The sequence below is a fragment of the Lancefieldella rimae ATCC 49626 genome, from assembly GCF_000174015.1.
Taxonomy (GTDB): Bacteria; Actinomycetota; Coriobacteriia; order Coriobacteriales; family Atopobiaceae; genus Lancefieldella; species Lancefieldella rimae.
On record NZ_ACFE01000002.1, the window covers coordinates 1 to 57671 of the forward strand.

Here is a 57671-nt window from a genome sequence, read left to right on the forward strand (position 1 = left end):
CATTGGGTAGGTTTTGAGGGGTGGGTGGAGGGGTTTTGAGAGGGTGTGTTGGGTGGAGTTTGGGTGGGTTGGGTGTTTACGCTTCGTTGCGCACAATCTCACAAGCGGCGTCTAAAAACTTGTCACGTTGTGTTTCCGTCGGCGCCTCCGCATATACGCGCACAAGAGCATCCGTTCTTGACGGACGTATCAAAACCCATGAGTCATCCGCAAACTGCAAGCGCAATCCGTCTGCATGGCTCACTGAAACAGGAGTAGATCCTGCGACGTCAACGGGATTAAGCCCTGGAAGAATATTGCGAAACGCCTGCGTAGCCGCGGAGTCAAGACGAACACCCCGTCTCATATAGCACATGCGACCAAGCTCTGCCGTATCTTCCGCCACAAGCTCGGCAATACTCCGCCCACTTTTTGCCGCAAGCTCAACCATATATAGACCGGCAAGAAGCCCGTCACGCTCCAAAAGATGCTGAGGAAAGCAAAGCCCTCCGTATTCCTCAGCGGCAAGCAAAACGTTCCCAGCTTCAATCTCACTGTAGATTCGCGCAAACCCAACCGGAACAGACACCGTCTCAAGTCCCCAGCGCTCTGCCTGTCGAGAAATACTTGCGGAGCAGGTAATAGTAGAAACTACACGGCCCGTCTCGCCACGAAATGCTACAAGATGCTTGATCATAAGAGGAACAAACTCATGTGGAGTTAAAAGATGTCCTGATGAATCGACAATAGCGGCTCTGTCGCCGTCACCATCAAACAAAATACCAAGATCCGCGCCGACTTCTTGCACTACATTTGAACACTCATCCGCCCACGGATCGGCAGGCTGTGGGTGGATGCCCCCAAAATCATTCTGCGGCCCAGCATGAATCTCCTTGACGCTGCATCCGAGTCTGCGCAAAAGCTCCGCGAAATAGCCAGAAGCTGCTCCGTACATGGGATCAACAACCACGCGCAGATGGGCTTCACCTATAGCCTGGCTATCAATATCCGCAAAAAGCGCATCAAGATAGGGAGTCATCAAATCAATACTTTGATACGATCCTCTGTCCTTTGTAGGTACAAGCGGGATTTGCTGCTCAACAACTTCCAAAATGTTGCGATCAATGGGGCCGCCATTATAATCGCGCACAATAATGCCGTTATACTCACACGAGAGCTCCGTTGCGGTAACGATGACACCGCCCACGGCATCGTCTGAAGCCGCACAGGCAAAACCAACTGCCGGCGTCGGACAAAAACGATCGGATAGTTTTACCTCAAGCCCATGTGCTGCAAGAACTTGCGCTACAAGCTTTGCGTACTCAGAAGAATTGACTCGCGTATCATATCCCACGATAACCGTGGCACCTGGTTGTTCATCAGCCCATACACGACCAAGAGCGTCACTTAATCTAATAACGTTTTCTTGAGTAAAGCCCTTATCATAGCGAGCTTGCCAACCATCGCTGGAAAAACGGAGTATGTCAGTGTTTTTATCCAAGATTCTCAGCGGCTTTGCCGAGCGCCTCCTTAAAGGCCTCTACCTGAGTTGCGTCGGACAATGCCATACGGGCATTGGTGGCTGCCCATGCAACAGGGGTTCCGGTATCGCAGCCTTCAAGGGGATCGATTACCAGCGCATACATCTCTTCTTCAGCAAGCAAGCGCTCCATAGCATCGGTGAGCTGGATTTCGTTTCCTGCGCCCGGTCCTTGCGTGGCGAGAAGATCCATGATTTTTGGAGAAAGAAGATATCTGCCTACGATAAACAGGTGTGATGGTGCATCTTCAGGCTTTGGCTTCTCAACAAGGCCGGTAACACGCCACACAGCTCCCTCTTCTTCATCCCCGCCAACCTCGGCTGTATTGATGCAATCTCCAGCAATGATGCCGTAACGATAGGTCTGATCTGCGGGAACCGGAGCAACCGCAATAACGGATGCACCGCCGTGTGCTTGAGAGACCTCGGCCATACGAATACACATTTGTCGATCGGGGACAAAATAATCACCTAAGAGAACAAAAAACGGCTCATCACCGACTCCCTCGGAAGCACACAACACGGCATGTCCAAGGCCACGTGGATTATCTTGATAGACAAAAGACACCGGAAGCACCGAGGCTTCATGCACTTTTTTTGCAAGGCCATCCTTACCACACGCTACAAGGGTATCCTCAAGGTTTGTATCGACAGAAAAATAGTGCTCTATCTGTGGTTTTTCTCGCGAGTTTACAATGATAACGCCATCAACATCAGCTGGTTCAAGCGCTTCTTCAACAACATATTGAATGACGGGCTTATCAAGAACGGGGAGAAGTTCCTTAGGCATTGACTTAGTTGCAGGCAGGAAGCGTGTACCGAGTCCTGCTGCTGGAATGATTGCCTTCATTGTATCCCTTCCCAATGACTCACATATCAGACTACGCCAACACCATACCCCAAATTTCCCGCTTCAGTCACAGTGAGGCCTCAGCAAATCGCCAACGGTCTGATTTAGCCGCTCTACGCAATATCGCCTCTAAAATATACATCTCACCGTAAAAAATAGCAGGTAACCAAGGGCTACCAAACAGACCGCAAAACATTACCTTTCTTAGGTAGGCATTGCTCCTATGGATATTACTTCTCGTCGATGGTGATCCCACGATTCTCAAGAAATGCAATAAGCTTTGTCATTGTACCCAAAGAAAGCGTGTGCTCCATAAGGCACGCTTCCCTATCAGCTGTGTCCTTGTCAACGTGCAAATCATATTCAAGAAACGTTCTTAAAGCACGATGCGCCCGCCATACTTGACGTGCGGTTTCTTCTCCATCTGAAGTCAGCGTTACGCGCCCGTAACGACTCTGCTCAACCATACCCTGTTCTTTAAGGAGAGAAAGAGCCTTATTTACGCTTGCTTTGGACACATCCAGCGACTCAGCGATATCGACCGAACGGACACTTCTGTCATTTTCAGGCTGGTCTAGCGAAATGCGATAGATTGCCTCCAGGTAATCTTCCCCCGCTTTACTTAGGGTGTGATCAGGAAGTATTGTGTCATTAGCCATACCGTCCTCCAACAACATGCTCGATATATCAAAGGAAATTTGAAACCCGCTCTTTGACCATCATACCCAAATTAGGGAAAATTTGCTCAAGCCACTGCGGATACCACTCAAGAACCTTACACTTTCGACAACCCCACGTACGCAAAAGTCTTACGCACGCAAAACTCTACTGAAGGATATCTTCGCTGTTTACGGTAACAGGATTATCGGTATGCTCTGTGGAAGTCGAACGTTCAGAATGGGTCTTTTGAGTCTCTTCTTCAGACGAAGATCCTCCTTCCTTAGCCTCTTTGTCAGCTTCAGCATCAGTCTTATCGTTAAGCTTTGAGGGATCTTTTCCTTGATCGATCAGCTTCATCATCTCTGCCAACGCATCATCGTCAGCTATCACGTAAGATTGATCGCCTATCGTTTCAGGTGTTGATGGGACATACGCGGTATAAATGCCGGACTCCGCATTGAGACCAACCATCTGTGAGGCCAGCGAGATTGCATCTGATACAGAAAGATCGGTCACTACCATATCGGCAACAGAGTTGATAATAGATGCAATTTTCACCGGGTCTCCCGAAGAAAGAATCTGAGATAGGAGCGCTTTAATGAATGTCCGCTGGTGGCGCATGCGGGTATAGTCACTGTCTACAAATGCGTACCGACATCTTGTATAGAAAAGTGCCTGCTCACCATTTAGTGTTTGTCTTCCCGCATAGAGTTCAGTGACTCCACTGAAATTCTCGGTATCGCGCATATACTGGTCAACATCAACGGTCACGCCACCAACTGCGTTTGTAATGCCCGCTAGACCATCAAAATTAACCTCAGCATAATGAGAAATTTTGACTCCACAGAGTTCATTGACAATCTGCACCATACCTGCAGCACCATCATAAAAATGCACCGCATTGATCTTCATTTGTGAGCCCTTCCACGTAACATAGGTATCACGCGGAATAGAAAGAAGCGTCACTCGTTTTTGAACAGGATCAACGCGCGCAAGGATAATCGAATCCGCTCGATATTCCGTCTCTCCAGGACGACCGTCGGTTCCCAACAACAAAACATAGTATGGATCTGAATTAACAGACTGCTCTTTGAGGGAACTCCGGAGATCATCGTTAATAACCCGTGGGTTGTTGAGGCGGATCTGGATGCTTACCGTCCATAGTACTGCTGCAACAACCGTCATAACCACTATCGAGAGTAGTGTTGTCAGGAGAGCTCTCTTTGCAATGCTCCTTCGCGCGGTTTTTTTACGCCTCTGCTGATAATCACCTGCTGATACCCGGCTGAATCGGGATACGCCGCGTACTTCAGCGGCATTCTTTTTGGGAGTTTTATCAGCTCGTGAGCTCATAGAGCCTACTCTCCGAAGAGATCTTCTTCATCAGGAACCGTTGTACGTTTTGCATGCGCACCAAGTGAGACGAGTTTCTCGACAAAGCCTTCATAGCCTCGGTCAATGTGATGGATGGCGGAAACTGTTGTCTCACCTTCGGCCACAAGACCCGCCATCACAAGTGCCGCACCGCCGCGAAGATCCGGCGACTTTACCTGCGTTCCTTCAAATCCATCAACACCACGAACAATGGCATGATGGCCTTCGATAGTGATATCGGCTCCCATACGCTGCAGCTCGGAGGCAAGCATAAAGCGGCTCTCAAACACGTTTTCCGTAATGATGCAACTTCCCTCTGAAAGTGCAAGGAGTGCCATGGTCTGCGCCTGCATATCGGTAGGAAAGCCCGGGAATGGAAGCGTTTGTATATCAATGGCTTTCAGCGGTTTTTGACGAGAAGCACATGCCCACCGAGAACCGTATTCAATGTTAATGCCCATCTGCTCGTACTTTTTGAGCACCAAGCCTAGGTGTTTGGGATCAAATCCATTAACCCGTATGGGGTCTCCGATAAGAGCGCCAATGGCGAGAAATGTTCCCGCCTCAATGCGATCTCCCACAACTGCATGCTCACAGGGATGCAGCTCCGTAACCCCATGGATTTCGATCACGGGAGTTCCGGCCCCGATAATATGGGCACCCATCTCGTTTAAGAGGTTAGCAAGATCAACAATCTCAGGCTCACGCGCTGCATTATCGATAACCGTTGTACCTTTTGCAAAAACGGATGCCATCATCAAGTTTTCCGTGGCTCCCACTGAGGCGAAGGCGAGAGAAACCGTCTCGCCCACAATACCGTTTGGTGCAGAAGCATGAATGTTTCCGTGCGCGACTTTAAAGGTAACCCCTAAGGCTTCAAGGCCGAGAATGTGCATATCAATCTTGCGGGCACCAATATTGCAGCCACCCGGCATGGCTACGATAGCTTTGCCAAAGCGTGAAATCAGTGGCCCCAACACGGCAGTCGAAGCTCGCATTTGAGCCACAAGACTGTAGGGTGTCTCCCAGCTATTGATATCTGCGGTATCAATTTTTAACGTATGCTTATCAACAACTTCAATGCGAGCGCCGAGGGTCTTTAGAACCTTACCCATTACGTGCACGTCAGCAATATCCGGAACATTGGTAAGCGTCGTTACCCCAGGCGCCATAATCGTTGCCGCCATAAGTTTCAAGGCAGAATTCTTTGCGCCCTCAACCGTTACTTGTCCCGTAACAGTATGACCGCCCTCAATCTGTATGACGTCCATAAGCCTCCGAATGCGCCGACACAATCCTACTTAGCAGTGCGTCCTGAATCTTCAAGAACTTGCTTTAAAAGAAGATTACACCACTTAATCTTGTTCTCATAGTAGGTACGTCGATTGTCCTTCTCGTCAAAATCGTTCATTTTATCAATAGCCGCATCACGTGTTTCACGGACCACGTCCACATCGATATCATCCGAGCGCCGAGCATGGTCGGCAAGAATAATGACACCGGAAGGATCGATCTCAGCATATCCACCCGAGATGACAACCTTTTGTATGGACACCTCACCGTTGGGCTGATTGATGCTAAGGCGTACAACCCCATCGCCGAGTGCAACGATCTCAGGCTCATGGCCGGGCCAAACACCCAGCTCGCCATCAATGGTTGCAAGGATGAGGCTTGCAACATTTCCCTCATACAACAGGCGATCAGGTCGCACAAACTGACAAGTCAACTCAGCCATGATAACCCTTAGTTTTGAGAGCCGTCAGAAGCAGCCATCTCTGCCGCACGAGCACGTACATCATCAATGGTGCCCGCAAAACGGAAGGCCTGTTCCGGCAGGTCATCGCATTTGCCGTCAATAATCTCAGCAAAGGAGCGGACGGTCTGCTCGACTGTACAATACGTACCGGGATTGCCCGTAAACTTCTCCGCTACATGGAACGACTGAGAAAGGAACTGCTGAATCTTACGGGCACGCGCAACGGTCTTTTGCTGCTCTTCCGAAAGCTCATCCATACCCAAAATTGCGATGATGTCCTGAAGATCCGAGTACTCCTGCAGGGTCTCCTGGACTGCCATGGCAACGCGATAGTGCTCTTCGCCCACAATCGAAGGATCAAGCGCGGAGCTTGAACTTGCAAGAGGATCAACTGCCGGATAAATTCCCAGCTCAGTAATGGAACGGGAAAGAACGGTTGTTGCATCCAAGTGCGTAAAGGTTGTTGCCGGAGCAGGGTCAGTAAGGTCGTCTGCAGGAACGTAGACTGCCTGTACGGACGTAATGGATCCCTCTTTTGTAGAGGTGATGCGCTCCTGGAGTTCACCCATCTCGGTAGCAAGGGTTGGCTGATAGCCAACGGCCGAAGGCATACGGCCGAGAAGAGCCGAGACCTCGGAACCCGCCTGAGAGAAGCGGAAAATATTGTCGATAAAGAGAAGAACGTCCTGGCCCTGATCACGGAAGTACTCAGCGGTGGTCAAACCCGCCAGAGCAACACGCATACGAGCTCCAGGTGGTTCGTTCATCTGACCGTACACGAGGCAAGTCTTCTCAATAACTCCCGATTCGGTCATCTCAAGATAGAGGTCAGTACCCTCACGAGTACGCTCGCCAACACCGGTAAAGACTGAAGTTCCACCATGCTGCTGGGCAAGGTTGTTAATGAGCTCCTGAATAAGAACGGTTTTGCCGACACCTGCGCCACCAAAAAGTCCCGTCTTGCCACCACGAACGTATGGCTCCAAAAGGTCAATGGCTTTGATGCCCGTTTCAAAAACCTCGGTCTGTGTGGTAAGTTCCTCAAACGCCGGTGCCGGATGGTGGATGGGGTAATACTCCACATCATCAGGAATGGGTTTACCGTCTACCGGCTGACCCATAACATTCCAAACGCGGCCAAGTGTCGAAGAACCCACCGGCATCATCATGGACTCGCCGGTATCAACGACACGAAGGTTGCGCTGGAGGCCATCGGTTGACGACATGGCAACGGTACGCACGACACCGCCAGGAAGCTGCGACTCAACTTCAAGAACCGTGCTCACATGACCGACCGGCGTATCGTCTTCGACTTTGAGCGCGTTGTAGATGCTTGGAACGTCGCCCTCAAACTTCACGTCAACAACAGGTCCAACCACGCGGACAATAACACCGTCCTTTACGCGGCGCGTGTGCTTGTTAAGGAAGGCTTCCTCGAGAGCAGAACTCGCGGTCTGTTTTTCTGACATTTACTTATCCTCCAATGCTGCAGCACCACCGATAATCTCGTTAAGCTCAGTGGTGATTGCGCCCTGGCGTTCACGATTATAGGTCCGGCTCAGTGAACTCAAAACTCCTTCTGCATTATCCGTTGCAGACTGCATGGCCCGTCGGCGTGCACCATGCTCGGCTGCCGCAGAATCGAGAAGCGCGTGATAAATGACCGTCCGTATATAGGCGGGCATCAAATAAGAAAGCACTTCTCCCGCAGAAGGGGTAAACAGATAGCTGGGATGTGCAATGCGCTCGACTGACGAAAGAGCTTCATTGTCACGAGGCCTGTTTGGCATGGTCAGTTCTTCTTCAGAAACCGGAAGAAGCTGTTCCGATACCTGCATCTGATCGACACGATTCTTGGCATGCCAGTAACGAATAATAACTCGATCAATACGCCCTGCCGCATACCCGTCCATAATGTATGACGCAATACGATCGGCTTCATCAGGCGTTGGTTCAGAAGAAATGCCTACGAATGACATCACGGGGTTGATGTTACGAAACGCAAAGTACTCGGTTGGCTTGCGCCCGCAGGTAATAACCGAAGATGAAATACCTTTTGCCTTCAGCTTTTCCATATCACGCTCGGTTTGACGCTCAAGCAAGATATTAAAACCTCCGGCAAGCCCGCGATCGGATGCCACCACGAGGTACAAAACATGCTTAACCTCAGTATGCGTATTCAGCAGCGGCTGTGTGGAATCAAATCCTGCACTTGCAACATTTGCCAACATACGCGTAATGGCTTCTTTATACGGCATGGCTTCTTCAGCTCTATCAAGCGCTCTGCGGACACGCGCAGTCGAAATCATCGACATCGTACGCGTAATCTGCATGGTGCTCTTAATAGAGCTCATACGCCTTTGTATTTCGTGAAGGTTAGCCATTCCTCATTACTCCTGCTTGGAACCTTGCTGATCTGCCGTAAGGTCACTCGGGTTTTCTGCGTTGGCAAGCACGTCTTCCACAACCTTATTGGGATGTTCGTCAAGGAACTTCTCCTTGAAATGCTTGATGTGCAAACGCAGACGATCCGCTGCCTTATCGGAAATCTTTCCGTCCATGATGCTGTTACGGAGCTTTGGATGACGCTCAGCCATATAGACCGCAAGATCATCACGAAATGCGCCCACGTGATCGAGATCAATGTCATCAAGGAAGTCTTCTTTGGCTGCAAAGATGGCAATAACCTGATCGCGCACGTCAAGAGCTGAATAGCGTTGCTGTTTCAGGAGCTCCATCGTATGGGCACCATGATTAAGCTGGTACTGCGTCGTTGCGTCCAAATCGGAGCCAAACTGAGAGAACGCCTGTTTCTCACGATAGCTTGCAAGATCCAGACGAAGCGTACCGGCAACCTGCTTCATTGCTTTAATCTGTGCATCTCCGCCAACGCGAGAGACGGAAATACCAACATCGACTGCAGGACGTTGTCCCTGGAAGAAGAGATTGGATTGCAGATAAATCTGGCCGTCCGTAATGGAAATAACGTTGGTCGGAATGTATGCCGAAACGTCGCCTTCCTGTGTCTCAATGATGGGGAGTGCGGTAAGAGAACCGGCACCGTTGGCATCGGAGAGCTTACACGCACGCTCCAAAAGACGAGAGTGCAGATAGAAGATGTCGCCAGGATATGCCTCACGTCCTGGTGGACGGTGAAGTGTCAACGACATCTGACGGTACGCCACCGCCTGCTTGGAAAGATCGTCGTAGACGACAAGAACGTGTCCTCCGGGATGCTTCTCATCCGCGGGGTTGCCTTCCTTGTCGTTATACATAAAGTACTCTCCAATGGCAGCGCCGGCCATCGGAGCAATATACTGCATAGGGGCCGAATCTGCTGCGGTAGCTGCAACGATAACGGTCTTATTCAAAACTCCATGGCGTGCAAGGGATTCCTTGATTGCCGCAACCGTAGATGCCTTCTGGCCGATAGCTACGTAAATACAAACCATATCGGTCTTTGCCTGATTGACAATGGCGTCAATCGCGATGGCGGTTTTTCCCGTTTTGCGGTCACCAATGATCAGCTCTCGCTGACCGCGCCCGATAGGAACCATTGCATCAATCGCGAGAAGACCCGTTTGAACGGGCTGATTTACCGGCTGGCGCTCCATAATGCCAGGAGCCTTAAACTCAACGGGACGGCGATGTGTCGTGTGGATAGGACCCAGTCCGTCAATAGGCTGACCGAGGGAGTTAACAACGCGCCCGAGCATGTCGTGGTCAACGGGAATGTCCATGACATGGCCGGTTGTACGACATTCGTCTCCTTCTCTAATGTCAGAGACGTCACCAAACAAAACGGCGCCGACTTCGGTCTCATCCAAGTTTTGTGCGAGGCCATATACCGTGTGACCTGTCGAAGAGCTGGTAAATTGCAGCAACTCACCGGCCATGGCGGTTCGAAGACCAGCAACACGAGCAATGCCGTCTGCAACCTCAGTTACGACGGAAACCTCTTGCTGATCAACCATAGAATTGACCTCAGAGAGACGCTTACGCAGAAGCTCGATAATAGAGTCTGAGTTCAGTGTCCCTTCCTCAATTGTGGTCTTTTCTTCAGTCATTACATTTCGCTTTCAACGGTATTTAATGAGAGCTTGTTTTTGATATAGGTAAGCTGGGCTCGAACAGAGGCATCATAGCGATGCCCACGTGTCTCAACCACAATGCCACCAAGAATGGAAGGATCCACCCTCTCAACAAGATAAATTGAAGCGCCAAACTGCAAGCCGAGCGTGTCTTTTATCTTTGAACGAAGTTTATCGTCAAGAGGCACTGTCGTTGTTACAACCACCGTAATGGTGGTGTCTTCAGCATCGAGAAGCTCTTTGAACTGGTCGGCGACATCCTCAATCAAACCAAAGTCTTCATTTGCCTGCATTGCGCCAAGCGTCTCAAGTACTTCAGGGGAAAACTTACGCGCATGTTGCCACTGTATGAGATCGGCATTGAGACGACCTTCAGCGCGAGCAGCTTCTATAAGCGCCCGTGTATAGCCCTCAAGCCGCTTTTCCTGTTCACGCTTATTTGCGCTCATCAGGCTTACCTACTTCCGCAAGATACTTCTCCGCAAGACGGCGCTGCTGGGCTTCATCAAGTTCATTGCCAATAATCTTTCCGGCAATCTCAACCGAAAGATCCACAACAGAGCTGGAAAGATCCGTGAGACACCGGCGCCTCTCTGAATCAACGGCGCTGTGACCCTTAGCAATAATGTCTGACGCCTCTTTTTTTGCCTGCTCAATAATATGAGCACGTTCTTCTTCACCCTCACGCTTAGCGGCAGATACAATCTCATCTGCTTTGCGACGAGCCTCATCAATGCTAGCAGCGGCAGCCTTTTGATCTTCTGCCGCTTTAATATGCGAATTCTCTGCCGCGTCAAGATCTTCCTGGATTTTTTCCTGGCGGCTTTCCATCATTTTAAGGATGGAAGGCCATGCAAACTTACCAAGAACAAACCAAATAATCAAAAACGCGATAAGCGCAGGAATAAATTCAGCCGGCTTAGGGAGAAGAAGATCAGCCCCACTCGGCGACTCAGCAAGCGCGACAGAGGGAGCAAGTGTCATGAATGTTACAGCGGCCACTCCGGCAACTGCGGCAGTCTTCACTCCCTTTCGTATCGTGTTCATGCGTTCCTCCAACGTACGTAATCTCATTCGATAGGCTTACTGAGCAATCAGCGTTGCAACGAAGCCGATCAATGCCAGAGCCTCGACGAATGCAGATCCCAAGATAAAGACTGTAAAAAGACGACCCTGCATCTCAGGCTGACGAGCCATTCCCGAAGTTGCGCCGTAGGCAGCAAGCCCAATACCTACGCCGGCACCCAAAACACCAAGACCGTAACCGATAACGCCCACAATTCCTCCTTTTTACTCACCCGAAGGTGATTTAAACGCTGCATATTTCAGGCGGATATACCCGCTTAAAACCACTCTAATCAACCAACACGTTACTATTCATTTTCTACCAGCTGAATGTAGACCGATGAAAGCAATGTAAAGACATATGCCTGAATAACACCAACGAGAAGCTCAACGGCATAAATCACAATGAGTATCAGGAGCCAAAATACAGATGCTCCTGCCTGACCCAACACGGCCAGCGAAACTCCCTGCAAAAGAGGGGTAAAGAAGAGGGACGTAAGTATTGCAAAAACTCCCATAACAACGTGACCCGCAAGCATATTGCAGAACAGTCGGACTGCAAGGGTAATAAGGCGAAGAAACGTTGAGAAGAGCTCAATCAGCCACACCATGGCACCCATGGCAGGATTAACACCTTCCGGTGCAAGACTCTTAAGGTATCCAATCGGGCCCATACGCTTTACACCCACGGCAATAAAGTACACAAACGAGCAAAGAGCTAACGCTGCAGTTACTCCGATGGTGCCGGTACCGGGATGGCAACCCGGGATAATGCCGACAATGTTGTTTGCAAGGATAAAAAGAAAAAGAGCTGCAAGAAACGGGAAGTGTTTCTTCCAGGTATCACCTAGAAGTCCCTTGACCATATCGTCACGAATAAACTCTACAAGATATTCAATGGAGTTGACAAAAATACCTTGTGGAACCAAAGACTTCTTTTGCTTTTTTGCAAAGACAAAAATGACAATGAGTAGCAATGCAAGCGCTACGCACATCCAAAAGATGTAATTGGTAAAACCAAATGTCGTATTGCCAAAAATAGGATGTGTCATAAAGCTGTCAAGCAGCTCATCCATCTTTCCCGGCAACTGAGATAGCGGATTCACTTATCTCTTCCTTCCCAACACAATGGCTCTGAGACCCTTGTGATACTCGTACATACCACACATAATGTTTCTCCTGTGCGTTATATCGTATACCACATATGCCTTTTTATATAGCAATTATGCGACATCGGGCGATGTTAGCACTACTAGATAGCTGGCTTCCAATGAAATAAACTAATTTTTAAACTTCGTTCAAAAATTCACAATATCTTCACACTTATAATTGACGGTTACGTAAGTCTCTTTATTCAGCAAATCAAATGAAGAAATCTTGATGTTTTGGCAAAGCAATACCTTTGACTCGCGCTTGTCTTTCGCTCATAAGGTTATTACTCTGCCTTTATGTCTGCTCAAGATTCTGCTTGTAGTTTTCATTTATGAGCTCATATACTTTGCGCGCACGACGAGCTTGTAAAGAATCACTGCCCGCATGGACAACATAGAGGGTTAAAGCTTCTCTGGCGTCGTAGTAAGCACGACCAAAATCTCCTCGTCGCAAATATTCACAAAGAGCTCGATTAAAAAGATTGGTCGCACGGTGCTCTACATGCGCCGTCGTTCCAATAATCGCACAGACGCGATCGTGTAATTCAATGGCCTCGTCATAGCGGCCTTGATTTTGACGAAGCAAAGCAAAATCGCTAAGAACCCTTGCATATAAAGGATGCTTCATTCCAACCGTAGCATCATAAATTTGAGTCGCCATGATGAATGCGTACTCTGCTTGGCAAAAATTACCCATTAGACGATAAGTTTCCCCAAGATTGCAAAGTGTAGCTGCCAATTCAGGATCAATACACTTTATAGGTGCAGCCTTTACCGGAGGGCAAGTTATATGGTCAGTATCCATACAGCTATCCTCTTCTTGAAAAATCGGTATAGCATTCATCTGAATCTCGGCAGCACAAAGAAAATCATTGGCCGCCTCATCCAAAAGCCCAGCATCCCTCTCAATACTTCCTAGTCTATTAAGAGCACTGACAAATTCTAGGCTCTTCTCACCATACTCTCCAGCAATCTCACGAAGCTTTTGTCTAATGAGAGAAATCGCGATATTGGTATCTTTATTATCTGCATTCGATCCAAAAATCTTATCAATCTCAACTAATACATCATTTTTACCGTCCACAGTTTTCTCTCCAATCTCTCACGACAATGAAAGCCCTATAGAGACACTCCAAGATGGTTAGCTTCAGATGCACTTGAAAAACCAAGTTCACGCGCCACACCGTGATAGGTCTGGACATTTGGATTAAAACCGACGTCCCAACACTGAACAACAAACTCAAAGTATGCATGAAGAGTTTCAGCAGAATATGTCATAAGTTCAGCTCGAAGACGCACTTCATACGACGGATCCCTTTGTGTATCCTCTTCCACGATAAGAGGTCCCATCCGCTTTGTAAAAATCGGAAATTGCATCCTGGCACGCGTTTCCCAAATCAAAGCAATTTTTACAATAAAGTCAACATACTTTTTAAACTCCAAAGACTTTATCGGAAAACGGTACCGGTGACTCACTTCTTTCGAACAGCCATATACATATACAAAGCGCTCAATAAAGAGTGACGTGTGATATGTCTTCGCTCTTTCAAGATCCGCACAATATGACTCAAGGACTTCAAGGCTCCAAGTCATAAGTTGAGGCTCTCTCATCCGTGTAAAAAATGAATTCAGATTGCAGCCAATATAAGGAGGAGACCATTCTTTAACAGCATAAGAAAAATCCTCGTATTCGTAATTCCTGATAGTTTTAACAAGGTCAAGCGAAGCCATACGTACCGTCCCTCACACAACGGGCGTAGGGGAAACCCTTTCCCCTACGCACAGATAAAGCTTAGAGTGCGGAAGGAATTGTCTGCTGCTCCCGATAATGTGCTTGCGTCTCTTGATCAAGAGTTGGAACTTTGACTTCTTTTGGAAGAAGCAAAGCCATTAACGCAGAAAGAATAAATCCGCAGAGAGCAAAAATAACGGATGCAGTGTAGTTGCCAGTTACATCAGCCAAAAAACCACCCATAAAGGAGCCGGTCGCCGGTCCCACAAACATAACGATAAGCGTAGCAAATCCCCATACTTTGCCAAAGTACTTATTACCGAAGACCGATCCCGCATATCCAGCGCATCCGCCCGGCTCGACCGCCCAATAACAAGCAAACAGTACACAGCAAAGCGCACCAAGCCACAACTGGTCAGCCTTCATCATGAGGAGAAGAACACATCCTATAGCGCCGACAATAGGGCCGGCAATGAGCACGATTCGGCGCGCCTCCGGTTCGTTTCCCCTTGATTTTACAAGACGATCTGCAACCTTACCCAAAAGTGGCATCGTAAAGATTCCACAAACGCCGATAATAATGTACATATTGGAAGCAGTACCCAGATCCATGCTCAGATTTACCGTCCAGTATTTAACGATTTGAGACCAAATAAGAAATTCGCCGAGCATTGCAAAAAGAAATGCAAAAATATCACACCACATAGCACGGGTATGAAATGCTTCAGCAACCGTAAAGTCATGAGCTTTCACGGCTTTCTTTTGTGGAAGTTTACCAAACGGTTCAAGGCCAAGATCGTTGGGATTACGCTGCGCAACAAGTGCTGATACCGAAAGAAGAGCAAGAAAGACAAAGCCCATGATTAACATGACAGTACGCCATGCAGACGCATTTTGGGCTAAGAACGGCTTCATAAAAAGCGTAAGTAATACTTGAGCGATAGGAGCTCCGGCAAAAGCGATGCCCCACGCTGTAGAGTAGCGATCTCCTACAAACCATTTGCGACATGAGGTAGTTGAGGACACCCACAGCATGCCGGTACCAATACCCGCAAAGACACCATAGGTAAAGAAGTAGAGATAGATATTATCAATAAATGAAGTGGCTACCATACCAAGGCAGCAAAACACAGCACCAGCAAAATACACTGGTCGACAACCGCTCTTATCAACGATTTTGCCTGCAAAGAAAGCTGTTACCGCATATACCATCATCATCAGAGAATAGCCGAGAGATAGTTGAGATCCGGTCCATCCGAGATCTTTACCCATAGGAACTTGAAGGATGGAAAATGTTGAGCGAAAACCAAAAAGACAGAAACACGCAAGGAAGGCTGCCAACACCACCTTACGCGAGGTTGATTTAGCATCTTTCATAAGATGTCCCCAATCATTACACATTACAACATATAAAGGCACCCCGGAAACCCACGAGAGTTCCCGGGGCGCCGTCCTTGGAGGGAAAATCAGTGTGCGTTATGCTTCAATGGGTTCCTTTGCCATTTCAAACGCCTCGCAGTTTCGGGCACCGTTTTCGGCAAACGCCCAATACTCGGTTGTAAATCCGCTACATATCCCCATGTTTCTCTCGGTTTCTTTGTAATGTGCGCAAAATTTGCACTTGTGAGCAGGAACAAAGTCAGCAGCAGCAATTTCGTCGTCGCCCATTACCACAACATCACCGTGAGCGTGGTCAATACCCTTTACAACGTCAATGGGAATATAAAAATCGCAATCGCGATACTTGCACATAGGAGTCTCCTTTCAATTACCTGAAGTTAGATGGATTCATACTCAGTACGGGCAATTACCTCGTCCTGAATCGGCTTGCCGATCTCAACCCAATATTGCGTGAATCCTGCAACACGAATGAGAAGCGTGCGGTAATTCTCGGGATTGGCCTGTGCCTTTTTAAGTATGCGAGAGTCAATAATGTTGTACTGGATATGGAAGCCGCCCTTACGCATGTATGCACGAGTAAGGTCCATCAGTTTCCTTGAGCCCTCAATGCCTTTTGCAGCACTCGGATGAAGCTTGAGATTCATTTGACTGTTCTGTGACATGGAATGATCCCAGCCGGTCGCAGACTCAAAAAGTGCATATTGGCCATGGGTGTCCGTACCTGGATAGGCAGACATCGAAGCATCAGCAAAAGTGGTGCCTTGAAGACGTCCATCGGCAGTAGCAGCGGTAACTGCACCCTCGGGGCCGTGAGTAGATACAGACATCTGACAGACGTAATATGGCTCGCCGTAAAGATTCTCAATAGTTGCCGGTAAATCGTTGCAGAACCATTGCTCCCAGTCATAGAGCATCTGATCCACATATGGATCGTCATTGCCATACTTTGGAGCACGCAAACAATCCGCATGAATCTCATCGTAGCGACCGTCGTCATCCGCACGCTTTTCTTGATCTTTCAGAGATTCGGAGCCAACTTCCTTGGAAGTTTTGTAGCCGAAGTTGTTATCAAGTGCATCCTTGAGCTGTTCAAGCGTATACTTCTTGTCTTCGTACACGAGCTTTTTGATAGCCGCCATGGAGTTAATCTGATTACATGTTCCACAACACTCAATATTAAACGTTGAGTTATAACGATAGCCCTTATGCGCAATACCGAGGCCTTTTTCGAGACAATTCGGTTTAAGAAGGGAATTAACCATGGACGGGGTAAACTTGCGCCAGACATCATGCTGGATATTCATGCACTTATTCAGGACTTCACAAGCCTTCTGGTAGTATGCTTTGTACTGCTCATCCAGCTCTTCAAACGTCTCGAATGATTTATCGTGCGGCGGGAAGACCTGAAGTCCCGTGCGCTTATCAAAACCATTATTCAGCGCAAGCTCAAGAATCTTTGGATTGTTCAGGAAGTGAATACCAACTGAGGTTGGCTGTGCAGATCCGCCAGGAATCCAGTAAAGCTTGCCGTTTAGATGAAGAGGCATCCAAGTACCAGGAGAAGTTTCAAGACAGCCGCCAACTGACCAAGCGCGAGCCTCTTGGACTGTCATCCCCTCGTGGGCATACTGGTTTAACAAAAATTCCATGGCTATGCGGTTATTCATAATTGCAGGATAACCAGCACCTGTCTTGACGCATTCCATACATTTCATAACGAACTCTTCAGGGTTCGTCTCGTCATACAGCAGTGAGAGCGTTGGCTGAGTGGTTTGGCAATTAATTCCTGCGTCGAGCATGATCATCTCAAGCCGGTTTGCCGCAGACTTGCCGTCGCGATCAACACCACCGATACAAACATTATTAAACGTGTTGCCCGAAAGGACTCCGCCAACGACACCGGTGCAAGCAAAAGCATCGATACAGGTCATTTTAACGCGGTAAAGCTCCTGCCACTCTTCAACCTCTTCCTCGGTAAGAATGCCATTTTCAATATCCTGCTCAAAGTAAGGATAAAGGACCTGTCCGATACGACCTGGAGAAAGACCGGACATTGCGTCTTCATTGAGCTCTGCCAAATGCAAAAGATAAATGGTTTGGAAAGCATCCTTAAATGTCTTTGGTTTCTCATGTGCTAACCGATGCAAGCGATCGGAAATTTCCCTCAGTTCAGCAATCTCGGCCTCATCAGTAGTAATCGAAATGAGACGATCAGCCTCTTTTCCGTAATTGTCAAACCACTTGGAAAGGCCCTGAACCAATAGGCCCATAGCAGTGTAATAGTACAGCCTATCCATACCAGCAATACCGTCACCACCGGGTTCACCAGCTACCTCACCAGCACGTTTTTTACAAATATCAATGAGCTCATCAAATCCGTGTTCAAGTACGAAATAATAATTCATGACTTCGCGGCCCTGAGGAATGGTGAAGCCGGAGTCAAAGTTACTAACAACGGACTTCATGATGTTCTCTTTGATTTTGTACTCGGGAACCATTTGCTCGTACTTACGAGCAACATCTTCAACAGATTTACCGGCCCAAGAATACGCAAGGCGATGCATCGCAGGAACGTTTTCAAGGCGAACGCCATACTTACCACCGACAGAAACAACATTTCCGAAACTCTGTGTAACGTTACCGCCACCCGCTCCAAAGTGAGAGACCTCTGCGCTGGATTCGGCTCCCGTATCAAGGGCTGCCTTGTACAAATCAGAGTCCTTGTCCATAAAGAAACTCTCCGTCAGCCAAGGCAACGGAGCAGAACCACGATAAAATCCCGCTTTTGCTCCTACAAGCTGCTCATGCGGCCAAATCGGCGTATCAAGGTGTTCAAATACGCTCTTCAGAGCATAACCACGCCGCATGATAGGAACTTCGCCTTCGTGCTCGACTGCTGCACGGGAGTACCAATAGGACTCCTGAATATCCAGCGAAGAGAGCGTATCGAAGTAGATATCGCGGAGGTAGTTAGCTCGTGGGGTTGGCTCCCTTTTGATCTCTCGATCAGTGATTTCAGCCGGCGCCTCTCCATTCGCATGACTTTCAAGAGAAAGTCCACGTTCAGCGAGAACTTCACTCAGCTTCATCGGTTGAAGTGTTGTCATCTCCAAGCCTCCCTTAAAACATCAGTGGCAGACTCCCTTAGCCTGCCCGTTGGGATAATTTTTAGGGAGAATGCTTTGCATGACATGGGGCGAAATGTCTAATAAAAAGTTGTATCTTTTTCTGAGGGATATACGACTTTGAGACTACGAGTCCTAAAAGTCGTATATAGCCGTTTTGAAATAAGCAAATAGATAGGTCTTCTGCTGTACATATCCAAAAAACCTTTTCCCGATAATGCTTTTTAAATCTTTCAGAAAGTATCGTTGGGGAGGGTATATGAGAAGGAGTTTGTCTGCTCCCATAGCGCACGACAAAAAAGACCTTAAGGGACGCATTTTTGATATTCAGTCGTTCAGCGTTCATGATGGGCCTGGCTGCCGAACCCTCATCTTTATGTCAGGCTGTCCTTTGCGCTGCTCTTGGTGCTGCAACCCGGAAAGTTTTTATAATCGTCAAGGCAAGCTTTATATGAGTTCAAAGTGTATCAATACGGCAAGCAAACCCTGTACCCGATGTATGAAGGCGTGTCCCCACGGAGCGGTACATGATAATTCACAGGATCCCGATCACCCAATGAAATTTGATTGGGAGCTTTGCCATACTTGTACAACACTTGAGTGCATCAACGCATGCTTTGACGATGCATTAGTGAGAATCTCAAAGGAATATACCGTCGAAGAAATAATGTACATCCTTGAGCGGGACCGTCATTATTGGTCAGGAAACGGAGGTGTAACCTTCTCCGGCGGCGATCCCATGTTTCAACCGGAATTCCTTGAAGCGGTCCTCGCGCGCTGTGATGAACTGTATATCCATAAGGCAATCGAAACAGAGGCTCTTGCCGATACCTCTATATATCTACGCATCATGCGCTATATGGATTTTGCTTTTAACGACTTAAAATGCATGGATTCCGAACTCCACCGTACCTATACGGGAGTTGGAAATGAACGTATCCTCAATAATATCCGTGCCTTCGCAAGCTCTGGGAATCATACGCGACTCATCCTTCGCGCTCCTGTCATTCCTGGTTTCAATGACTCTGAAGAAAACTTCTCTAGAGTCGCTGACTTTATGAACGAAATCGGCCTTGATGAGTTCAATCTCTTACCATTCCACCGTCTCGGTGTATCAAAATGGGAAGAACTCAGCATGGAATACGCATTTAAAAATGAGCAGCCGACTTCTCCTCATACGTTAGCTAAGCTTCAGAAGGTTCTTCTCGATAGAAATATCAAATGCTACCTAGGAAGCAATACGCCATTTTAATGTTGTCATACACCTTGGTTAAAAACGCGATTCATAAAGGAATCTGCAGTAATAACGCGATTGAGCACATCCACCTCGTCAGAGTTTATTGTCTCAATCTCATACAAAGCTGAGATAGCTTCCATAGGCGTTTGGCCGGAAAGCAAATATGAACAAAGCAGCAACATAAGCGCTGTAATGCCATCAGTGGTATGAGTACTCTTGGCATCCAGATGAAAATTTCCGTGACCGTATTCAAAAAGCTTTTTGAACTCAATCCAAATGCTGGTTCCAGCCCACGTCTCATTAAGATGTTCAAGCACCTCTGCAATAGAACCGTATGTTGCAATTAGGTCAAGGGTGTAGTTGATCATTTCATGTACAATAGCTCGCTGCTCCTCCACAATTCCGCTTTCCTTGGAAAGGATTCCAGCCCATCGGAGGATATCAGACTTTCGTAAACTTCCTGTATCGGTAGTAATAAAGTCATCTATCTCTCTCGACGCACAATACTCTTTATCGGCAATTCTCAAAAAGTCCTCGGCAGGAACACTCCTTTTATACCGTCGGCGCCCATTGACCAGCAACGAAAGAACATAGTGAAGGCGATCAAACTTTACAGGTTCAAAGGTAAAAATATTGGCACCCGCTCTAAAAGCTGCCAAGCGCAGTTCTGCAGAATCTCTCAAGGCATGAATCACAATGGGATATGCAAGAAAATCATACTTGAGGCGAACCAAGCGGCAAGCTTCAAAACCATTCATATCCTGAAGCTCCAATGAAAAGACAAGTACATCAACCGTGTTCTTCTCTATGATTCTCAGCGCTTCCTCTCCGCGATAGCAAAGAACAACATCATAGCCATAATGTGAGAGCTCTTGTCTAAAGCTGTTTCTCGCATCAGGATCAACACATACGAATAAAATACGCGGGGTACGCACTTACATCACCTCTAGTTCTGAATGCCCGTCGGTATCCATTGCGGAAGAATACTCACAGATAAGCTGTACACGATTGCGAACGCCAAGTTTTGAAAAAATATTGCTTAAATGCGTTTTGATAGTTTTCTCGCTTACATACAGCTTACTTGCAATCTGGGCGTTTGACATACCACAACAAACCAACGAGGCGACTTCGTTCTCACGACGAGTTAGTTGACTTGAAATGGTTTGATCAGACGCAGGTTCAACCGCAGAAAGTCTAGGTGTACTATCAAGATGGATATCAAGCAAATGGCAGATAATCACAAGCATAGAAAGGGCATCAGTGAATGCCTTGTGGGTAAGAATGGGCAAGTCGAACTTAGCGTGAAGTTGCTTGGCATGAGGCGAATCCGCATACGTAAATCCGGGACAATGCCAGAATCCCATGAGATTCCCATTAAAATACACGGGAGCTACAAAACTTGAAATACCAAAATCGCAGCACTTCACTAATGGTTCAAAGCTATGAGTCTCATCATAGTGAGCCACGACATTTTCCATATTGATTCGGTTAACCCCACTGCAATCATGATTAACACTTGTCTTGACAAAATCACAAAAGAATAGCTTTTTTGAAGGAATAAGCAAGGGATTGCCTCTGCGATCAATAAGATGGATGGGGATGCATGTATCCCTTGCAAAACAATCCTGATAGTCTTGGAGAGCCCCTCTACCAACCATCTGGACCCATTCTGATGGTTGTATGTTATGCAACACATTAGAAATCACTACACCCGCCCCCAATCTTATTCCGTCTGTATTCAACTACATATATGTATCAAAAGTTTTGCACTATTTGTATATTTTCCTATAGATTTCTAATTGTTAATCACATAAAAAAGTACCCAATCGGTGATTTGTTCATTGATTTTTTACACCGACCTACAAATCACCGAAATACAAGCAAATATGCCGTGAGATATTTTATACCTCACGGCAGCCTTTTCCGTTTACCGATTGCTAAAATTTTAGTCCTTATCGTTGTTGCTCTACAAGCTTCTACTTTGTACCGTAAATTCTATCCCCCGCATCACCAAGACCCGGAAGAATATAGGCGCTTTCATTAAGTTGGCGATCCACCGTACAGGTATACAGACGTACCTCAGGGTCAAAATCGAGAACAGCCTTAACGCCCTCGGGGCACGACACGATGGTAAGGCACCGAATGTCCTTCACGCCCGCCTCACGCAAAAATTGAATGGCGGCAGTCAACGATCCGCCCGTTGCCAGCATAGGATCTACAACGAGGCAGGTACGATTCTCAACATCGGGCGGAAACTTGCAGTAATACTGATGAGGCTCATGTGTTTCCGGATCGCGATACATTCCCACGTGTCCCACGCGAGCTGAAGGCACCAACTCAAGCACACCATCAACCATACCCAAACCGGCACGCAAGATTGGAATGATGGCGACCTTTTTACCCGCAATGCGCTTTGCGGTCATTTTCTCTAGCGGCGTTTCTACTTCAACGTCTTCCAGAGGGAAATCGCGCATTGCCTCATAGGACTCAAGAATTGCCAGCTCATTGACAAGCTCTCGAAACTGCTTGGTGGTTGTCAGTTTATCGCGCAGTATGTGAAGTTTATGCTGCACCAGCGGATGATCCATTACATACAGGCGTGACTCATCGTAATCTGCCATTTGTGTTCCTCTCAACGTTTCGTATCTAGTCCGTAAAATTCAAAAATCCCATAAAGAACTCGTTTGCTACGGTAGTCCATATGGCTCACTTTATATGAGCCCTTATACTCCTTCAAAAGCCGGATTGTCTTCTCTCATGATTTTGACGACACGACCCGCATGGCGGCCGCCACCGAACTCCTGTGTCAAAAAGACTTTTACGATTTCTTTATTTACTTCCACATCAACAAATCGTCCCGACAATCCAATGACATTTGCATTATTGTGTTCGCGAGCAAGCTGGGCAAATTGAGGCGTCTGAACGGGTGTTGCGCGAATACCGGCAACCTTATCCGCCGTCATGGCAATGCCAAGACCGGTTCCACAAATCAATACGCCACGATCTGCTCCGCCTGCAGCTACATATCGAGCCACTTTGTCAGCATAATCGGGATAATCAACCCTGTCGTCATTTTCGGGACCAAAATCAATTACTTCGTGGCCAAGCGACTCAATATACTCGGCAATGGGAGCTTTCTGGATAAATCCCGCATGATCAGATGCAATAGCTACACGCATACAGCCTCCTTCGTATCTCCTATAAAGAGTACCGCAACACGAGCGCCTTGCCACCCATATTGTTTATTCTCTTGCTTCAAATCCCGCCGTGGCGAGAAGTGCCTCTGTCGGAATGGCCCCCTCGCGCAAAATGCACGGAGTCTTGGATGTACAGTCGACAATGGTCGATGCAACCGCAAGAGGAGCCGGACCTCCGTCAAGTATCAAATCCGAGCAGTCTATGAGCTCCTGCTCCACGTCTTTCTCACTTACCGCCGATGGATTTCCATGGATGTTGGCACTCGTCGTTGCCAGCGGAACACCAAGCCCGTTGATAATCTCACAAACCAACTTTGACGCCGGCATACGCAAAGCAATCGTATGATTTTGAGGCAGGACGTACTCGTCCGGAACAGTATCCGCGGCTTTTACCACGAGCGTTAGAGCCCCCGGCCAATATGCTTTTACCAGTCGATATGCCCATGCGGGAGCATCTTTGGCATATCGGTCAAAGTCGGATTTCTTGCCAACCAGCCATGGGAGCGTTTGAGTGCGATCTCGGTGCTTTATGGTAAAAATGCGCTCATGACCGGGATTGTTGGAAAAAGCCGCCGCTCCAATGCCATAGACGGAATCGGTGGGTACGATAAGTACCCCACCTGCACGCGCCACTTCAACTGCCTGTGCAATAACTGCGGACGCAGGATGATTTTGATTGACGCTCACACAGATACCCATAGCTATTCCGCCTCTTTACGATACGCCACGAGAATTCGCGGTCGATGTGTAAGGTCTTCTTTGATTGAAATATCTCGCCACACTCCCGCTTGGCGCGCAAGCTCAGCGGCTCTATCAAGATGACCCTCGTAGAGCTCAATGCAAAGCATGCCGCCCGGAGCAAGCATGTGTGGAGCCTCTTGTAAAAGACGTCGATACACGTCGAGCCCATCATTGCCGCCATCGAGCGCAAGTTTTGGCTCAAACTCTTTAACTTCCGCAGGCACCGATTTCTTCAGTATCTCTGTGGGAATATAGGGCGGGTTAGAAACCAATACACAAAATCTTTCCACGTCCTCTTTTGGCACGCCGGACACAAGGTCGCATTCGATAAGATGCACGCGATCGGAAAGACCAAGCGCATCGCAATTACGCTGAGCCAGCGAGATTGCTTCCGGTGAAACATCGGTTGCCACCACGTCTGTATCTGGGCGCTCTGAGGCAATGGACAGCGCAATGCATCCGGTTCCAACGCCCACTTCAAGTACCCGAAGGGGCTCCGGCGTTCCGTCCTTCTCGCCGGCGGCGCATTTTTGGTCAATGCCTTCCAAAGCGATATCCACAAGCACTTCAGTTTCAGGACGTGGTATTAACACGCCCGGTTCACATTTGAGAACAATGTGCCTAAAGGGCATCTCACCGGTAACGTATTGAAGGGGCCGTCCGGACGCGCGCTGTTCAACCGCTTGATGCATTCGGTTCAGCTCATCCTGCATAAGCGGCTTGTCGAAATTAGTGTACAGTTCCACGCGTGAGAGACCGGTTGTGGCCGAGAGCAGCCACTCTGCCGAGAGGCGTGGGTGCTCGTCACCTTTGCGCTCCAGATATCCTGACGTCCAGTCAAGAATACGTTTAATCGTCCAGCTCTGATCTTGCATACCGATACTTGGAAAATCAGACGGCTTGCGCGAGCTTCTCGGCACGTTCTGCAGCAGCCAGCGACTCAATGACGGAAGGTAAGGTATCGCCTAAAAGCACTCCATTATACGTGCCATTGAAGCCAATGCGGTGATCCGTAACTCGATCCTGTGGCTGGTTGTACGTGCGAATCTTCTCGGAACGTGCGCCGTGCCCGATTTGCGAGAGACGATCAGCTCCTTGCTCTGCCTGCTGACGCTCAAGCTCCTGCTCATACAAGCGGGCACGAAGCATCTGCATACAGACCTCGCGGTTTTGTATCTGTGAGCGCTGATCTTGTGACTGCACTACGGTGTTTGTAGGCAAGTGTGTAATACGGACAGCCGAGTATGTGGTGTTCACACCCTGACCTCCTGGTCCGGAAGCACAATAGGTATCAATGCGCAGGTCTTCCTGGTTAATTTGGATGTCTATGTCATCGGCTTCAGGAAGCACCGCAACCGTAGCGGTGGAGGTTTGAATACGGCCCTGTGATTCTGTCTTTGGTACGCGCTGTACACGGTGAACCCCGGACTCAAACTTCATAACCGAATAGACCTTCTCGCCCGTAACCTTGAACTCAATCGTTTTGAATCCTCCAGCTTCAGACGGAGAGCTCGAAAGCACCTGAACCTTCCAACCGCGTGATTCGGCAAAACGCTCATACATCTTAAAGAGGTCGCCCGCAAAAATTGCCGCCTCATCACCGCCTACACCGGCGCGTATTTCAACGATGGTATCTTTTTCATCATTGGGGTCCCCTGGAATGAGCTTGATTTTAATCTCATCTTCAAGCTCGGGAAGCTTAGCTTCATTCTCGGAAATATCGGCCTGAAGCATCTCTTTCTCTTCCGCATCACTTGAGCCACTTAACAGCTCCTTTGCGGCTTCAATATCATCAAGGGCATCAATGTAGCTTCGAGAAAGCTCCACGAGTTCAGCCTGGTCCGCATGCTCTTTTGCAATGCGCGCATACTCCTTTGGATCGGAGACAACCGCAGGATCTGCGAGCTTCTTCTCAAGATCCGCATAGGCCGAAAGGATCTTCTCTAACTTGTCGCGCATATCATACTCCCTACCATTCAAATTTCATCCCTGTGAGTTTACCACCTACAAGCTTGTTCTATTCGCCGCAGCGATTTTCACACGAATGTGGGAAACTTTCTATAGGACGTTTGGATGGTGAGATATGAGCAAGACGTTTGACAAAATTGAACAAGACTTCTCTGACGCAGGCGATGACTACGTCTTAGACACTGCTGAGTCTGAGGACTCTATCTTGGATGATGTCTCTGATGACGACTCTCCAACCGGCGAGCTTTTCTCACGTGGCGAGAAGAACTCTGACGCTTTTTCGTCTTTTTCTTCTCAAACCACCACGGTATCCGATGCTCATGGTGATGCCACGAGCTTGAAAGACGTTGCCTATAGCATCTCTTCCTACGCCCACCATCGCCGGCGCAGACTCGCAACATTTACCCATCGTCACCGTATCGCCGTAGGAATTCTTAGTATCTTGTTTCTTGCGGCACTGTCCGCTCTTGTTGTTGCGTTTGTCCGCACCAACGACATTCCAAGTATTGACGCGGTTACCAATGACGCACGTACCCACGTCTCAACACCCACCTGGACTCCCGGCGCATACGATGCTGATGAGAATCTCATGCTTACCGGCATTGAAGTTGGCACTCGAAATCGAACCATGACTGCCATTTCCAGCGAAGACGCTCAATTTGGCGCAACGGGATATGCAAGTGCACAAGTTACTACACGTTACTCGGGTGCAGCGGTTGTAGCCGTTAAGACTTCCACCTTGGGATACGCCAACCTCTCAAATTCATGGAAGCCCATCGGTCAGGAAAAAGACACTTCTGTTAGTTTTGAAGCCACCTCGGGTGTTGCAACACAGAAGGTCCTCGATGCTCATGAAGACCTTCTCAAAACACTTGATGAGGCGCATTTCTCCAAGGGCGCGTCAGCGTCATATTTTGATACTTACGGACATGGCTCTTTTGACATCGTTGATGCAAGCTTTGATCGTGAAAAACAAACCTGTTCTGTCGTTATGAGGTGCACGCGCTCCGACAAGCTTTCAAAGATTTCCGTTGACCTGCGCATTGATTTTGCATTTGACGGCGGAAACGGAACCTGGGCACTTGCAAACGTTGGAATTGCCAAAAATCCCACGCGAGACTACAGCGGTCTTATCGGCACCTGGACCGGAACATTTGAAAAGACCGAATCAAGCAACTCCGGCGGCCGGTGTTACGCCGGACGCTATACACCTTTCTCGCTTACCATCTCATCTGCAGAATTTACCTCTGACTCCACAGTAAACATCACCGGAACGGTATCGGGGCTCGTCCACGATCACGGACCCGTTAGTGGCGACTATCGAGCTGTTGAAGGAGACACGCCTTTTACCGGACTTACGTTTTCTGCCTCTACCGATATTGACAAGAAAAATGAACTTACCCCCGGTGGAACCATTGCGTTTTTGGGCGCATATCCAAACGGAACCAAAAACCCTTGGATCACCTTACGCTTTGACGACACGGACGGAACGGGAATCGCTACGGTTACTTCATATCACACCGAAAAAGATACAACGACAACTTTCACGGATACCTATCGACTCTCCAAATAGATTCTCTGTGCAGCCATTTTTAGTTTCTCTTATTGAAGTGACCTCGGACAAGACTCACAACGGTAGGGATAACGGAAACCAGCACAATGCCAACAATGAGCAGCTCAAAGTGCTCTTGAACCACGGGTATTCCACCAAAGAAATATCCAAGCAGGATAAACAACGTTGACCACGTAATGCCACCAAGAACATTAAATATGACGAAGTTGCGCCAATGCATACCGCCCATACCGGCAATAAACGGCACAAATGTGCGAATAAAAGGGAAAAACCGCCCGAGGAAAATGGCTAAGTGCCCCCACTTATCGAGAAAGGCTTCGCTTTTTTCCATACGCTCCGGCGTCATAACCTTCACGCGACCTGACACCACAATACGACGCCCAAAGAAATGTCCGATCATAAAGTTGCACTGGTCGCCCAAAATAGCGGCAATCCATGCAATACCAATTAAGATAAAAATAGAAAACCCACCATTGTGGGCAAAGAAGCCGGATGCAAACAAAAGTGAATCACCCGGCAAAAACGGGAAGAAGACAACACCCGTCTCAATAAAGATAATCAAAAATACAAATCCATATGCGGCAAACGGTCCTGCAGCAATGGCTGCGGCAATAGCGGAGCGCGGATCACGCAGCAGCGAGACAATCGCGTCAATAAATCCCATTTCACCCAATCTCGATATGGTCGCATCGTTGTATATGACGAGAAGACCTGGTAGTCCATTCACGCTTTCAAAAAGCGCGCTTAGTAGGTACGGATGCCCGTAAGGGACCCCTTATGGCTGCTGCCTCCCGGCCCTGACCAGGTTCGAGGTGTTACGTCACCCGTACCCACTAAACGCGCTGTAGATACTCTACCCTATTCGAAAGTCTTATGCACGGCACACTTTAGATTGAATTGAAGCCGGATTCACCGTGAACGCAAACCCCTCTCCAACCAAAGTATGCCTAAACTCAGGTTTTATCGTCTGTGAGCTCGATAATAAGCAATCAGCGACTGTGTGGAAGCATCCTGCGTTGCACAGGCGTCATCGTCGTGCAGTGCCGGTGTAATCTGTTTTGCCAACTGCTTTCCAAGCTCAACGCCCCATTGATCGAACGAATCGATACCCCAGACAACGCCCTCAACAAACGTAATATGCTCATACAACGCAATGAGTTCACCTAAAGCACACGGCGTAAGTTGATCGCCAAAAATAGAGGTGGTTGGACGATTTCCCGTGAATACGCGAGCCGGCACCATCCACTCGGGAGTTCCTTCAGCTCTCACTTCATCGGCGGTCTTGCCAAATGCAAGCGCCTTGGTCTGCGCTAGGAAATTGGCCAAGAAGAGCTCGTGGACATCCTGAGATCCGTCTTTTGTCGGATTGTGCGTATTGGCAAAGGCAATGAAATCACAGGGGATCAATCGAGTCCCTTGGTGAATCAGCTGGTAGAAAGCATGCTGGCCATTCGTCCCCGCTTCTCCCCAGAAAACTTCACCGGTCTCCGTTGTTACCGGAGAACCGTCCCAACGTGTTGACTTACCATTTGACTCCATGGTGAGCTGCTGAAGATAGGCAGGGAATCGATGCAGGTATTGATCGTATGGGAGTACGGCATGTGTGGCTGCTTTAAAGAAATTGGCATACCAAACATTGAGAAGACCCATGAGCGCCACCACATTTTGCTCAAGCGGAGTGTTCTTGAAGTAATTGTCTACAAAGTGGAAGCCATGTAAAAACTCTTCGAAACGCTCGGGGCCATACGTCAAGGCAATTGCCAAACCAACCGCAGAGTCAACGGAATAGCGGCCGCCTACCCAATTCCAAAAACCAAACGCATTGTCCGGATCAATTCCGAAGGCTTCCACTTTATCCAAAGCGGTAGATACGGCCACAAAGTGCTTACGAATTGCTTCGGCTTGCTGTTGGCCGGAACCATCAATGGCACCCGCCTTCTGCAACGCCTCAAGAAGCCATGTGCGAGCACTGCGAGCATTTGTCAGCGTTTCAAGCGTCGTAAAGGTCTTAGAAACCACAATAAAGAGTGTCGTCTCAGGATCAAGGCCGCGTGTTTTCTCAACCAAATCCGAAGGGTCAATGTTGGACACAAAGCGCGCGGTAATGTCAGCATCGGCGTATGGGCGAAGCGCTTCATAGACCATCACAGGGCCCAAATCAGAGCCGCCAATACCAATACTGACGATGGTTTTTATCGATTTTCCCGTAACGCCTTTCCACTCGCCCGAGCGTACCCGGTCACAAAAGGCATACATCCTCTCAAGCGTATGACGCACATCGGCTACGGTATCTTGGCCATCTACGACAAATGTACCGATCTGGTCAGCGGGACGTCGCAGCGCCGTATGCAAAACCGCACGATCCTCTGTTGTATTGACGTGCTTTCCGCTATACATATCGGCACGACGCTCTTCAAGACCTACCTCACGGGCAAGCTCACACAACAGCTGAAGGGTCTTCTCGTCAACAAGATTCTTTGAGAGATCTATCTGAAACTCGTCAAGCGTAAACGTTAGGCGAGAAGTGCGCGTAGGATCTTGTGCAAACCACGTGCGTAAATCAATTCCTTTTTGAGTAAGCTCTTGATAGCGTGCTTGAAGTGCCTCCCAAGCTTTAGTTTGAGTGGGATCAACGGGTTTATGTGTGGGGGCAGTTTGTACGGCCATGAGATCTCCTTTGGTTGCATACTGCTTTAAGGATAGACCGCATGGCCGTCTGAATCTAGTTAAATCATAGTATTAATATGGTTCTCCTTGTGGCGGAACCTGTTTAAGATACGCCCACCGCACCTGTTTTTCATGAGAATCTCCCAATGCACCTGCAAAGTTATCAAGGTTTAACACGCGCATTCCAAGAACATGTACTACCAGACCGGGAGTGAGAAACGCTGCTTTTTCCGTAGGCTGTGTAACAAGCTCGGTGCTAAACGCCGATCGAAACGACTCTAAAGCTAAGTCGTCACAGATAAACACCGTATCCGGATCTATTGTCATGACCGCTTGCCGTACAAGCGCAGTAGGCAGCGGAGCCAGATGGTCTGACGTTGTAGAAAGTGATATCCAGTCTTCCGGAGCATAGCCAAGTCTCTCAAGCGAGGCCCGCAGAGCCGTAAGCTCGTCTGGTGTGAAATCTGAACCCTTAACGAACAAAACCGGTGCAAAGGCATTCCCTTCCATACGGACCTCCTGATTGATAAGGTCTTGCAACTCTTTTGTTGCCTTGGCAACGATAATTTCTTTGCGCATAACCCTTTTGCTTGGCATATATGCCCCTTCCAGACGTTTCTACTATGCACGGTTTTTACAATTTGGGCAACTCTATGTATGGCATTGTCCATTTTGGGGATAAGGCCAGTAACGACAAAACGCGAGGCATAAAAGCCGCGCAAAACAGGAGGTATATTTATGGCACAGCAACTAACTACTGCAGAGTTTGACTCTGTTCTCGCTTCCGCAGATAAGCCTGTCCTTGTAGACTTCTGGGCTTCTTGGTGCGGACCTTGCCGAGCACTCGGCCCTGTTGTAGAGCAGGTCGGCGAAGAAATGTCCGATAAGCTCAGCGTTTATAAGGTCAATGTTGACGATGAGCCCGATCTTGCCACGAGGTTCCGCATTGTGTCCATTCCAACGCTCATTCTCTTTAAGGGTGGCGAGCCCGTTCATACTATGGTCGGAAACCTCCCCAAGTCTGATCTTGTCTCGGAACTTACCGCAAATCTTTAAGTTCTTCTTGCTCTCTGGGTTATGTTTCTGTATACCTGCAAGTACTGATAAAATAGAAACACCACAGCGGCACGTCTTTTCGGCGCGCCGCTTCTTGTAAGGGGCGTATGTGTCAGGACGTACAGATACTCATATATCACAGGATACCTTCTCCTCCGAGGGCGATAAGACCCGCGATCTCTCTGTTCTTGCAACGACAGATTCCGAGAAGACCGGGCAGTTGAAAGGCATTCGTCGCCACATTATCTTATCCAAGCTCCGTGCGAGTCTTTCGGTTGGAATTCTTGTCCTTGCCGCTACCGTTTTCGTACTCCTGCTCATTGACGTCACCGCCGGCGATGTCATAGGTCTTGATAGATTTGCATACCGCCTTATAGTGGTACATCTGCGCACACCTTGGCTTACCGGGATTATGGAGGGCTTTTCTGGTCTTGCAAGTCCGGTTACGGTTATCGTCATGTTGATCGTAGTTGCCGCGTTCGCACCCGGTCCCAACGTAGGCCGCCTTGCATCCATCAACCTTGCCAGTGCCTTGGCGGTTGACCTCATCTTTAAAGCAATCGTACAGCGACCCCGTCCGGATGGTTTTCGCTTGGTTGTGGAAACGGGCTACAGCTTTCCTTCCGGTCACTCAATGTTTTCAATGGCATTTTACGGTTTTCTTATCTGGCTGGTTTGGCACTATGAGAAAGACCGTCTTCAGCGCTGGCTCTTTTGCTTTTCGTTTGCCTTTATTATCGTCATGATTGGTATAAGCCGCATCTATCTGGGAGTACACTACGCCTCAGATGTTCTCGGTGGCTATTCGCTTGCCCTGGTCTGGTTGGTTCTTTTCACCAAGCTTATGGTACCCGCACTGATACGCCAACCAAAAGAGCCTCCCTTGGACTGAGGCTCCTGTTTGCACTCTTAAGACTTAGAAGAAAACAGACCCCTCATTACCTTGCGCGTAGAAAGGCTGTCCTTTTCGCCTAACTGAATGATTTTTGCATCTACGATTTTCTGAGCAACGTCATCAACGAAAATCCGTCCTATCGTAGGCCCCTGCGGTCCCCGAGGAAATGTTGGACTTCCCGGATTCATGACCAAAGTATCAGTCCATTCGTCCTTCTCGATAAAAGGGCGATGCGTGTGTCCGCAGATGGCAACGTCACATCTCATAAGGTCCAGGCGCTCACGATAATGGCAAACCTCCCATTTGAGTCCGTCTGCATAGAAAAATACCTTTTTGCGCACCATAGGACCGTAGTCATATGCAAAGTCATTGTTACCCAAACACATCCGTACGGGAGCGATTTCCTGAAGGGTTTTGTAGTCTTCAAGCGAGGTTATATCGCCTGCATGCACGATGCAATGAGTGCCCTGAAGTGCTTCCAATAACTCAGCCGATAAATATCCGTGCGTATCTGAAATAATGTCGTATCGTACTAGTGACATATACTGTTCTTCCTGTTAAATTGCCATCACGTGCTACTCAAGATTGAGCAATCGTACCCGTAAAGCTCTTTCTATATACCAAGAGCCCGTTTAAGAGCAACTACACGACGACGTGAAACCGAGATGTGTTTGTCCTCAAAACCTTGAATAGTAAGTTGTAGGATACCGGCAGATATAACTTCCACGTCTGCAACATACTCTAAATTTACAATATAGCTACGATGGATACGGAAAAAGCCGTGTCCCACTAAACGATCTTCAAGTTTCTGCAGAGAAATTGTCGAGAGGAACCGGTCGGTCTCGGTATAGATGCAGGAATAATCGTCTTTTGCTTCAATAAAGCGTATTTGATCAATGGGGACCAAAACCTTACTGCCGCTTTTTACAACGGGGATTCTTTCTACACTTGCCGGAAGATTCAAAGGTTTTATGTGCTCAACAATCTTATCAAGTGCCTGCGCAAGACGATCCGTTTCAACGGGCTTCATTAAATAGTCCGTAGCATCTACCCCAAAGGCATCCAGTGCATATTCGCTATACGCCGTCACAAAAACAACTTGCGGTGGATTCTTCAGCTTATGGAGGGCTTCGGCAAGTTGCATACCATTGGTCTTTGGCATGGAGATGTCCAAAAACATGACATCAACCCGGACTTCCATGAGCTTCTCGACTGCTTCACGTGCACTCGTTGCTTCAACTATGAGATCAACGCGGCCCGATTCTTCCAACAAATACTTCAACTCAGAACGAGCCGGAGCCTCATCATCAACGATCATTGCACGCATACCGTAAGCCCCCTATTACTATACGTATTGTGTGGCGCCATGTTCTATGAACAGCCCTTTTTGTTCGGCAGCGCCTGCAAGTTTTAAAGTTACACAAGTACCCTTACCCAATTTGGAAAGAATCTCAACACCGGAGCCCTGATCATAGAAACGCTCCACACGCTCAAGCACGTTTCTCAGAGCAATACCTGTTCCTTTTTGCGCTCGCGAAGGATACTCATCGTCTTGTGTAGTCAAAAGATTTTTGACCTGATCTTCTTCCATACCCAGGCCGTCGTCAGCTATGGCAATGAGAATGTCGCCCCCGTCGCTGGCAACGTGCACGTCAATATGCAATGGCCCCTCATCGCGCATGGCATGCCGTACCGCATTTTCAACAATGGGCTGCACCAAAAAGGAAGGGACGAGAATATCCTCACATCCCGCCTCTACGTGTTCGCTTTCAATAATGCGCTTCTCGCCAAATCGAGCCTTCTCGATGGTGAGATAGCTACGTACCTGCGTAAGTTCCTGCGAAAGCGGAATGAGCGCATCGGCGGAGCTCTCAAGAGTCCTGCGGTACAGTCCGGCAAACTCACGAAGGAGATTACGCGCTTTTTCGGGATCGGTGCGTGTTAAAGAAGCAATGGTATTTAGTGTATTGAACAAAAAGTGGGGATTGATTTGGGCCTGCAATGCTTTCACTTCCGCCCGAGCGGTGAGCTCTGCCTGTCGATCAAGTTCGTAGGAAGAAAGCTGCGTTGAGAGGAGCTGCCCTAAGCCTTCCGCAATCGCAAGTTGCGTCCGATCAATATCAATTCCGCGACGATAGTACAGCTTGATGGCGCCTACCGCCTTATCTTGCACCATCAGAGGAACGATAATACCGAAAGCGCTTCCGCGAGTAGCACTCTTGCGCTTCAACACTTGTTGGCGGCTATCAATCGATACAAATGTCTCCATACGACAACTCGCAAGCACCTCGGAGGTGGGACCGGATATACGTGATCCGGGAAGGTGCGTGGTTGGAATGTCCCCCTCAAATCCAAGTACATGCTCACGATCGGTTAGTCCTATTGCGGCTGCAGATGTCTGCGGCAACAATAAAGAGCAGATAATAGGGGCACTTTCTGCATTTAATCCACCACGGAGGTTTTTAAGTGTCTGCGACGCCACATCAAGTGTTCGCTCCGTTGCTTGAGAGTGATCGGTATCCGGCGAAGGCATCATGGTACCACTTAAAATGACGAGCATGGCAAAGCCCGCTCCTGCCGCCATCGCCGCAACGAGATTATCGAAAATAACTCCCAGCGTAAGAAGGACCAAAAACACAAAGCATATAAAAATGAACGCGATATGTTTTGTACGCGTCGTGTACGTTAAAAATCTCTTCATACCGAAATCTGCATACCCTCAGGCTCCTCAAGAGATGCCGGTAATGGAGTCTTCTTGAGTGCACGCACAAGTGGCAGTCCAAGTATATAGAGGACAACTGCCTCACCAAGGCCTGTCGTAAACAGTCCAAAGAGATACATCAGCATATACGAAGTCTCAAGATCGATATCCGTAAACGGAATGGTGTAAAACCCGATGCCTTTGAGGAGAATAGGAAGATATGCCGGGACAATTACTGCATTTGCAAGAACCGGCCCCAAAAGTGCCAAAAGTGGTCTTTTTCTCATCTTCCACGTAATAAACGCACCTACGCATGTGGCAAGCGACCCAAATACAACGTCAAGCAAGCCAAGGGCTCCGGTACCGGAAAGAGCCATATTTGCAACGTTGGCAATCACGCAGCCAAGAGTCAGACCCGGAACCGCGTCAAAGGTAAACAGAGCCAGTACCGTCAAAGCTTCTGAGATACGGAACTGGATGGGGCCCCATGCAAGACTTCCTAAAAACAAAATGGTAATGAGGGTAAAAGCTGCGTATACTGCAGCAATCATACCAATACGGGCAATGTGACGTGTTTTCTCAAACGTATTTTCCGTAGATTGTCGTGCGTACTTTGACAACATAACCCCTTACATAAAGCAAAACATATCATCGTTTAGTTGCGCTACAAACTATAGTAACCTCTTGATCCCAAGAGGGCAAACTTTACACTTTTATATCAACTGTTATAGTAATGACAACAACTTTGCAGGCCAACCTAGTAATGCAGGTGCATTCCCGGATACACCATCTCGCGAAGATGCTTCTCGTACGCCGCAACGGCTTCCTGCTCAAACGCCAGAGGCGTCTCCTTCTCGCCCATGGTATCCAAAAACCAACGCATAAGATATGGATTAAGAGGAAGCAGCGGTCCAATAATCCACGTAGCAATGCAGTTACCCCGGCGAAATCCCTCAAGCTTGCTTTCTTTGTTGATTCCAAATCCGGTAGAGTTCCGTATGAAGTACGAAGAAGAATTATCACCCTCGGTCAACGTAAACTGCATCTTAAAGCCGACCACTTCAAAGGGCTTCTCGCCATTGCCCGGTTCAAACGTACCAACCTGCACGTCATGAAAACGACGCGGCATATATCGCGTGGTGGTGTAGTCAAACAGACCAAGACCTGCGATACGTGATCCATCGGGATTGACAATCTCTTTGCCGAGAAGATCGGCGGCATTCCCCGCAAAAATCATGGGAACGCCCGCATCGGCAAGCTCTGCCAGCCGCTCTTTATATGGCATAAGACGTTTAAGCACAAACTCTTGTTGTGCCTCCGTCATACCGCCAAGCACAATACCTGAAGGAGTATGCTCGGCAAAGTAAGGCTTGCTATCGTGGGTGGTGGAAACAATATGCTCCGGAGACAGACATGCTTCCACGTACATATAATTGCCGTTGTCGCCGCCCTGGTTACCATATTCAGGATAGAGAATCTCAACTTTGGTTTCCAACTTACTCATGGAGAGCCTCCATATTCTTTAGGCGATCCAAAATCTTTTGTCGGCTTACATCGGCAATGCCACCGTTGTAGAGACCATGTGCATAAAACACATGCTGCACCTTATTCAGGTCAACAAGATCAGCGGTTTCTTCCGGAGTTGAGGCAACAAACGTCTTTTTGGGATCAATGCCTGCAAATCTGAGACGAACAAGCAAATCAAGTGAGGTATCTCCGTAAATAATCACCTGCTTCACGCTTGGATCTTGAAGTACCTCAAAGTCTGTTTGGTAATACCAACCGATATACTCCGTCTGGTCTTTGGCTTTTGCCATATATGCATCGGCAATCATAATGATGATGGCCTTATCTCCCGGCTGTCGACGCAAAATATCAAGCGTGACCGAGGTTGCCGTATCGTTCTCCCCTTTGGATGCCATGCTGATGAGACGATGACCTCTGTAGTCAATCTCGTTGTAGCGAGACTCTGTGATGTTGATACCATGTGCCAGCGAAGTGGCAATCTGTTCCGGCGTAAGGCCCATCTCGCGGGCAACCACAATACACGTCAGTAAGTTGTAAAGATTAACGATAGAATAGCTGTTCAGCGTATAGGTATACGTTGGAGCTCCTGGCGCACTGTTCTCTCGCACGGTAAAGAGGTGCTGCGACTGATCAACCGAAATAACCTCATAGTCAGGTTTTGGATTGGTAAACCCGCATGATTCACACGTAGCCCGACCAAGGTGGCGCAGGTGCGCATAATCCCACCGAAGCTTACCTCCGCACAAAGGACAGGCTGTTAAATCACTTACGATTCCCACGGGCTCCTGGGTGTCCTCCGCCAAATGTGCAACCGAGAAATACGTGCGATGCTCGCATTGAGGAGCCAGCCGACATGAAATCATATCGTCTGCATTGAGAATAAGGTGCGTTCCTGAAGGAATGCCGGTATTCATAACGTCGAAAACAAAATCGGGTGTGGCGCTCCTGGAAAACGTATCCCTAAAAAGATTGGTAACCGCAAGGATATCCGGCTGAAAGAAAGGAAAAATTCGCGGGCCGGACAGCTCGTCGAACTCCATAACGGCCAGCTTACTCTTTACCTTGCCTCCAAACGTGGCGTTTCGCGCAAATGAACTTGCAAAACCGCTTGAGATATTGCCTCCCACACGATTGGTAACCGTATGATATCCGTTATCTGCAAGCAGATCATTGAGCAGGTTATTTGTGGTTGTTTTCCCGTTGGTTCCCGAGATAAACACCACTTGATCCGGCTTAGCGATATCACCTAAAAAGGCAGGATCGATAGCCTCGGCAATGGCTCCGGGCAATGTACCGCCGGCATGTCCGGTAAGATCAAGAGCTTTAATGGCTGTTTTTGCTGCGAGAAAAGCAAGCGGAAAGAATCTGCTTTGAATTTTGCTCACGATTACTCTCTCTTCTGTCAAACTTTCAGTTCAGAGTTGTTATTTTACCATGCGCCGAGAAGAGCTTTGACTCCAAGGGCTTCTCGACACGGAAATTGCAGGGAAATCTTGGTCCCATCACGCTCACGTCCCCTCTTATGCCCATGTCCGCTTACGCTCATGCTCCATCTCCCGCCCCGTGTCTTAACGGAGGGTCTAAAAAACGCCTCCCGAAGATTCCGGGAGGCGTATGAGACGCTATACGTTGATGCTTTACAGGCTAATGCGTGTACCTGAAAGACCGGCCATGGCCTCGGATGCTTTTTCGAGAGACCCGATGATGCACACACGACCGGGACGAGATTCTGCAAACTTGATAGCCGCACGAATCTTTGGCTCCATTGAACCCTTGCCAAACTGTCCCTCAGCAAGATACTTCTTTGCCTCTTCGCACGTGATGGACTCAAGATCCTTCTGATCAGGCTTACCGAAGTTGATGGCAACATGATCAACGGCCGTCAGAAGTACCAGGGTATCTGCCTGGCAATCCTCAGCCAAAAGCTCGCCGCCCATATCCTTGTCAATGACCGCAGCAATGCCCTTATACGCACCCTTGTCAGAGTAGTCTCTTACAACGGGAATTCCGCCGCCGCCGCACGCGATAACGATGAACTCGTTGTCCAAAAGATTCAGAATGCTCTCGTACTCAACAATCTTCTTTGGCTCTGGGGATGCCACAACACGACGATACCCTCTACCCGAATCCTCAATAAAGCTCATCTCAGGATGCAGCTCTTTCTCTGCCTCCATCTGCTCTTTATTCATAAACTGGCCAATGGGCTTTGTGGGGTTTTTGAAAGCAGGATCCTCGGGATCAACCTCAATCTGAGTCACGACCGATGCAACGTGCCATCTCTTATATGCCTTGTGCATGGATGCACCGATTGCCTGCTGCAGGTGATACCCAATATACCCCTGGGACATTGCGCCGCATTCCGGCAAATCAATCTGTGGGATAGATGCATCTTCATCATGGGCAAGTGCAAACGCCTTCTGAATCATTCCTACCTGGGGACCATTACCGTGCGTGATAATGATCTCGTTTCCTTGCTCAATAACTCTCAGGATCGTGGGGGCAGCCTCCCTCACGCGCTTAATCTGCTCTTCTGGAGTATCTCCTAAGGCGTTTCCGCCAAGAGCAATGACGACACGACTTGTCTTGTAAGACGAATCTTGCATGTTACCCTCCGTTTGTCAGTAAATACACCTCTGTGGTTACTATACTTTAGTGTCCCCTATATGCCTAGCCCACATGGGGGTCTTTTTTCAAACTTTGAACTTTTTTCTTGCGCCGCACCTACTTTGAACGAGCAACCGGGCCTGAGATCTCTCTCCGACCCGGTCACGCGTATAAACTCGTAGCTTTCTGCAACTAAAGCTTTATGTCACAGATTGCTTTTGTGCTAGTTCTTCTTCTCTTCCTCGCTATCAGTCTCGGAAGCGTAGAGCGCCTTAAGACGAACCAGGTGGTCATAGCGAGCCATTGCTGCAGCCTCATTCTCCTTAAACAGCTTATCAGCGTTCTCGGGGAACTCACGGGTTAGACGGCTATAGCGAGCCTCATTCATGAGGAACTCTTGATAGCCGCCGGCAGGCGCCTTGGAATCAAGCGTGAACTTCTTGCCCACTGGCGCGGAAGGATTGAAGCGATAGAGGTTCCAATATCCTGTCTCTACGGCTTTCTTCATCTCTTCCTGTGCATGAGCCATTCCGCCTTTGATGGAGTGCATCTCGCATGGAGAGTATCCGATAATGAGCGATGGTCCAGGATATGCCTCGGCCTCAGCAATTGCTTTCAGTGTCTGAGCAAGGTTTGCACCCATAGATACCTGTGCCACATACACATATCCGTATGTCATGGCAATTTCGGCAAGATTCTTCTGCTTCACATCCTTGCCTGCGGCAGCAAACTGTGCAACCTGACCGAGACGAGAAGCCTTGGAAGCCTGTCCGCCCGTATTGGAATATACCTCAGTGTCAAAGACAAACACATTGATATCTTCGCCGGAAGCAAGCACGTGGTCAAGGCCGCCAAAGCCGATATCATATGCCCAACCGTCACCACCGAAGATCCAGAAGGACTTCTTGGTGAGGTAGCTCTTATTGGCGAGAAGCTCTGCGGCCTCAGGAGTATTGGATGAGCCAAGCTCGGCTACGAGAGCCTCGGCAGCCTGCTTACTCAGTGCCGCATCAGATACGGAACTGATCCATGCCTGAGCCGCATCCTTGAGTGCCTGGCTTGCTTCGGAAGACTCGGAGAGCCTTTGAGCAACGTCCAAGAGATGCTTCTGCTCTGCTTGGTGGCCAAGCATGAGGCCCATACCATGCTCGGCATTGTCCTCAAACAGCGAGTTGTTCCACGCGGGACCATGGCCGTAAGCATCGGTTGTAAAGGGCGAGCAAGACGCGGGGTTACCCCAGATGGACGAGCAGCCCGTTGCATTGGAGATATACATACGATCGCCAAAGAGCTGGGTCACCAAACGACCATAGCTGGTCTCAGCGCAGCCGGCGCAAGAGCCGGAGAACTCAAGAAGCGGCTTCTTGAACTGGGAGCCCTTAACGTTGTTTGCGACAAGTTCGGGCTTCTCGGCAACATGTGCGACAGAATAATCAAAGATCTCCTGCTTAGGCTGCTCTTCTTCGGCAGCAACCATGGTAAGCGCATCAGCCGGGCAGATATATACGCAGTTGGAGCAGCCGGTGCAGTCAAACTGAGAAACGGCAATCTCAAACTTCAGGCCCTTGGCCTTGGGGCCGACGGCATCCTTAAAGACCGCAGCTGCAGGAGCGGCAGCAACCTCTTCGTCGGTGAGGACAAAGGGACGGATGGCTGCGTGAGGACAGACATAGGCGCACTGGTTGCACTGGATACACTTGGTGTCATCCCAGCGAGGAACCATAACGGCAATGCCACGCTTCTCGTATGCCGCTGCGCCAAGTTCAAACTGGCCGTCAGCGTGATCCTTAAACACGGAAACAGGCAGGGAATCGCCTTCCATGCGGGAAACGGGGTTCATGATTTCCTGAACCTGTTTCAGAAGAGCCGCACGACCCTCAAGAGAGATGGGGTTAGGCGCATCCTGAGCATCTGCCCAGTCAGCAGGAATCTCAATCTTCTTGAATGCGGTAGCGCCGGCATCGATTGCCTTGTGGTTCATATCAACGACATTCTGGCCCTTCTTCAGGTATGAATGCGTTGCGGCGTCCTTCATGTACTTCAGTGCATCTTCCTCAGGCAGAACCTTTGCAAGGGCAAAGAATGCCGACTGAAGAATGGTGTTGGTGCGCTTGCCCATGCCAATCTCTTTGGCAAGGTCAATGGCGTTAATGAGATACACGCTGATGTTGTTCTTAACAACATAACGCTTTGCCTCTGCCGGGAAGTGATGTGAGAACTCTTCGGCATCCCACTGGCAGTTTACGAGGAACTTTCCTCCCGGCTTGACGTCGCGCACCATCTTGAGACCCTTGGTAATATACGCGGGGTTGTGGCACGCCACGAAATCTGCCTTGGTGACATAGTACGGAGAGCGAATTCTGTGATCACCGAAGCGCAGGTGGCTGATGGTAATGCCGCCGGTCTTCTTGGAGTCATACTGGAAATATGCCTGAACGTACTTGTCGGTATGATCACCGATAATCTTGATGGAGTTTTTGTTGGCGCCAACCGTACCGTCGCCGCCGATACCCCAGAACTTGCACTCGATGGTTCCTTCGGCTGCAGTATTGGGAGCATCCGGATCCTCGGGCAGAGACAGGTTGGTAACATCATCCACAATACCAACCGTAAACTCATGACGAGGCTGATCCTTCTTGAGCTCTTCGAAGATAGCAAATGCGGACGCAGGTGGCGTATCTTTAGAACCAAGACCATAGCGGCCACCGACAACGGTGAGATTGCCTTTTCCGGCTTCATACAGTGCAGAAACGACATCCTCATACAGAGGCTCACCAACAGAACCCGGCTCCTTGGTACGATCCATGACGGCAATCTTCTTGACCGTCTCAGGGAGAACGTCAACAAAATGCTTCACCGAGAATGGACGATACAGGCGAACCTTCACAAGACCGACCTTCTCGCCATGCGCGTTGAGGTAGTCGATAACCTCTTCCAAGGTATCGCAGAAAGAACCCATGCAGATGACGACGCGATCGGCATCCGGCGCACCATAGTAGTTAAAGAGGCCATAATCAGAGCCAAGCTTTGCGTTGATCTTATTCATATAGCTTTCAACGATTGCCGGAAGCTCGTCATACACGGAGTTGCATGCCTCACGGTGCTGGAAGAAGATGTCACCATTCTCGTGAGAACCGCGAGAATGCGGATGCTCAGGATTCAGAGAATGGTCGCGGAATGCCTGGACGGCATCCATATCGCACATCTCCGCGAGGTCATCATAATCCCAAACGGCAACCTTCTGAATCTCATGCGAGGTACGGAAGCCGTCAAAGAAGTTGAGGAAAGGAACCTTGCCCTCAATGGCGGACAGATGGGCAACCGGAGCAAGATCCATAACCTCTTGGACATTGCCTTCTGCAAGCATTGCAAAGCCCGTCTGGCGACACGCCATAACGTCTGAGTGGTCACCAAAGATGTTCAGTGCATGAGTTGCAACGGTACGCGCCGAAACATGGAAGACGCCCGGCAACTGCTCACCGGCAATCTTATACATGTTTGGGAGCATCAGAAGCAGGCCTTGTGATGCAGTATACGTTGTGGTAAGCGCTCCTGCACCAAGGGAACCATGAACGGCACCGGCTGCACCCGCCTCGGACTGCATCTCGACAACCTTAACGGTTGATCCAAAGATGTTCTTGACACCCTGAGCTGACCACTGATCGACATAGTCGGCCATTGGGCTGGATGGAGTAATGGGATAAATTCCCGCTACCTCGGTAAACGCATACGACACATACGCCGCCGCGTTGTTACCATCCATGGACTTAAACTTTCTCGCCATATCCTCTCCTTGTTTTATCTGCAGATTCCAATCTCTGCAGGCACTTTGTAATGCGACACGATCCTATGGCTGTTGACCCTGGGTAACCAAAGCATTTTGCTGAGCCCACACACTGTCGTATGTACGCATCAGCACCATCTTTGGCATGGCCTACAAGGGTCGCATACTTCTTCTCATTATTACCCAAATTGATATCAAAAGATGTCAGAAATCCGCCGATGGTAATCCCTATTTTTTAGTAGGAATTACTACCTGCAATATCAATTTTTTCCTTTTGCTGCGGCATACAGCTTCTGCAAATCCAATTTGAGTTTTTCCCCTACCGAACCCTTTGCTTCATCAGCTTGAACAATGCCGTGTTCGTCCGAAACAAGAAACACTTCATCAAAGGACTTCTCACCTGCAAGAACCTCTTTCACAAGGTCTTTATTGAATGAGACGGAACATTTGCGCGTAGCGAGAAGGTCAAGCACAAGCGACGTGGCACCTGAGAAGACTTCCTTGGCAAGAGCACCAATCTCAAGCCGTCCGTCTTTTACAATCCACAGGGTCTCCGGTGCGCAGTTTGTCTCCGCTTCCTCTTTCTGGGCAGTCTGTGCCCGACGGGACAGAGAGAGAAGTGAAGTTTTATGCAGTGCCTCATAAGGACCCACCGCCATGGCTGCTTTACCGGTCTTGTCAAGCACGAGCATCAACACCCCATCAGGATGTTCCAAAGAGCCCTCCTTAAGGGTCCCTTCGATATGCTGTTTAGCCCAAGCAATCAAATGAGGAGAGACTGCATGCCCTCCAACAACACGCTTTCCAAGCGCCCGAAGATGACGGTTTTCAAGAGGAAGAGTTCCTCCTGAAAGCCTCCAGCGACAAACCAGCGAAGGCGAATCCGCTTTAAATTCTTGCGCCGCCCGTAATTCTTCCGTATCCATACACATCCCCGAGACTCTCATTAATGTCTGAAATGGCGAATGCCGGTGAATACCATGGCAATATCATGTTCGTTACAAGCTTCAATCGACTCTTCGTCTCTTACCGAGCCTCCCGGCTGGATAATGGCAGTGACTCCATGGGCGGCCAGGGTATCCACGTTATCTCTAAAGGGGAAGAACGCGTCTGATGCTGCAACTAAGCCAACCGGCGCAATCCCCCTGCGCTCACAAGCTTGTTCTGCCCGTTCGCACGCGAGAAGAGCGGCGTCAACTCGATTGGGCTGTCCGGGCCCCATCCCGAGTCCCATGCGATCTTTTGCGACGAGAATAGCATTTGACTTCACGGTTTTACAAACTTTCCACGCAAACAGAAGGTCATCAAGCTCGTCAGACGTTGGTTGGCGTTTGGTAGGTACACTAAACGTCTTGGCATCCTCACAAGCAAGATCAAGATCCTGAACTAAAAGACCTCCGTCAACAGTGCGGACCTCAAGTCCGCCGCCATGGGTAATACCGCCGGTGGCAAGTACTCTCAGATTTTTTCTCTTACTCAATCTCTCTCGGGCTTCCGCGGTATAACTTGGGGCAATAAGCACCTCAACAAACTGCTTTTGAATGTCAGCAAAATGCTCCACAAACTCAAGCGAGATTTCTCGGTTTGCCGCGATAATGCCTCCAAATGCGGAAGTTGGATCGCACGAAAAGGCTCGATCGTACGCTTCGACAATGTTTTCGGCCACGGCAGAGCCACACGGATTTTGGTGTTTCAAAATAATCACTGCCGGTTCGCTAAATTCTCGCACAGCCGTCCATGCGGCATCCGTATCCAGCAGATTATTGTAGGAAAGAGGTTTCCCTTGTATTTGTTGAGCCCTTGCCAGTGAGTGCTCAGACGCATTGGGCAGCCGATAAAACGCCGCGGACTGCTGTGGGTTTTCGCCATAGCGAAGATCTTGCTCTTTCGTTGCCTCAATAGCAAATATCCGAGGGAACTTTTCCGTGCTTTCCACTGCAGCCTCAGAACCCTCTTCTTTTTCTGTCGTAATGACACCTGAGAGATAGGCGGCTATCGCACCATCATATGCTGCGGTTGTTTGAAAAACTTTGAGTGCCAACCGACGCCGAGTCTCACGCGTTGTGGCACCGTCATTTTCACGCATCTCTGTCAAAACAGCCGAATAATCCGCAGGATCACTCACAACCGTTACAAAATCATTGTTCTTTGCAGCCGACCGAAGCATTGACGGACCGCCGATATCAATGTGCTCGATAGCATCGACGAACGTAACGTGAGGGTTTTCAATCGTCTTTTCAAACTCGTACAAGTTGACACAAACTAAATCGATCATGCCGATATCATGAGCCTGAGCATCGGCGATATGATCACGGTTATCGCGACGGCATAAAAGCCCGCCATGTACCCGAGGATGAAGTGTTTTCACGCGACCGTCCATCATCTCAGGAAAGTCCGTATACGCCTCAATGGGAATGACCTTCACTCCGGCTTCTTTAAGTACGCGAGCAGTACCGCCGGTAGATATTATCTCAACACCAAATTCTGACTCAAGAGCTTGAGCAAACTCAACAATTCCCACCTTGTTTGTTACCGAGATTAACGCGCGCTTAATCACACCAAAAGACATAGCTCTTCTCCCTATTTTCCATATTGTGCATAGCGTTTACGAGCCTTCTTTCTAAAGCCTACCAGTCCCTTGCGGTTTTGTGCGGCTCATATAGGTTTTGAAATGAACTTATAATATGCAAGATACATCTGTCGCCCAGCAAGGAGGTTTTATGGCGTCCAACCATAAAAGTCAAGAGCAGCAAATTATCTATCGTCCATTTGTCCCCACAGATTTTGACCAAATTTGCAGCCTCATTGCCCGCGTCTGGTATGCAGATGGGTCACATGAAGAATCATTTCTATCGGGTCATATTGATGCCTCTTACTTTCTTTCCGTTTCCAAATTCCTCTATGTAGCCGAGAAGAACGGTGCTGTTGTGGGTCTGATTTTTGCAGGCGATGGTACAGCATATCCAGAAAATAAGCCCTGGCGCATCATTGAGGTGTCTGCTCAAGATGTTGCAGATACAGAAATCAAATCAGACTACTTTCAGCTGGGCGCTCAATATATTCAGACCGAAGCTGAGCTTATTGACGCATTCAGAAACTCTGACGATCCGCGCTCAACATGGGAAGTTACCCTCCTTTGTATTGATCCGCATGAACAAGGTAAAGGTATTGGAGGACGCCTTTTTTCGCTCGCCATTGATTACTTCAGAACACAGCATGCAAGTGGCTTCTTCCTTGCCACTGACGACAGCTGTGATGTTGATTTTTACGACTACAAGGGCTTGGAACAAATCTCATCCGCCGATGTTTTTCCTGATCAAGACAACTCCGTTTCTGCATATATCTATGCCATGGAGCTCTAACAGCCATGAGTTCTGTTATAGGAAGATTTGCGCCGTCTCCTTCTGGTCGCATGCATCTCGGCAATGTTTTTTCGGCACTTATCGCATGGTCGGCGGCAAAGTCAGAAGGAGGAAAAATCGTTCTTCGTATTGAAGATCTTGATCCTCGTGCTCAAAATCCACATACAGCCTCTCTTCTCATGGAAGATCTTCAGTGGCTTGGACTCACTTGGGATGCGGGCCCCTTTTTCCAAAGCGACCGCAAAGAGTTGTACCTTGATGCGCTTACAAAACTGAAGTCAAAAGACCTTCTCTACCCATGCTTTTGTTCACGAGCCGACCTCCATGCGGCAACTGCACCACACGCTTCTGATCAAATGCACCCGTATCCGGGAACTTGTCGCAACCTTTCAGAAGAAGAGCGAGAAAAACGTCTCCTTCATAAAGCAGCCGCGACACGTCTTAAAGTTCCACCTTCAGACAATCCCGCATCTTTTATTACCTTCACCGACTTGGTATATGGAGCCTATCGAGAAAATCTTGCCTGTACGTGCGGTGATTTTCTTGTTCAGCGCAGCGACAACGTAATTGCGTATCAACTGGCAGTTACCGTGGATGACGCAGACATGGGAGTCACGCAGGTGATCAGAGGATGCGACCTCCTTTCTTCGACTGCACGTCAAATCTATTTGCAACACCTCCTTGGCTACGAGACACCAACGTATGCCCATGTACCTCTCCTTGTTGACGGCAGTGGCAGACGACTTTCAAAAAGAGACAAAGATCTTGACCTAGGCTCTTTTAAGGCTCATGGAATCTCCGCGGAACAACTCATCGGATTTCTCGCCTCACTGGTAGGCCTTGCTGAGCCACAAGAAGAGCTTTCAACATCAGAAGTTGCACGACGTTTCTCATGGAACGCTCTCAGAAATCATCGAGAAAACGTGAACATCAGAAATATTTTCCCCCTTGACCCTTTTAGTGAGTTGTAACAATCGCAAGTTCGGGGTATCATTCTCAAGCACTTACTTTGGAGAGCTGACCGAGAGGCCGAAGGTGCTCGCCTGCTAAGCGAGTATGGGCCCAAAGCCCATCTGGGGTTCGAATCCCCAGCTCTCCGCCATTTTAATTGTTTTACTCACCTTGTCTACCTGCAATTATATAGATAAAACAAGGTGAGTTTTTATATTAACTTTACAATTTCTACGTAATGCCTGAACAGCGCTTTTTATTTTGTAGGGTCAGAAGCAGGGTCATAAAGGGGTCAGAGACATACCAAGAGGAGCAGGATATCTAAGGCACGTTATCACCGACTTTAAGCAGGCAAAGTAATTGTGTTCAAATTGTGTAGGAATTGTGAAGATAGGTATTTTACCTTGCATTAGTCCTACTATAGGGCTATAGTAATAGTCAACAAGAGGGAGCCAAAGGGGCAACCTCGAAAAGCCGAAAGGGGCTAGAGATGAAAAAGTACAACACAAACGAAAACGGCACGACTTGGATTATCGAAGAGGTACGTTTTGACGAGTTCGAGGATGGGGTTTACGAGAACCCAACTTTTAAGGAACTCGCAAGTTTCCCAACTTATGAAAAAGCTTACAAGAACTGGATGAATTACTGCAGCGGAGCAAATGACTACTATGGGGCATGCGATAATCAAAACTACTCAGCAGCGTACTTCTTCAGAATTAAAGAAAGAAATGAGCTTTAGAATCAATGCGCCCTCGGAAACGGGGGCGCATCCATTAAAGGAGAAGACATGGAGAGAAGCAAAGCCGAGTTCCGCGCGCTGTCAGAGCTTGTCGGAATCAACCAGCAAGACATCGCGCGCATTATGGGAGTTGAAGACCGCAGCGTTCGCCGTTGGATATCGCCATCTTATCCAACCTACCACGCACCGCAGGATGCCTGGGATATACTCGAGGATGCTTTGCGCCTACAACAGTCAGGCGTAGAGAGTGCAGTTGAGATTGTCGAGGAATGGCACGAGCGAGCCGGCAAAGAGCCACGAGAAGTGACGTTGATTTACTGGCAGAGCGAAGATGACTACCGCGAACACCATTCTCCGGCAGATGGTGGCTCATGGCGGCAGGCAAACGCCAATTCACGCGCGACATACGCAGCACTTACCGCTCTTGGCTACCAGGTGCGATTTGTACCGTCATCAGACAAGGGCAAGTACTCCATAGAGCCAGAGATAGACGCTTAGAACGGCTTACAACAAGCCGTTTACCTGCTCGTTTGTAATGGTAAATTTATTCACAAAGTCAAGAACTTTTTAAGGGTGTGTTTAGTAGACACACCCTTTTTTTGAATTATCTAATTATGTAGATAATATGATGATATCTTTATACTTGTATTTATAGTGATATCGTTATATAATAGTATCAACGAAAGGAGGTGAGATAGTGAAGTGGAGAATAAAAATTGAGCTAACGTTCCGAAAGATAGTAGCATATCTAGTAATCCGAAAACGTTAGCTCAACAGCAAAGGGAAACCCGTTCAAACGGGCGGGTTTCCTGTTCTCCAAATCATACCACCAATATAGATAGGAGTATAGTATGACAACGGAAGCTCAGCTAAAGGCTACTGAAAAGTACCGTAAAAAGAGCGTTAAGACATTTCTTTTACGCTTTTTTCCAGATGACTATGATCTGTATGAGTACTTACAAAACAAGCCAAAGAAAGCGGAGTATCTGCGAGATTTAATTCGCAGAGACATGAACAGTTAACCTAAGCCTTGGTAATTTCCGGAAAAATCGACATGAAAATACCCCCTCCCGCACGAAGCGAGAGGGGGTTTATTTCCGCCGTAGCACACCCCGCCGGAGCGGGGCGCAAGGGGTCGCGCCTAGGAACGTAGCCCCTTGTAGGAGCTAGGGACACGTAGTACACCTAGCTCGTAGTTACAGTATAGCACTTAAGCTTTAATGCCGGACAAGTAGCCGGATGCGTCGATCGTGACCGTCACATCATCTGTCATCATATGGCCGTCGCGGTCAAAGGCGCAGAGCTTACCCGCTCCGACCTCGTACACGCAGTCATACACCATCGCTCCGTCATCGTCGAAGTAGTACCAGATGTCGCGACCGTCTCCGGTGTCGTGGTACCAGCCGGTTACCATACGGCCTGTAGCGTCGAGGTAGTACATCTTGCCGTCTCGCTCGACCTTACCGGTAAGCATATGGCCATCAGATGCAAGGAGATACCAACTATCCTTGTACTTGATCCATTGGTCGGCTACCAGGGCGCCGGAGTCATCCATATACCACCAGAGCTTCTCGCCGCCTTGCCAGCTTGCGTGTACCCAGCCGGTCATCATCCAGCCCGAAGCGTTAAAGTAGTACCACTTATCGCCAACCCTGTACCAGCCCACGGCGTACTCGTCTGCACTCTCGCCGGTCTGATACCACCAAGAACCCTTGCCGTCTGTATGCCAGCCAGCCGTACTTGTAGAGCGTGAGCCGGTCATGACCTCATACCAGTAACACACACGCTCCATGAAGTGTGCGTTTTGGCTTTCTGCGAGCTCTCCGGGGCATGCCGTGGCCACAATCTGACGGTGTGGCCGGACGTTGCCACCCCACTCGGGATATCCCAGACCGTACTTGATAAGGAGTGCCGCCGTAAGGTGTGCGCCGCTCTCAAGTGTCGCTTCTGCGACCGTCCACGGGCTTGTAGAGTTGTTAGCGTGCTCGATGGAGATACTGCGCTGATTTTCGACGTAGCGCCCGACTGCGTAAGCTGTGTCGCTCTCGTAGACGTGCTGAGCAATTACGCCGTCGCCGTCTACGGAGTAATGAGCGCTTGTAGCGCCACCAGCCGACCACATGGCCGCGAGCCGCTCTGCACTTGCTCCAACTGTCGCCTCATGATGGATTGCGATATATGCTACCGAGTGGCCACCGCGTCCTGCGTCGAAAGCTGTAGTGGGTGCCCAAATGTCAGGAGTAATTTCTCCGGTAAAATCTGCCATTACTCCCCCTCCACGCTAGCTGCCTTGAGCGGAGACTTACCGGAGTCAACCTCCGGAAGTCCGGCTATAGAGGTAAGCAAGGACACCACAGCCGCCAGAGCCGCCGCAGATGCCACCGCTGCCCAGTCAACGGCGGTAATGCCGATGGCATTGGTGCCGATAAGGGCAACGGCCGTTTGTGCTGCCGTCTTAATGGCGCGAACCAATGCTGCTTTAATCCATACGTTCATTTCTTTTTCTCCTTTTCTCGGCCTTACTGACCGATCATCTTGGTAATTAAAAAGCCGACTACTGCGGCCACGAGTAGTGCGATTACCTGCTTTGTGACATCTTTCCAATGCTCGCCGGGAACGCTTGCAAGTGCGTCGACCTTGTCATTAAGCCTATCAATCGCCGCCTGTATTACCTCAAGCGTCGATTGCATGGCCTCGAGCTTGATATCGAGCGCGGTCGTGCCGATTTGCAAAGACTGTATCTCTACCCCATGCTTTGTCACCCGCCCCTCTAACGTCTCTACGCGACGCTCTAGAGCCTTAAATGCTTCCGGAGATACGCTCTCGTCTCCCATGGGCATCACCTCCTCGCATTAGAGCCATTTTTCCGGTGTGTAAGAGATTTCAAAACCAACAGAGGAAGACTCCTTGTTATAGCCGTATACCTGTCCTGTATAGCCGCCATCAGCTGAGGATACCCACAGAGTAGACGTACCATCTATCGGTAAGTAGATACCACCGCTTGTCGCTGGTGACTTTGGGAGCCATTCGGAGGGGATAAGACCGGTAAAACGCTCACCATTAAAACCTTTACTCAAGGCACCGATAATGTGGACTTCCCCCATATATACGCGCCACTTTGCCCAAGTGCTCGCAGTGCCTTCATCAGCTGCTGAGCCATGCAAATATGACCAGTCGGTTTTTACGGCAATAATATCAAGCGCGGAAAGCGCAGCAGCGGATAGAGCAGGTTTAAGATTTGCAAGCTTTACCGCAAGGTCAGAATTGAGCACATATCTACTAAGGACATCAGCAAGTACCCCACGTGAGGCTGCAATATTTGCATCGTTTTTTGGTAAACCGATATAGACTTTGCCGTCAAGACTACTGTCCGCATGAAGTACTACGTCGCCACCTAAGCTTTCAACTACAGCGTCGCCATCTAAGCTTTCAACTACAGCGTCGCCTTTTACGTGCAACATAAAATTATTTTCAGTTTGCGTGCCTACAGTAGGCTGATTTTGCGTTTCAGGATTAGATCCATGCGTATACGTAGTCGGGACTTCACCCCACTGTACTGCTGTTGTTGTGTCAGAGCCCAAAACAACCACCTTTTTCCCATCTTGCACTTTCTCGTGAATAATTTTTGCTGTATCTTGCGCCTTGGTTGCTGCACCCTCAGCAACGGTAGCGGCATCTTCTGCCGCTTTTTGTGCCGTTTGTGCCTTGGTAGCTGCACCCTCAGCCAACTCATTAGCTTTTTCCGCCAACTCCTTGGAAGTTTTGGCTTCCGCAGCGGCTGTTTCTGCACGCTCTAGCGTAGCTTTTACCGTATGGGTATCTGCACTGGCATCAGTCCATGACTGCTGCCCTGTAGGTGCGGTGAGTGCTCCTTCTGCGGCATCGATGGCATACGCAAGGCGATCAGATATAAGCTCCTCACGGCTCTTCTGCCCTACAAGCTTAATTCTTTTCATTTCTGCTCCTAAAACTACGAATATATGGGGTCTTTGATTGGGTCAAAAAGAATCTCTACGGCATCTGAACTATCACCTCGCATCTCCGCGACGCGCAGGCGATATATACGACTCGGCAAGCTCGGAAAGTCCTCAATGGTGACGTCTACTACATCGCCTGGATAAAGCTCGCCAATCTGTGGAGCGTATTTGTCGCGTAGGTGATAGACACCGCTGATCTGCACAAGTGGAGACTTGACCGTATCGAGTACAGCGTCGGTATGGCTTGCTACAAGCGCCGGTGTCTCCCAGTCAGAGTTGCTCTTTGCCATCTCGATAAGCGGTAAGGGGTCTTGCGTACTGCATAGTCTCAAGTCCTCTGACTTGTGACACAGCATAGCCTCCTCATGGCCTGCACCGGTACCATATACGCGCATCGTAGCCCCTTGATGCGCAACCTTAATGTCTGATAGGTTGCCTCCACCGCGAAAGCTGTGGAATCCAAAAGGTATACCGCGCTGCCCTATATATGGCTCAGAATCGGTACCAGCCTCAAAGCGTACGCGTACGTGGCTTTTATCGGCCATGTACGGCACCCAGCGCATATCGATGCCGTTGGTAACCTCGCTGATCGCTTTGAGTAGCTTTTGTCCATCGTTATTTTGGACGTTGAAATTGTGATACGTGCGGATGTGCTTGCCAGCCTCGTTGAGGTACTGCCAATCTATCGGCAACTGTCCGGCTGGCTTGAGGTCGGTAAGCTCACGGCCAATCTGACAGCAGATTGAGCGCAAAGAGCCGGTAAAAGTCTTATCTCCGCGCGTGACACTCGTCACAGTGCCCTCTTGGTCGCCCTCGTGGCTATAGTCGGCATCTTTAGCCCAAATCGTACCTTTACCAAAATTGCTATCGTCAGTCAAAATGCGACTTTTAAGCAGCGAGAAGATCGATAGAGCCGAGAAGCTCGTCCCGTCGTAGGTATCGGTGCGGGAACCGATGATGCCATACATAAGCGGTACATTGTCCCATAAAAGGACGATAGCGCGCTTGTATGATTGCAGAGCCGCGGAGCGCGCTTGTGGCGTCGCTGCCGGCACAGACGTCCACGGGAGCTGTAGCGATGTCAGCTCGTCTACGCCTGCCATCTTATCGCCGGTGACTAAGCTACTATCGGTAAGTGAGAGCGCCCAGCTAAAGTGTGGGATGTCTATCGGCTCACCCAGCAGCCCCGTCATGGTATCGGCTAAATGTAAGCTCCACATTACTTCGCCATCCCAAGGTCAGCTACGACGAGGCGCTGGCCGTTGTCGTAGTACTCGTCTCGATGCGCGAAGTAGATATCAGATGCCGGCTCTTGAGCCGAGGCATATATGGATACCTTGATTGTGTGGTTACCTGCATCGACGGTCGTCGTGTCGGTAAAGGTGTACGACATAGGCGAGAAATCATAAAGACCAAGCTTAAAAGTCTTGATGATCTTGTCGTCAATCTCATACAAAAGGTACGCGCTACCAAAATGATTGGTTGCATTGATCGCCTGTAGAGACGCATTGAGCTGCACGGACAACGCGCGCTTCGTTGGCACAAAAAACTTTTCGCCGATAAAGGTGTACTTGCCTTGCCCTCTTGACAAATTACCTTGTCCGGAGTCGGTATGATCAACCAGCACCCCAAGAGAAGCTCCTGCCTGATTTGCACTATCAACTTCTCCCGTTTTATATGCTTGATGCGTCGTAGTTGCACCCGCCGGCATCAGCATATAGGCGATAGCAACGGTGCCGGTTGGCAGCTGAGGTTTTACCGGAGTTTGTGATGGCGTACCCTGCACCACACCAACGACGACCTCGTTAGTTGCGTCGCCCTGTGTCTTGTCTTGAGCCTTGATCCATACGGCATCGATACGGCTAAAACCGGTGGCATTTGCCGCAACAGCCGGAGTATTTCCGCCTGGAAAAAACGCCTCAGTTTTACCGTCAGAAGCACCGCGAGAGCATACGGCCATGCCCTTAGACACGATGTAGTAAAGGCCGCTTGAGCCGTTGCACTCAAGGCCGCCGACAACGCCGGTGTTTGCCCACTTGTAATCGAGGATGTGCCGCATATCAGCGGCGGTAGTACCCTTTGCACCGTCTTGCGGCACGCCAAAAGCTACGCTCATATATGCTCCTTAAATGTATGTATCTCTAAGCTCTACGCTCGCGCTACCTGTGCCGGAGGCACCAAGAACAAGCGTTAAAGAGTCACCAGGTAAAACGCCCGGGAAAGTACGCGAGGAAAGACTACGTGTAACGTCAACGCCATTGATGGTCGCGATCCTGCTCAAACAATCGAGGACAACGGGAGAACCTGTGTATACAGGTTGCGTATATACCAACTCGCACCCATCTCCGGTAATGGCCGCACCTGCCTCAAGGTCTCCCGATAAGGTAATGACGGGATAGGCCGTCGCGGTACCGTGGTTTTGCACAGTACAAATGTTTTCACGGGGCGCTTGTTCGCCCCACTTAAGCGGCCAGTGAAGCACCTGCCCAGCGTCGTAGATAAGTCCACCGTCGTCTGTCGTGCCTGATGCCGCCATATATCCGGTATGTACCGTAGTCGAGTAACGTCTCGGGTTTGCTGCCACAAAGGTAATCTCGCCATTTTGCAGATGGTCAAGCCGTGAATTAGTCCACTTGACCGTAATGTATCCATGCGCAAACGTCTCTTCCTCGCCGTCTCGTACCGTCACGCGGACGATACGAGACGTACGGGAGAGGAGGTTGCGCCGCAACGCCGCGGCTATATCACTGTCAATAGTCGAGGCGACAACGCCAATTACTGCCGTACGCGCGGAGAATAATACCGCCTCGTCCGGGATATCAAAAGAGCCGTGTCCCTGCCCTCGCTCCGTCATAGAGACCTTAGCAGGCGGCGACTCAAACCATCCGGTAATACCGGTAGCCCAATCGATATAGAGGCCATCTTTTGACATGCCTTCGCTTTGTGCTTTAAGCTCAAGGCCATCTATATCAATACTAAAAGGCTTATACGCTCCCATTAAATCACCGCCGCGAGATCGCGCCCCATCGTACGAGCGGTAACGCTTGGGTCGCTCGCACCGAGGTGTACATCTTGATTGATTGTTACGTATTTAATCTCCGTATGCTGCAAATTGCCCATACGGCTCACAACGCCATCAGCGATCAAATCAACAAATGGCTGTGAGTGCTGCTTGTTGGTAAGCGGAATAATATGCGTCCCGTCGTAGTACTCTGAGCCATTCTCGCCGATTACATCATGAGGGCTGATAAAGGTTGGGCGATTGTAAATTGCGCCACCGTTTGCGTGCATACGTATGCCGCCGGCGGCATGGCCAACAATTCCTCCGGAAGCGTTGGCGTGAAGGTGTGCTGTAAAGACCCCTGAGACCTGCGAGAGCATACCTATCACATGACTAATCGTACTTGTTGCATGGTCTTCTGCCTCAACGACAAAACGTTTATCAGTAATCTTTTTAGCCTCTAAGTGGTCAATTCCAAGCTCCTCAGCTGTAATAGTGCCATCGCTGTTGACGGTGTAATGCTTGCCATTAATGGTCATGGCGTTAAAGTCCCAAATATTCCCTGCTTGATCTTGAATCGTCCCATCATCAGTCACCGTAAACTCTTTTGGGTCAATTCCCAAGGCATTAAGGTTTTGAATTGACGTGACCATATCATCAACGCTGCCTTTACTTGCAGTCGCAAGCGCCGAGAACATATCGGTACCAAGAGCCGATACTTGCTCAACAGAAACACCAGCCGCTTGGAGGCTCTCCGATAGCTTAGTAATGTCAAGTCCGGCATTAGTTGCGCTCTCGATGGCTTTAGAGCCAAGAGCCGCGATAGCGTCTCCAAATTCGAGCGCACCACTTGCGGCATCTCCCATCTGCGCCTCAAGGTATTTGACTTGGCCATTCATGTCTTCCAAGGACTTCTTGGCCTCATCAACATTTCCTTTAAGCTCATTGTATGTATGAGATGCCTTTGCTGCATTAGCTGCAAACTCTTCACGAGTTTGGCCGGCCGTCTTAAGCTGTGCATCTGTCGCGGTGTCGTAGAAATGCTTGTACGACTTTTGGTACTCTTCATTTAGATCTTTTACCGCAGACTGATACGCCTTCACGGCGTCAATCTGCGCAGAATATGCCTCAGTAAGGTTTTTAGCCGCGGCGTTGATTCGTGCTTCTTTTTTCTTTGCTTCAACAAGAGAATCAATATTGGATTTTAGGTCTTGTACCTGCCCATTCTCGTCAGTGTATTTACCGGCCAAAACATCAGATTTGCTGATATTGATACCGTACTGGTCGGCAAGCGTTTTCAGTGCCCACTCAAGCTTACCGTTTTCCTCTGCGCTCAGATTCGTTTTGCCGATTGAGTCGCCAATGACGTTTTGCAAGGTATTCAGCTGCGCGATCGTGCCCTCTGCGGCATCATTATTCTCGCGAATAGCGGCACCGTGCTTTGAGAGCGATCCTGCAAGGTCGTCAAGCGAATACTTAGCGATAGTGCTGTGTTGTCCGACGTCGTCAAGCTCCTGTGAAAAATGAGCAAGGGCACCGGAGCGGCCTACCTCAGCGTCGAAAGACTTAATCGCACCTTTAACACCATCAAAGCGATGCTCAAGGCGGACTGCGTTTGCAATGGCCGCACCAGTAAAACCAACAAGAGCAGCACCTACCAGAGCAACCGCACCACCGGCTAAACCGGCGGAACCAGCCAAAGTACCAAGCTTGCCGGAAAGACCACCGGCCGAAGAAAACGCCGCTTTTGTTGCGGTGTCTGTCGCGGTAGCGGCGTTGACAAAATTGCCGAGACCCTTAACCGCCCCAGCAACACCGCCGGCGATTTTACCGGCTGCACCGGTAAGCTTTCCTGCGATGGAAATTACGGGACCGGCTGCGGCGGCAAAAGCCGCCAGCTTAAGTATCGTCTGCTGACTGCCTTTATCCATCTCAGCAAACGCCTTTGCGCCTTTTTCGACTGACTTAAAAAACGGCTCGGCCGCCTCAAGTGCTGCCATAGCGGCGTCAGCTAATGGCCCTCCAACCTCTGTGGCAAGTGCCGTTACGCGATTTTTGAGCACATCAATTTTTGCCGCAAGCGACTTGTTACGATTCTCAACCTCTTTATTGAGCGCCGTATTCTCTTTCCACGCGCCATTGGAGAGCTGCACCGCGCGAGATACCAAATCAGAGTTGCCGGCCATACGGCGCAAGAAGTCAGACTGGCGAAGCTCTGTCACACCAAGATCAGCGAGGGTTTCGTTAAGGTCTCCGCCGTTTGCTTTGACCTTACCCAAGCCCTCAATAACGCGCTCAAAGGTGCCTGTAACGTCAGTTTGCCATGCGGCCTTAAACTGCTCGACTGACATACCGGCAACGTCAGCCCATGTCTGTAAGGTCTTGCCGTTGGTCGAGACGGCCATACCAATTTCATTTATGGTCTTGCTAAACGCAGAGCCTCCGGCTTGTGCCTCAAGACCAAGGGATGCGGCGGCTGCGGCTATGCCTAAAATATCGGCCTGCGACATCCCGGCTTGTGTACCGGCTGATGCCATACCCTGCGACATGGCCGAAATCTTACTTTCGGTCGTGGCCATATTATTGCCGAGTGCGACAATCGAGCTGGCATACCGCCCGGCGTCGCCCTGTGCCATGCGCGTGATGTTGGCAAATTGCGCCAACTCCGTGGCCGCCGTCTCAGCATCCATATCGGTTGCAATGTCAAGCCCTGCAACAGTCATGGCAAAGTCTTGGAGCTTATCATTGCTCCAGCCAAGCTGTGCGCCGAGTGCCTCCATGTTGAGAATGGTGTTAGCACTTACCGGCTGCGTACGCGAGAGCTCTACCGCTCCACGCTTGAGGTTTTGGTAGCCCTCCTCCGTCATATCGACGGTCTTACGTACCCCAGTAAGCGCCGTATCAATGTCAACGGCGCTCTTAAAGGAGGCGGCTGCGGCTGCGGCCAAAGGCAAGGACACATGACGT

53 protein-coding genes, 1 tRNA gene, 1 other RNA gene and 1 pseudogene (1 of these 56 running past the window's edge) are annotated in these 57671 nt (G+C 49.2%); 9 read left to right on the forward strand and 47 right to left on the reverse strand.

The features are described from left to right. Window positions 1–76: 76 nt before the first annotated feature. From ATORI0001_RS02665 to hpdB, 18 genes are all read right to left on the reverse strand, one after another. A complete protein-coding gene (locus tag ATORI0001_RS02665; protein WP_003149181.1) occupies window positions 77–1480 on the reverse strand; it encodes a phosphohexomutase domain-containing protein in 1404 nt (467 codons plus the stop codon). Continuing rightward, window positions 1473–2369, reverse strand: coding sequence for a UTP--glucose-1-phosphate uridylyltransferase (locus ATORI0001_RS02670; RefSeq protein WP_003148916.1), 897 nt, complete (start codon window positions 2367–2369; stop codon window positions 1473–1475). The genes ATORI0001_RS02665 and ATORI0001_RS02670 overlap by 8 nt, the downstream gene beginning before the upstream one ends. 230 nt (window positions 2370–2599) lie before the next feature. Next, a complete protein-coding gene (locus ATORI0001_RS02675; protein ID WP_003149608.1) occupies window positions 2600–3028 on the reverse strand; it encodes a metal-dependent transcriptional regulator in 429 nt (142 codons plus the stop codon). A gap of 166 nt (window positions 3029–3194) precedes the next feature. Beyond that, window positions 3195–4382 carry an LCP family protein gene (locus ATORI0001_RS02680; protein WP_003148985.1) on the reverse strand — a complete coding sequence of 396 codons (1188 nt, stop codon included), beginning with the start codon at window positions 4380–4382 and terminating at the stop codon, window positions 3195–3197. A gap of 5 nt (window positions 4383–4387) precedes the next feature. Beyond that, the gene (gene murA, locus ATORI0001_RS02685) at window positions 4388–5674 is read right to left on the reverse strand and encodes a UDP-N-acetylglucosamine 1-carboxyvinyltransferase (protein ID WP_003149610.1); all 1287 of its coding nucleotides are present in this window, start codon (window positions 5672–5674) and stop codon (window positions 4388–4390) included. A gap of 26 nt (window positions 5675–5700) precedes the next feature. Continuing rightward, window positions 5701–6138, reverse strand: a complete 438-nt coding sequence (gene atpC / locus ATORI0001_RS02690; protein WP_003148995.1) for an ATP synthase F1 subunit epsilon — start codon at window positions 6136–6138, stop codon at window positions 5701–5703. Between the two features lie 8 nt (window positions 6139–6146). Next, complete coding sequence (gene atpD / locus ATORI0001_RS02695) at window positions 6147–7628, reverse strand: F0F1 ATP synthase subunit beta (RefSeq protein WP_003149252.1); 1482 nt, start codon at window positions 7626–7628, stop codon at window positions 6147–6149. After that, complete coding sequence (gene atpG / locus ATORI0001_RS02700) at window positions 7629–8543, reverse strand: ATP synthase F1 subunit gamma (protein ID WP_003149345.1); 915 nt, start codon at window positions 8541–8543, stop codon at window positions 7629–7631. A gap of 6 nt (window positions 8544–8549) precedes the next feature. Further along, window positions 8550–10226 (reverse strand): F0F1 ATP synthase subunit alpha, encoded by a 1677-nt coding sequence (gene atpA / locus ATORI0001_RS02705; RefSeq protein ID WP_003149166.1) that lies wholly within the window; start codon window positions 10224–10226, stop codon window positions 8550–8552. Next, entirely contained in the window at window positions 10226–10699 is a 474-nt protein-coding gene (locus ATORI0001_RS02710) for a F0F1 ATP synthase subunit delta (protein ID WP_003148934.1), read from the reverse strand. The genes atpA and ATORI0001_RS02710 overlap by 1 nt, the downstream gene beginning before the upstream one ends. Beyond that, complete coding sequence (gene atpF, locus ATORI0001_RS02715; RefSeq protein ID WP_003149510.1) at window positions 10686–11297, reverse strand: F0F1 ATP synthase subunit B; 612 nt, start codon at window positions 11295–11297, stop codon at window positions 10686–10688. The genes ATORI0001_RS02710 and atpF overlap by 14 nt, the downstream gene beginning before the upstream one ends. A 36-nt stretch (window positions 11298–11333) precedes the next feature. Beyond that, a complete protein-coding gene (gene atpE / locus ATORI0001_RS02720) occupies window positions 11334–11528 on the reverse strand; it encodes an ATP synthase F0 subunit C (protein WP_003149591.1) in 195 nt (64 codons plus the stop codon). A 95-nt stretch (window positions 11529–11623) separates the two neighbouring features. Then, a complete protein-coding gene (gene atpB / locus ATORI0001_RS02725; protein ID WP_003149395.1) occupies window positions 11624–12421 on the reverse strand; it encodes a F0F1 ATP synthase subunit A in 798 nt (265 codons plus the stop codon). A 340-nt stretch (window positions 12422–12761) separates the two neighbouring features. After that, window positions 12762–13550, reverse strand: coding sequence for a tetratricopeptide repeat protein (locus tag ATORI0001_RS02730; protein ID WP_003149160.1), 789 nt, complete (start codon window positions 13548–13550; stop codon window positions 12762–12764). A gap of 35 nt (window positions 13551–13585) precedes the next feature. Next, complete coding sequence (locus tag ATORI0001_RS02735) at window positions 13586–14197, reverse strand: DUF4125 family protein (RefSeq protein WP_003148937.1); 612 nt, start codon at window positions 14195–14197, stop codon at window positions 13586–13588. Window positions 14198–14258: 61 nt separating this feature from the next. Next, window positions 14259–15575 (reverse strand): MFS transporter, encoded by a 1317-nt coding sequence (locus ATORI0001_RS02740; RefSeq protein ID WP_003149095.1) that lies wholly within the window; start codon window positions 15573–15575, stop codon window positions 14259–14261. 99 nt (window positions 15576–15674) lie between these two features. Beyond that, on the reverse strand, window positions 15675–15950 hold the full coding sequence (hpdC, locus tag ATORI0001_RS02745; protein ID WP_003149499.1) for a 4-hydroxyphenylacetate decarboxylase small subunit: 276 nt from the start codon (window positions 15948–15950) through the stop codon (window positions 15675–15677). A gap of 26 nt (window positions 15951–15976) precedes the next feature. Next, window positions 15977–18706, reverse strand: a complete 2730-nt coding sequence (gene hpdB, locus ATORI0001_RS02750; protein WP_040324494.1) for a 4-hydroxyphenylacetate decarboxylase large subunit — start codon at window positions 18704–18706, stop codon at window positions 15977–15979. 277 nt (window positions 18707–18983) lie between these two features. Here hpdB and hpdA point away from each other — a divergent pair, with 277 nt between their 5' ends. Continuing rightward, entirely contained in the window at window positions 18984–19976 is a 993-nt protein-coding gene (gene hpdA / locus ATORI0001_RS02755; protein ID WP_003149386.1) for a 4-hydroxyphenylacetate decarboxylase activase, read from the forward strand. A gap of 5 nt (window positions 19977–19981) precedes the next feature. On the opposite strand, the gene ATORI0001_RS02760 is transcribed toward hpdA, so the two are convergent. The 7 genes from ATORI0001_RS02760 to prfA form a co-directional block, all read right to left on the reverse strand. Further along, on the reverse strand, window positions 19982–20896 hold the full coding sequence (locus ATORI0001_RS02760) for a response regulator (RefSeq protein ID WP_003149010.1): 915 nt from the start codon (window positions 20894–20896) through the stop codon (window positions 19982–19984). After that, the gene (locus ATORI0001_RS02765) at window positions 20897–21619 is read right to left on the reverse strand and encodes a LuxR family transcriptional regulator (protein ID WP_003149678.1); all 723 of its coding nucleotides are present in this window, start codon (window positions 21617–21619) and stop codon (window positions 20897–20899) included. Between the two features lie 318 nt (window positions 21620–21937). After that, on the reverse strand, window positions 21938–22582 hold the full coding sequence (gene upp, locus ATORI0001_RS02770; protein WP_003149582.1) for a uracil phosphoribosyltransferase: 645 nt from the start codon (window positions 22580–22582) through the stop codon (window positions 21938–21940). A gap of 102 nt (window positions 22583–22684) precedes the next feature. Continuing rightward, on the reverse strand, window positions 22685–23140 hold the full coding sequence (gene rpiB / locus ATORI0001_RS02775) for a ribose 5-phosphate isomerase B (protein WP_003149393.1): 456 nt from the start codon (window positions 23138–23140) through the stop codon (window positions 22685–22687). A 63-nt stretch (window positions 23141–23203) separates the two neighbouring features. After that, entirely contained in the window at window positions 23204–23857 is a 654-nt protein-coding gene (locus ATORI0001_RS07965) for an L-threonylcarbamoyladenylate synthase (protein WP_003148931.1), read from the reverse strand. Between the two features lie 2 nt (window positions 23858–23859). Further along, window positions 23860–24774, reverse strand: coding sequence for a peptide chain release factor N(5)-glutamine methyltransferase (prmC, locus tag ATORI0001_RS07970; protein WP_003149130.1), 915 nt, complete (start codon window positions 24772–24774; stop codon window positions 23860–23862). 16 nt (window positions 24775–24790) lie between these two features. Continuing rightward, window positions 24791–25858 carry a peptide chain release factor 1 gene (gene prfA, locus ATORI0001_RS02790; protein WP_003149460.1) on the reverse strand — a complete coding sequence of 356 codons (1068 nt, stop codon included), beginning with the start codon at window positions 25856–25858 and terminating at the stop codon, window positions 24791–24793. A gap of 124 nt (window positions 25859–25982) precedes the next feature. On the opposite strand from prfA, the gene ATORI0001_RS02795 reads away from it, so the two are divergent. Further along, a complete protein-coding gene (locus tag ATORI0001_RS02795; RefSeq protein WP_003149561.1) occupies window positions 25983–27440 on the forward strand; it encodes a hypothetical protein in 1458 nt (485 codons plus the stop codon). Between the two features lie 19 nt (window positions 27441–27459). Here ATORI0001_RS02795 and ATORI0001_RS02800 read toward each other — a convergent pair whose 3' ends face one another. The 4 genes from ATORI0001_RS02800 to ATORI0001_RS02810 form a co-directional block, all read right to left on the reverse strand. Next, window positions 27460–28104: a DedA family protein gene (locus tag ATORI0001_RS02800; RefSeq protein WP_003149403.1), complete on the reverse strand. Its 645-nt coding sequence runs from the start codon at window positions 28102–28104 to the stop codon at window positions 27460–27462. 77 nt (window positions 28105–28181) lie between these two features. Continuing rightward, window positions 28182–28277: signal recognition particle sRNA small type (gene ffs, locus ATORI0001_RS07720), an RNA gene on the reverse strand. Between the two features lie 123 nt (window positions 28278–28400). Further along, complete coding sequence (gene pgi, locus ATORI0001_RS02805; RefSeq protein WP_003149537.1) at window positions 28401–30107, reverse strand: glucose-6-phosphate isomerase; 1707 nt, start codon at window positions 30105–30107, stop codon at window positions 28401–28403. A gap of 72 nt (window positions 30108–30179) precedes the next feature. Continuing rightward, window positions 30180–30704: a hypothetical protein gene (locus ATORI0001_RS02810; RefSeq protein WP_003148918.1), complete on the reverse strand. Its 525-nt coding sequence runs from the start codon at window positions 30702–30704 to the stop codon at window positions 30180–30182. Between the two features lie 129 nt (window positions 30705–30833). Between ATORI0001_RS02810 and trxA the strand changes: the two are divergent. Continuing rightward, window positions 30834–31163: pseudogene (trxA, locus tag ATORI0001_RS02815) on the forward strand (thioredoxin); the annotation flags it as partial. A gap of 109 nt (window positions 31164–31272) precedes the next feature. After that, a complete protein-coding gene (locus ATORI0001_RS02820) occupies window positions 31273–32055 on the forward strand; it encodes a phosphatase PAP2 family protein (protein ID WP_003149674.1) in 783 nt (260 codons plus the stop codon). 17 nt (window positions 32056–32072) lie between these two features. On the opposite strand, the gene ATORI0001_RS02825 is transcribed toward ATORI0001_RS02820, so the two are convergent. The 10 genes from ATORI0001_RS02825 to purH form a co-directional block, all read right to left on the reverse strand. Next, a complete protein-coding gene (locus ATORI0001_RS02825) occupies window positions 32073–32600 on the reverse strand; it encodes a metallophosphoesterase family protein (RefSeq protein ID WP_003149132.1) in 528 nt (175 codons plus the stop codon). A gap of 71 nt (window positions 32601–32671) precedes the next feature. After that, window positions 32672–33385: a LytR/AlgR family response regulator transcription factor gene (locus ATORI0001_RS02830; RefSeq protein ID WP_003149297.1), complete on the reverse strand. Its 714-nt coding sequence runs from the start codon at window positions 33383–33385 to the stop codon at window positions 32672–32674. An 18-nt stretch (window positions 33386–33403) separates the two neighbouring features. Next, a complete protein-coding gene (locus ATORI0001_RS02835) occupies window positions 33404–34759 on the reverse strand; it encodes a sensor histidine kinase (RefSeq protein WP_003149375.1) in 1356 nt (451 codons plus the stop codon). Beyond that, window positions 34756–35382, reverse strand: coding sequence for a QueT transporter family protein (locus ATORI0001_RS02840; RefSeq protein WP_003149553.1), 627 nt, complete (start codon window positions 35380–35382; stop codon window positions 34756–34758). The genes ATORI0001_RS02835 and ATORI0001_RS02840 overlap by 4 nt, the downstream gene beginning before the upstream one ends. A 134-nt stretch (window positions 35383–35516) precedes the next feature. Next, window positions 35517–36263, reverse strand: coding sequence for a glutamine amidotransferase (locus ATORI0001_RS02845; protein WP_003149280.1), 747 nt, complete (start codon window positions 36261–36263; stop codon window positions 35517–35519). Then, the gene (locus tag ATORI0001_RS02850; protein WP_003148861.1) at window positions 36256–37671 is read right to left on the reverse strand and encodes a MurT ligase domain-containing protein; all 1416 of its coding nucleotides are present in this window, start codon (window positions 37669–37671) and stop codon (window positions 36256–36258) included. The genes ATORI0001_RS02845 and ATORI0001_RS02850 overlap by 8 nt, the downstream gene beginning before the upstream one ends. A gap of 252 nt (window positions 37672–37923) precedes the next feature. After that, window positions 37924–38889 carry a carbamate kinase gene (gene arcC, locus ATORI0001_RS02855; protein WP_003149191.1) on the reverse strand — a complete coding sequence of 322 codons (966 nt, stop codon included), beginning with the start codon at window positions 38887–38889 and terminating at the stop codon, window positions 37924–37926. 224 nt (window positions 38890–39113) lie between these two features. Next, window positions 39114–42674 (reverse strand): pyruvate:ferredoxin (flavodoxin) oxidoreductase, encoded by a 3561-nt coding sequence (nifJ, locus tag ATORI0001_RS02860; RefSeq protein WP_003149350.1) that lies wholly within the window; start codon window positions 42672–42674, stop codon window positions 39114–39116. Window positions 42675–42934: 260 nt separating this feature from the next. Further along, complete coding sequence (locus tag ATORI0001_RS02865; RefSeq protein ID WP_040324524.1) at window positions 42935–43600, reverse strand: hypothetical protein; 666 nt, start codon at window positions 43598–43600, stop codon at window positions 42935–42937. A 20-nt stretch (window positions 43601–43620) separates the two neighbouring features. Further along, complete coding sequence (purH, locus tag ATORI0001_RS02870) at window positions 43621–45243, reverse strand: bifunctional phosphoribosylaminoimidazolecarboxamide formyltransferase/IMP cyclohydrolase (RefSeq protein WP_003149061.1); 1623 nt, start codon at window positions 45241–45243, stop codon at window positions 43621–43623. A 151-nt stretch (window positions 45244–45394) separates the two neighbouring features. On the opposite strand from purH, the gene ATORI0001_RS02875 reads away from it, so the two are divergent. From ATORI0001_RS02875 to ATORI0001_RS02895, 5 genes are all read left to right on the forward strand, one after another. Further along, window positions 45395–46036, forward strand: a complete 642-nt coding sequence (locus ATORI0001_RS02875; protein WP_003149114.1) for a GNAT family N-acetyltransferase — start codon at window positions 45395–45397, stop codon at window positions 46034–46036. Window positions 46037–46041: 5 nt separating this feature from the next. After that, window positions 46042–47007, forward strand: coding sequence for a tRNA glutamyl-Q(34) synthetase GluQRS (gluQRS, locus tag ATORI0001_RS02880; RefSeq protein WP_003149299.1), 966 nt, complete (start codon window positions 46042–46044; stop codon window positions 47005–47007). Window positions 47008–47047: 40 nt separating this feature from the next. After that, window positions 47048–47138: transfer RNA gene (locus tag ATORI0001_RS02885), tRNA-Ser, on the forward strand. Between the two features lie 339 nt (window positions 47139–47477). After that, the gene (locus ATORI0001_RS02890; protein ID WP_003149089.1) at window positions 47478–47726 is read left to right on the forward strand and encodes a hypothetical protein; all 249 of its coding nucleotides are present in this window, start codon (window positions 47478–47480) and stop codon (window positions 47724–47726) included. Window positions 47727–47774: 48 nt separating this feature from the next. After that, on the forward strand, window positions 47775–48224 hold the full coding sequence (locus ATORI0001_RS02895) for a hypothetical protein (RefSeq protein ID WP_003149439.1): 450 nt from the start codon (window positions 47775–47777) through the stop codon (window positions 48222–48224). Window positions 48225–48936: 712 nt separating this feature from the next. Here the strand turns inward: ATORI0001_RS02895 and ATORI0001_RS02900 are convergent. The 8 genes in view from ATORI0001_RS02900 to ATORI0001_RS07625 are tightly spaced (at most 23 nt apart) and all read right to left on the reverse strand, a layout consistent with a single transcriptional unit that may run on beyond the window. Further along, window positions 48937–49992, reverse strand: coding sequence for a peptidoglycan recognition protein family protein (locus ATORI0001_RS02900; RefSeq protein ID WP_003149417.1), 1056 nt, complete (start codon window positions 49990–49992; stop codon window positions 48937–48939). After that, window positions 49992–50222: a holin gene (locus ATORI0001_RS02905; RefSeq protein WP_003149371.1), complete on the reverse strand. Its 231-nt coding sequence runs from the start codon at window positions 50220–50222 to the stop codon at window positions 49992–49994. The genes ATORI0001_RS02900 and ATORI0001_RS02905 overlap by 1 nt, the downstream gene beginning before the upstream one ends. 23 nt (window positions 50223–50245) lie before the next feature. Continuing rightward, window positions 50246–50560: a hypothetical protein gene (locus tag ATORI0001_RS02910; RefSeq protein WP_003149583.1), complete on the reverse strand. Its 315-nt coding sequence runs from the start codon at window positions 50558–50560 to the stop codon at window positions 50246–50248. A gap of 18 nt (window positions 50561–50578) precedes the next feature. Further along, a complete protein-coding gene (locus ATORI0001_RS02915) occupies window positions 50579–51682 on the reverse strand; it encodes a hypothetical protein (RefSeq protein ID WP_003149242.1) in 1104 nt (367 codons plus the stop codon). Window positions 51683–51696: 14 nt separating this feature from the next. Continuing rightward, window positions 51697–52923 (reverse strand): hypothetical protein, encoded by a 1227-nt coding sequence (locus tag ATORI0001_RS02920; RefSeq protein ID WP_003149309.1) that lies wholly within the window; start codon window positions 52921–52923, stop codon window positions 51697–51699. After that, the gene (locus ATORI0001_RS07620) at window positions 52923–53819 is read right to left on the reverse strand and encodes a hypothetical protein (protein ID WP_003149352.1); all 897 of its coding nucleotides are present in this window, start codon (window positions 53817–53819) and stop codon (window positions 52923–52925) included. Before ATORI0001_RS07620 ends, ATORI0001_RS02920 begins: the two co-directional genes overlap by 1 nt. A 9-nt stretch (window positions 53820–53828) precedes the next feature. Continuing rightward, window positions 53829–54701, reverse strand: coding sequence for a phage tail family protein (locus ATORI0001_RS02930; protein ID WP_003149154.1), 873 nt, complete (start codon window positions 54699–54701; stop codon window positions 53829–53831). Next, a protein-coding gene (locus ATORI0001_RS07625) for a phage tail tape measure protein (protein WP_003149012.1) crosses the window boundary here: on the reverse strand, window positions 54701–57671 show its 3' portion. It continues 458 nt past the right edge of the window; the window shows 2971 of its 3429 coding nt (coding positions 459–3429); the start codon falls outside the window, past its right edge; it ends in the stop codon at window positions 54701–54703. Before ATORI0001_RS07625 ends, ATORI0001_RS02930 begins: the two co-directional genes overlap by 1 nt.

Bases quoted from the DNA above. Each gene is read 5' to 3' on its own strand.
- ATORI0001_RS02670 (WP_003148916.1), bottom strand. From the start codon at position 2,369: ATGAAGGCAATCATTCCAGCAGCAGGACTCGGTACACGCTTCCTGCCT.
- ATORI0001_RS02675 (WP_003149608.1), bottom strand. From the start codon at position 3,028: ATGGCTAATGACACAATACTTCCTGATCACACCCTAAGTAAAGCGGGG.
- ATORI0001_RS02680 (WP_003148985.1), bottom strand. From the start codon at position 4,382: ATGAGCTCACGAGCTGATAAAACTCCCAAAAAGAATGCCGCTGAAGTA.
- murA (WP_003149610.1), bottom strand. From the start codon at position 5,674: ATGGACGTCATACAGATTGAGGGCGGTCATACTGTTACGGGACAAGTA.
- atpC (WP_003148995.1), bottom strand. From the start codon at position 6,138: ATGGCTGAGTTGACTTGTCAGTTTGTGCGACCTGATCGCCTGTTGTAT.
- atpD (WP_003149252.1), bottom strand. From the start codon at position 7,628: ATGTCAGAAAAACAGACCGCGAGTTCTGCTCTCGAGGAAGCCTTCCTT.
- atpG (WP_003149345.1), bottom strand. From the start codon at position 8,543: ATGGCTAACCTTCACGAAATACAAAGGCGTATGAGCTCTATTAAGAGC.
- atpA (WP_003149166.1), bottom strand. From the start codon at position 10,226: ATGACTGAAGAAAAGACCACAATTGAGGAAGGGACACTGAACTCAGAC.
- ATORI0001_RS02710 (WP_003148934.1), bottom strand. From the start codon at position 10,699: ATGAGCGCAAATAAGCGTGAACAGGAAAAGCGGCTTGAGGGCTATACA.
- atpF (WP_003149510.1), bottom strand. From the start codon at position 11,297: ATGAACACGATACGAAAGGGAGTGAAGACTGCCGCAGTTGCCGGAGTG.
- ATORI0001_RS02735 (WP_003148937.1), bottom strand. From the start codon at position 14,197: ATGGCTTCGCTTGACCTTGTTAAAACTATCAGGAATTACGAATACGAG.
- ATORI0001_RS02740 (WP_003149095.1), bottom strand. From the start codon at position 15,575: ATGAAAGATGCTAAATCAACCTCGCGTAAGGTGGTGTTGGCAGCCTTC.
- hpdC (WP_003149499.1), bottom strand. From the start codon at position 15,950: ATGTGCAAGTATCGCGATTGCGATTTTTATATTCCCATTGACGTTGTA.
- hpdB (WP_040324494.1), bottom strand. From the start codon at position 18,706: ATGACAACACTTCAACCGATGAAGCTGAGTGAAGTTCTCGCTGAACGT.
- hpdA (WP_003149386.1), top strand. From the start codon at position 18,984: ATGAGAAGGAGTTTGTCTGCTCCCATAGCGCACGACAAAAAAGACCTT.
- ATORI0001_RS02765 (WP_003149678.1), bottom strand. From the start codon at position 21,619: ATGGTTGGTAGAGGGGCTCTCCAAGACTATCAGGATTGTTTTGCAAGG.
- upp (WP_003149582.1), bottom strand. From the start codon at position 22,582: ATGGCAGATTACGATGAGTCACGCCTGTATGTAATGGATCATCCGCTG.
- rpiB (WP_003149393.1), bottom strand. From the start codon at position 23,140: ATGCGTGTAGCTATTGCATCTGATCATGCGGGATTTATCCAGAAAGCT.
- ATORI0001_RS07965 (WP_003148931.1), bottom strand. From the start codon at position 23,857: ATGGGTATCTGTGTGAGCGTCAATCAAAATCATCCTGCGTCCGCAGTT.
- prmC (WP_003149130.1), bottom strand. From the start codon at position 24,774: ATGCAAGATCAGAGCTGGACGATTAAACGTATTCTTGACTGGACGTCA.
- prfA (WP_003149460.1), bottom strand. From the start codon at position 25,858: ATGCGCGACAAGTTAGAGAAGATCCTTTCGGCCTATGCGGATCTTGAG.
- ATORI0001_RS02795 (WP_003149561.1), top strand. From the start codon at position 25,983: ATGAGCAAGACGTTTGACAAAATTGAACAAGACTTCTCTGACGCAGGC.
- ATORI0001_RS02800 (WP_003149403.1), bottom strand. From the start codon at position 28,104: ATGGGATTTATTGACGCGATTGTCTCGCTGCTGCGTGATCCGCGCTCC.
- pgi (WP_003149537.1), bottom strand. From the start codon at position 30,107: ATGGCCGTACAAACTGCCCCCACACATAAACCCGTTGATCCCACTCAA.
- ATORI0001_RS02810 (WP_003148918.1), bottom strand. From the start codon at position 30,704: ATGCCAAGCAAAAGGGTTATGCGCAAAGAAATTATCGTTGCCAAGGCA.
- ATORI0001_RS02825 (WP_003149132.1), bottom strand. From the start codon at position 32,600: ATGTCACTAGTACGATACGACATTATTTCAGATACGCACGGATATTTA.
- ATORI0001_RS02830 (WP_003149297.1), bottom strand. From the start codon at position 33,385: ATGCGTGCAATGATCGTTGATGATGAGGCTCCGGCTCGTTCTGAGTTG.
- ATORI0001_RS02835 (WP_003149375.1), bottom strand. From the start codon at position 34,759: ATGAAGAGATTTTTAACGTACACGACGCGTACAAAACATATCGCGTTC.
- ATORI0001_RS02840 (WP_003149553.1), bottom strand. From the start codon at position 35,382: ATGTTGTCAAAGTACGCACGACAATCTACGGAAAATACGTTTGAGAAA.
- ATORI0001_RS02845 (WP_003149280.1), bottom strand. From the start codon at position 36,263: ATGAGTAAGTTGGAAACCAAAGTTGAGATTCTCTATCCTGAATATGGT.
- arcC (WP_003149191.1), bottom strand. From the start codon at position 38,889: ATGCAAGATTCGTCTTACAAGACAAGTCGTGTCGTCATTGCTCTTGGC.
- nifJ (WP_003149350.1), bottom strand. From the start codon at position 42,674: ATGGCGAGAAAGTTTAAGTCCATGGATGGTAACAACGCGGCGGCGTAT.
- ATORI0001_RS02865 (WP_040324524.1), bottom strand. From the start codon at position 43,600: ATGGATACGGAAGAATTACGGGCGGCGCAAGAATTTAAAGCGGATTCG.
- purH (WP_003149061.1), bottom strand. From the start codon at position 45,243: ATGTCTTTTGGTGTGATTAAGCGCGCGTTAATCTCGGTAACAAACAAG.
- ATORI0001_RS02875 (WP_003149114.1), top strand. From the start codon at position 45,395: ATGGCGTCCAACCATAAAAGTCAAGAGCAGCAAATTATCTATCGTCCA.
- gluQRS (WP_003149299.1), top strand. From the start codon at position 46,042: ATGAGTTCTGTTATAGGAAGATTTGCGCCGTCTCCTTCTGGTCGCATG.
- ATORI0001_RS02890 (WP_003149089.1), top strand. From the start codon at position 47,478: ATGAAAAAGTACAACACAAACGAAAACGGCACGACTTGGATTATCGAA.
- ATORI0001_RS02895 (WP_003149439.1), top strand. From the start codon at position 47,775: ATGGAGAGAAGCAAAGCCGAGTTCCGCGCGCTGTCAGAGCTTGTCGGA.
- ATORI0001_RS02900 (WP_003149417.1), bottom strand. From the start codon at position 49,992: ATGGCAGATTTTACCGGAGAAATTACTCCTGACATTTGGGCACCCACT.
- ATORI0001_RS02905 (WP_003149371.1), bottom strand. From the start codon at position 50,222: ATGAACGTATGGATTAAAGCAGCATTGGTTCGCGCCATTAAGACGGCA.
- ATORI0001_RS02910 (WP_003149583.1), bottom strand. From the start codon at position 50,560: ATGGGAGACGAGAGCGTATCTCCGGAAGCATTTAAGGCTCTAGAGCGT.
- ATORI0001_RS02915 (WP_003149242.1), bottom strand. From the start codon at position 51,682: ATGAAAAGAATTAAGCTTGTAGGGCAGAAGAGCCGTGAGGAGCTTATA.
- ATORI0001_RS02920 (WP_003149309.1), bottom strand. From the start codon at position 52,923: ATGTGGAGCTTACATTTAGCCGATACCATGACGGGGCTGCTGGGTGAG.
- ATORI0001_RS07620 (WP_003149352.1), bottom strand. From the start codon at position 53,819: ATGAGCGTAGCTTTTGGCGTGCCGCAAGACGGTGCAAAGGGTACTACC.
- ATORI0001_RS02930 (WP_003149154.1), bottom strand. From the start codon at position 54,701: ATGGGAGCGTATAAGCCTTTTAGTATTGATATAGATGGCCTTGAGCTT.